Annotated in this window: 55 protein-coding genes (1 of these 55 only partly in view); 31 read left to right on the forward strand and 24 right to left on the reverse strand. The window is 63.4% G+C overall.

What is annotated here, in order from left to right:
• The first annotated feature begins 434 nt into the window (after window positions 1-434).
• From ACVOLO_RS10070 to ACVOLO_RS10110, 9 genes are all read left to right on the forward strand, one after another.
• The gene (locus ACVOLO_RS10070; protein ID WP_481570131.1) at window positions 435-800 is read left to right on the forward strand and encodes a hypothetical protein; all 366 of its coding nucleotides are present in this window, start codon (window positions 435-437) and stop codon (window positions 798-800) included.
• Window positions 801-827: 27 nt separating this feature from the next.
• Window positions 828-1,628, forward strand: a complete 801-nt coding sequence (gene atpB, locus ACVOLO_RS10075; protein WP_481570132.1) for a F0F1 ATP synthase subunit A — start codon at window positions 828-830, stop codon at window positions 1,626-1,628.
• 75 nt (window positions 1,629-1,703) lie between these two features.
• On the forward strand, window positions 1,704-2,006 hold the full coding sequence (gene atpE / locus ACVOLO_RS10080; protein ID WP_054660225.1) for a F0F1 ATP synthase subunit C: 303 nt from the start codon (window positions 1,704-1,706) through the stop codon (window positions 2,004-2,006).
• A 112-nt stretch (window positions 2,007-2,118) separates the two neighbouring features.
• Complete coding sequence (locus ACVOLO_RS10085; RefSeq protein ID WP_481570133.1) at window positions 2,119-2,589, forward strand: F0F1 ATP synthase subunit B; 471 nt, start codon at window positions 2,119-2,121, stop codon at window positions 2,587-2,589.
• Between the two features lie 3 nt (window positions 2,590-2,592).
• On the forward strand, window positions 2,593-3,120 hold the full coding sequence (locus ACVOLO_RS10090) for a F0F1 ATP synthase subunit delta (RefSeq protein ID WP_481570134.1): 528 nt from the start codon (window positions 2,593-2,595) through the stop codon (window positions 3,118-3,120).
• 45 nt (window positions 3,121-3,165) lie between these two features.
• Window positions 3,166-4,713 carry a F0F1 ATP synthase subunit alpha gene (gene atpA, locus ACVOLO_RS10095; protein WP_481570135.1) on the forward strand — a complete coding sequence of 516 codons (1,548 nt, stop codon included), beginning with the start codon at window positions 3,166-3,168 and terminating at the stop codon, window positions 4,711-4,713.
• 107 nt (window positions 4,714-4,820) lie between these two features.
• The gene (gene atpG, locus ACVOLO_RS10100) at window positions 4,821-5,684 is read left to right on the forward strand and encodes a F0F1 ATP synthase subunit gamma (protein WP_132865770.1); all 864 of its coding nucleotides are present in this window, start codon (window positions 4,821-4,823) and stop codon (window positions 5,682-5,684) included.
• 38 nt (window positions 5,685-5,722) lie between these two features.
• Window positions 5,723-7,129, forward strand: coding sequence for a F0F1 ATP synthase subunit beta (gene atpD / locus ACVOLO_RS10105; RefSeq protein WP_481570136.1), 1,407 nt, complete (start codon window positions 5,723-5,725; stop codon window positions 7,127-7,129).
• A gap of 136 nt (window positions 7,130-7,265) precedes the next feature.
• Entirely contained in the window at window positions 7,266-7,688 is a 423-nt protein-coding gene (locus ACVOLO_RS10110; RefSeq protein ID WP_481570137.1) for a F0F1 ATP synthase subunit epsilon, read from the forward strand.
• A gap of 198 nt (window positions 7,689-7,886) precedes the next feature.
• On the opposite strand, the gene ACVOLO_RS10115 is transcribed toward ACVOLO_RS10110, so the two are convergent.
• Together ACVOLO_RS10115 and ACVOLO_RS10120 are read right to left on the reverse strand one after the other, a co-directional pair.
• Window positions 7,887-8,264 (reverse strand): GtrA family protein, encoded by a 378-nt coding sequence (locus ACVOLO_RS10115; RefSeq protein ID WP_481570138.1) that lies wholly within the window; start codon window positions 8,262-8,264, stop codon window positions 7,887-7,889.
• A complete protein-coding gene (locus ACVOLO_RS10120; RefSeq protein WP_481570139.1) occupies window positions 8,261-10,255 on the reverse strand; it encodes a hypothetical protein in 1,995 nt (664 codons plus the stop codon). Before ACVOLO_RS10120 ends, ACVOLO_RS10115 begins: the two co-directional genes overlap by 4 nt.
• A gap of 80 nt (window positions 10,256-10,335) precedes the next feature.
• Between ACVOLO_RS10120 and glmU the strand changes: the two genes are divergently transcribed.
• Together glmU and ACVOLO_RS10130 are read left to right on the forward strand one after the other, a co-directional pair.
• Entirely contained in the window at window positions 10,336-11,703 is a 1,368-nt protein-coding gene (gene glmU, locus ACVOLO_RS10125) for a bifunctional UDP-N-acetylglucosamine diphosphorylase/glucosamine-1-phosphate N-acetyltransferase GlmU (RefSeq protein WP_481570215.1), read from the forward strand.
• Complete coding sequence (locus tag ACVOLO_RS10130; RefSeq protein ID WP_481570140.1) at window positions 11,672-12,205, forward strand: GNAT family N-acetyltransferase; 534 nt, start codon at window positions 11,672-11,674, stop codon at window positions 12,203-12,205. The genes glmU and ACVOLO_RS10130 overlap by 32 nt, the downstream gene beginning before the upstream one ends.
• 83 nt (window positions 12,206-12,288) lie before the next feature.
• Here ACVOLO_RS10130 and fis read toward each other — a convergent pair whose 3' ends face one another.
• From fis to prmA, 3 genes are all read right to left on the reverse strand, one after another.
• The gene (fis, locus tag ACVOLO_RS10135) at window positions 12,289-12,561 is read right to left on the reverse strand and encodes a DNA-binding transcriptional regulator Fis (RefSeq protein ID WP_057631483.1); all 273 of its coding nucleotides are present in this window, start codon (window positions 12,559-12,561) and stop codon (window positions 12,289-12,291) included.
• 100 nt (window positions 12,562-12,661) lie between these two features.
• A complete protein-coding gene (locus ACVOLO_RS10140; RefSeq protein WP_481570141.1) occupies window positions 12,662-13,444 on the reverse strand; it encodes a DUF3426 domain-containing protein in 783 nt (260 codons plus the stop codon).
• A 29-nt stretch (window positions 13,445-13,473) separates the two neighbouring features.
• Entirely contained in the window at window positions 13,474-14,388 is a 915-nt protein-coding gene (gene prmA, locus ACVOLO_RS10145) for a 50S ribosomal protein L11 methyltransferase (RefSeq protein ID WP_481570142.1), read from the reverse strand.
• Between the two features lie 147 nt (window positions 14,389-14,535).
• Between prmA and ACVOLO_RS10150 the strand changes: the two genes are divergently transcribed.
• From ACVOLO_RS10150 to ACVOLO_RS10160, 3 genes are all read left to right on the forward strand, one after another.
• Window positions 14,536-15,501, forward strand: a complete 966-nt coding sequence (locus ACVOLO_RS10150) for a hypothetical protein (protein WP_481570143.1) — start codon at window positions 14,536-14,538, stop codon at window positions 15,499-15,501.
• Window positions 15,498-15,857, forward strand: coding sequence for a hypothetical protein (locus ACVOLO_RS10155; RefSeq protein WP_481570144.1), 360 nt, complete (start codon window positions 15,498-15,500; stop codon window positions 15,855-15,857). Before ACVOLO_RS10150 ends, ACVOLO_RS10155 begins: the two co-directional genes overlap by 4 nt.
• Before the next feature lie 186 nt (window positions 15,858-16,043).
• A complete protein-coding gene (locus tag ACVOLO_RS10160; RefSeq protein WP_481570145.1) occupies window positions 16,044-18,116 on the forward strand; it encodes a putative bifunctional diguanylate cyclase/phosphodiesterase in 2,073 nt (690 codons plus the stop codon).
• 307 nt (window positions 18,117-18,423) lie between these two features.
• Here ACVOLO_RS10160 and accC read toward each other — a convergent pair whose 3' ends face one another.
• Genes accC through aroQ form a run of 5 tightly spaced genes read right to left on the reverse strand, consistent with a single transcriptional unit; the run spans window position 18,424 to window position 21,639 of the window.
• Window positions 18,424-19,791, reverse strand: coding sequence for an acetyl-CoA carboxylase biotin carboxylase subunit (gene accC / locus ACVOLO_RS10165; protein ID WP_481570146.1), 1,368 nt, complete (start codon window positions 19,789-19,791; stop codon window positions 18,424-18,426).
• Between the two features lie 54 nt (window positions 19,792-19,845).
• Window positions 19,846-20,223 carry a four helix bundle protein gene (locus tag ACVOLO_RS10170; protein ID WP_481570147.1) on the reverse strand — a complete coding sequence of 126 codons (378 nt, stop codon included), beginning with the start codon at window positions 20,221-20,223 and terminating at the stop codon, window positions 19,846-19,848.
• Window positions 20,224-20,237: 14 nt separating this feature from the next.
• Entirely contained in the window at window positions 20,238-20,714 is a 477-nt protein-coding gene (accB, locus tag ACVOLO_RS10175; RefSeq protein ID WP_481570148.1) for an acetyl-CoA carboxylase biotin carboxyl carrier protein, read from the reverse strand.
• A gap of 53 nt (window positions 20,715-20,767) precedes the next feature.
• Window positions 20,768-21,196 carry a lysozyme inhibitor LprI family protein gene (locus ACVOLO_RS10180; RefSeq protein WP_481570149.1) on the reverse strand — a complete coding sequence of 143 codons (429 nt, stop codon included), beginning with the start codon at window positions 21,194-21,196 and terminating at the stop codon, window positions 20,768-20,770.
• Window positions 21,193-21,639, reverse strand: a complete 447-nt coding sequence (gene aroQ, locus ACVOLO_RS10185) for a type II 3-dehydroquinate dehydratase (protein ID WP_481570150.1) — start codon at window positions 21,637-21,639, stop codon at window positions 21,193-21,195. Before aroQ ends, ACVOLO_RS10180 begins: the two co-directional genes overlap by 4 nt.
• Before the next feature lie 599 nt (window positions 21,640-22,238).
• Between aroQ and ACVOLO_RS10190 the strand changes: the two genes are divergently transcribed.
• The 6 genes from ACVOLO_RS10190 to ACVOLO_RS10215 all read left to right on the forward strand — a co-directional run bounded on the left by ACVOLO_RS10190 (window position 22,239) and on the right by ACVOLO_RS10215 (window position 26,996).
• On the forward strand, window positions 22,239-22,871 hold the full coding sequence (locus tag ACVOLO_RS10190) for a TetR/AcrR family transcriptional regulator (RefSeq protein WP_481570151.1): 633 nt from the start codon (window positions 22,239-22,241) through the stop codon (window positions 22,869-22,871).
• A 10-nt stretch (window positions 22,872-22,881) separates the two neighbouring features.
• Window positions 22,882-23,559 carry a type 1 glutamine amidotransferase domain-containing protein gene (locus ACVOLO_RS10195; RefSeq protein WP_481570152.1) on the forward strand — a complete coding sequence of 226 codons (678 nt, stop codon included), beginning with the start codon at window positions 22,882-22,884 and terminating at the stop codon, window positions 23,557-23,559.
• Window positions 23,560-23,688: 129 nt separating this feature from the next.
• Window positions 23,689-24,099 carry an organic hydroperoxide resistance protein gene (locus ACVOLO_RS10200; RefSeq protein WP_481570153.1) on the forward strand — a complete coding sequence of 137 codons (411 nt, stop codon included), beginning with the start codon at window positions 23,689-23,691 and terminating at the stop codon, window positions 24,097-24,099.
• A gap of 18 nt (window positions 24,100-24,117) precedes the next feature.
• Window positions 24,118-25,095 (forward strand): zinc-binding dehydrogenase, encoded by a 978-nt coding sequence (locus ACVOLO_RS10205; protein ID WP_481570154.1) that lies wholly within the window; start codon window positions 24,118-24,120, stop codon window positions 25,093-25,095.
• 623 nt (window positions 25,096-25,718) lie between these two features.
• On the forward strand, window positions 25,719-25,985 hold the full coding sequence (locus ACVOLO_RS10210; protein WP_481570155.1) for a glutaredoxin family protein: 267 nt from the start codon (window positions 25,719-25,721) through the stop codon (window positions 25,983-25,985).
• 9 nt (window positions 25,986-25,994) lie between these two features.
• Window positions 25,995-26,996 carry a 2Fe-2S iron-sulfur cluster-binding protein gene (locus tag ACVOLO_RS10215; protein ID WP_481570156.1) on the forward strand — a complete coding sequence of 334 codons (1,002 nt, stop codon included), beginning with the start codon at window positions 25,995-25,997 and terminating at the stop codon, window positions 26,994-26,996.
• 88 nt (window positions 26,997-27,084) lie between these two features.
• Here the strand turns inward: ACVOLO_RS10215 and ACVOLO_RS10220 are convergent, their stop codons facing one another.
• The 8 genes from ACVOLO_RS10220 to cyoA form a co-directional block, all read right to left on the reverse strand.
• Window positions 27,085-27,807: a hypothetical protein gene (locus ACVOLO_RS10220; RefSeq protein ID WP_481570157.1), complete on the reverse strand. Its 723-nt coding sequence runs from the start codon at window positions 27,805-27,807 to the stop codon at window positions 27,085-27,087.
• Window positions 27,797-29,488 (reverse strand): RNA-directed DNA polymerase, encoded by a 1,692-nt coding sequence (locus tag ACVOLO_RS10225; protein ID WP_481570158.1) that lies wholly within the window; start codon window positions 29,486-29,488, stop codon window positions 27,797-27,799. The genes ACVOLO_RS10220 and ACVOLO_RS10225 overlap by 11 nt, the downstream gene beginning before the upstream one ends.
• Window positions 29,489-29,794: 306 nt before the next feature.
• Window positions 29,795-30,214, reverse strand: a complete 420-nt coding sequence (locus ACVOLO_RS10230) for an H-NS histone family protein (RefSeq protein WP_481570159.1) — start codon at window positions 30,212-30,214, stop codon at window positions 29,795-29,797.
• A gap of 179 nt (window positions 30,215-30,393) precedes the next feature.
• Complete coding sequence (locus tag ACVOLO_RS10235; RefSeq protein WP_481570160.1) at window positions 30,394-31,086, reverse strand: SCO family protein; 693 nt, start codon at window positions 31,084-31,086, stop codon at window positions 30,394-30,396.
• A 79-nt stretch (window positions 31,087-31,165) separates the two neighbouring features.
• The gene (cyoD, locus tag ACVOLO_RS10240) at window positions 31,166-31,498 is read right to left on the reverse strand and encodes a cytochrome o ubiquinol oxidase subunit IV (RefSeq protein ID WP_269792816.1); all 333 of its coding nucleotides are present in this window, start codon (window positions 31,496-31,498) and stop codon (window positions 31,166-31,168) included.
• A 2-nt stretch (window positions 31,499-31,500) separates the two neighbouring features.
• The gene (cyoC, locus tag ACVOLO_RS10245; protein ID WP_481570161.1) at window positions 31,501-32,130 is read right to left on the reverse strand and encodes a cytochrome o ubiquinol oxidase subunit III; all 630 of its coding nucleotides are present in this window, start codon (window positions 32,128-32,130) and stop codon (window positions 31,501-31,503) included.
• Window positions 32,127-34,109, reverse strand: coding sequence for a cytochrome o ubiquinol oxidase subunit I (gene cyoB / locus ACVOLO_RS10250; RefSeq protein WP_481570162.1), 1,983 nt, complete (start codon window positions 34,107-34,109; stop codon window positions 32,127-32,129). Before cyoB ends, cyoC begins: the two co-directional genes overlap by 4 nt.
• 5 nt (window positions 34,110-34,114) lie before the next feature.
• The gene (cyoA, locus tag ACVOLO_RS10255; RefSeq protein ID WP_481570163.1) at window positions 34,115-35,014 is read right to left on the reverse strand and encodes a ubiquinol oxidase subunit II; all 900 of its coding nucleotides are present in this window, start codon (window positions 35,012-35,014) and stop codon (window positions 34,115-34,117) included.
• A 184-nt stretch (window positions 35,015-35,198) separates the two neighbouring features.
• On the opposite strand from cyoA, the gene ACVOLO_RS10260 reads away from it, so the two are divergent.
• From ACVOLO_RS10260 to ACVOLO_RS10275, 4 genes are all read left to right on the forward strand, one after another.
• Window positions 35,199-36,611 carry an aminotransferase-like domain-containing protein gene (locus ACVOLO_RS10260; RefSeq protein WP_481570216.1) on the forward strand — a complete coding sequence of 471 codons (1,413 nt, stop codon included), beginning with the start codon at window positions 35,199-35,201 and terminating at the stop codon, window positions 36,609-36,611.
• Between the two features lie 68 nt (window positions 36,612-36,679).
• On the forward strand, window positions 36,680-36,943 hold the full coding sequence (locus tag ACVOLO_RS10265) for a hypothetical protein (RefSeq protein ID WP_481570165.1): 264 nt from the start codon (window positions 36,680-36,682) through the stop codon (window positions 36,941-36,943).
• Window positions 36,940-37,545 carry a DUF6436 domain-containing protein gene (locus tag ACVOLO_RS10270; RefSeq protein ID WP_481570166.1) on the forward strand — a complete coding sequence of 202 codons (606 nt, stop codon included), beginning with the start codon at window positions 36,940-36,942 and terminating at the stop codon, window positions 37,543-37,545. Before ACVOLO_RS10265 ends, ACVOLO_RS10270 begins: the two co-directional genes overlap by 4 nt.
• A 197-nt stretch (window positions 37,546-37,742) precedes the next feature.
• Window positions 37,743-39,104 (forward strand): aminotransferase-like domain-containing protein, encoded by a 1,362-nt coding sequence (locus ACVOLO_RS10275; protein ID WP_481570167.1) that lies wholly within the window; start codon window positions 37,743-37,745, stop codon window positions 39,102-39,104.
• A 92-nt stretch (window positions 39,105-39,196) separates the two neighbouring features.
• On the opposite strand, the gene ACVOLO_RS10280 is transcribed toward ACVOLO_RS10275, so the two are convergent.
• On the reverse strand, window positions 39,197-39,439 hold the full coding sequence (locus ACVOLO_RS10280; RefSeq protein WP_481570168.1) for a hypothetical protein: 243 nt from the start codon (window positions 39,437-39,439) through the stop codon (window positions 39,197-39,199).
• Window positions 39,440-39,508: 69 nt separating this feature from the next.
• On the reverse strand, window positions 39,509-39,712 hold the full coding sequence (locus ACVOLO_RS10285; RefSeq protein ID WP_481570169.1) for a hypothetical protein: 204 nt from the start codon (window positions 39,710-39,712) through the stop codon (window positions 39,509-39,511).
• 91 nt (window positions 39,713-39,803) lie between these two features.
• Between ACVOLO_RS10285 and ACVOLO_RS10290 the strand changes: the two genes are divergently transcribed.
• Window positions 39,804-40,076 carry a hypothetical protein gene (locus ACVOLO_RS10290; RefSeq protein WP_481570170.1) on the forward strand — a complete coding sequence of 91 codons (273 nt, stop codon included), beginning with the start codon at window positions 39,804-39,806 and terminating at the stop codon, window positions 40,074-40,076.
• Between the two features lie 162 nt (window positions 40,077-40,238).
• A complete protein-coding gene (locus ACVOLO_RS10295; RefSeq protein ID WP_481570171.1) occupies window positions 40,239-40,934 on the forward strand; it encodes a hypothetical protein in 696 nt (231 codons plus the stop codon).
• Between the two features lie 314 nt (window positions 40,935-41,248).
• Here ACVOLO_RS10295 and ACVOLO_RS10300 read toward each other — a convergent pair whose 3' ends face one another.
• A complete protein-coding gene (locus ACVOLO_RS10300) occupies window positions 41,249-42,775 on the reverse strand; it encodes an alpha/beta fold hydrolase (RefSeq protein WP_481570172.1) in 1,527 nt (508 codons plus the stop codon).
• A gap of 179 nt (window positions 42,776-42,954) precedes the next feature.
• Here ACVOLO_RS10300 and ACVOLO_RS10305 point away from each other — a divergent pair, with 179 nt between their 5' ends.
• A complete protein-coding gene (locus tag ACVOLO_RS10305) occupies window positions 42,955-44,664 on the forward strand; it encodes a histidine kinase (protein WP_481570173.1) in 1,710 nt (569 codons plus the stop codon).
• Complete coding sequence (locus tag ACVOLO_RS10310; RefSeq protein WP_481570174.1) at window positions 44,652-45,353, forward strand: LytR/AlgR family response regulator transcription factor; 702 nt, start codon at window positions 44,652-44,654, stop codon at window positions 45,351-45,353. The genes ACVOLO_RS10305 and ACVOLO_RS10310 overlap by 13 nt, the downstream gene beginning before the upstream one ends.
• Before the next feature lie 181 nt (window positions 45,354-45,534).
• On the opposite strand, the gene ACVOLO_RS10315 is transcribed toward ACVOLO_RS10310, so the two are convergent.
• Together ACVOLO_RS10315 and ACVOLO_RS10320 are read right to left on the reverse strand one after the other, a co-directional pair.
• Window positions 45,535-45,900, reverse strand: coding sequence for a DUF1801 domain-containing protein (locus ACVOLO_RS10315; RefSeq protein ID WP_481570175.1), 366 nt, complete (start codon window positions 45,898-45,900; stop codon window positions 45,535-45,537).
• Between the two features lie 62 nt (window positions 45,901-45,962).
• Window positions 45,963-48,251 carry an FdhF/YdeP family oxidoreductase gene (locus tag ACVOLO_RS10320; protein WP_481570176.1) on the reverse strand — a complete coding sequence of 763 codons (2,289 nt, stop codon included), beginning with the start codon at window positions 48,249-48,251 and terminating at the stop codon, window positions 45,963-45,965.
• A gap of 442 nt (window positions 48,252-48,693) precedes the next feature.
• On the opposite strand from ACVOLO_RS10320, the gene fdhD reads away from it, so the two are divergent.
• On the forward strand, window positions 48,694-49,551 hold the full coding sequence (fdhD, locus tag ACVOLO_RS10325; protein WP_481570177.1) for a formate dehydrogenase accessory sulfurtransferase FdhD: 858 nt from the start codon (window positions 48,694-48,696) through the stop codon (window positions 49,549-49,551).
• Window positions 49,552-49,591: 40 nt separating this feature from the next.
• Here fdhD and ACVOLO_RS10330 read toward each other — a convergent pair whose 3' ends face one another.
• The gene (locus ACVOLO_RS10330; protein ID WP_481570178.1) at window positions 49,592-50,245 is read right to left on the reverse strand and encodes an FABP family protein; all 654 of its coding nucleotides are present in this window, start codon (window positions 50,243-50,245) and stop codon (window positions 49,592-49,594) included.
• A gap of 620 nt (window positions 50,246-50,865) precedes the next feature.
• Here ACVOLO_RS10330 and ACVOLO_RS10335 point away from each other — a divergent pair.
• Entirely contained in the window at window positions 50,866-53,640 is a 2,775-nt protein-coding gene (locus ACVOLO_RS10335) for a type VI secretion system Vgr family protein (RefSeq protein ID WP_481570179.1), read from the forward strand.
• On the forward strand, window positions 53,637-55,392 hold the 5' portion of the coding sequence (locus ACVOLO_RS10340; RefSeq protein WP_481570180.1) for a hypothetical protein. Its footprint extends 2 nt past the window's final position; only the first 1,756 of its 1,758 coding nucleotides appear in the window; it begins with the start codon at window positions 53,637-53,639; only part of the stop codon is in view: it crosses the right edge, with 1 base visible at window position 55,392. Before ACVOLO_RS10335 ends, ACVOLO_RS10340 begins: the two co-directional genes overlap by 4 nt.

The following is a 55,392-nucleotide window of genomic DNA, read 5'->3' on the forward strand; positions in this document are numbered from 1 at the left end:
GGGGGGGGGGGGGGGGGGGGGGGGGGGGGGGGGGGGGGGGGGGGGGGGGGGGGGGGGGGGGGGGGGGGGGGGGGGGGGGGGGGGGGGGGGGGGGGGGGGGGGGGGGGGGGCATAATTGGGGGGGTTGGGGGGGGGGGGGGCCGGGCCACCCCACCCACCCCCGGATCCGACGCCATCGACGAGGTAAGGGCGGCGGATGCGGGAATCAGACCGGCGGGGCGAGTGGAAGTTCCCTGTGCTGCATTGCGGTATCCAGAGCCCTGCGGCCGGCGCCGGGCGGGGGAAATCCCTTGAAATTGCGGCAACTTGCATAGTCAAAAGGGATGCCCGATGCCGGTTGTCTCACAAAATGTCTCACTGTTATACTTTCGCGGCTCGACGAGGCGCCTTTGCGCGATTCGGTTCCCACTTCCACCTTGCAGGACACTCTAGACGTGCTGAACTCCGTTGACGCGGGTCGGCGACTGATGTTGCGCGCCGCGGTCTATCCGCTGGCAGCAGTGGTTGTCCTGGCCCTGGCCTTCCTGTTTGTGGGGCCAAGGCATGCACTCGGTGCTTTGGTATCGGGTGTGGCGGTGGTGGCGGGAACGGCGCTGGCCGCGTGGGTGGGGCTCGGTGGCGGTGTTCAGGCTGCTGGTTCAGCAATGATCCGCCTGTTCGCGGGGTTCGCGCTGAAGATCGTGTTGATTGTTGTCGTACTGGGAATGGCGTTTTTCTGGTGGCAGCTTCCTCCTTTGGCCCTGCTGGCGGCAATTCCAGTGGCGTTGATGTTCCAGGTTCTGGCTCTGGCCAGGCGTTGATTCACTTATAAAAAGGGTTCCGGACACATGGCGGGCGAGGCTCTAACCCCTACCAGCTACATCCAGCATCACCTGCAGAATCTGACTGCTCCGGTCGGTAACGGTGAGGGTATGTTCTGGCATATCCACGTCGACACCATCATCACCTCGGTGCTGATGGGCCTGCTGATGGTTTTTGCCTTCTGGATGGCAACCCGCAAGGCCACGGCCGGCGTGCCTGGCAAGTGGCAGGCCTTCGTCGAAATCTGCCTGGAGTTCGTTGACCGCCAGGCCAAGGACACCTATCACGGCAAGAGCAAGCTGGTGACGCCGATCGCGATCACCATCTTCTTCTGGATCCTCTTGATGAACCTGCTCAAGATGATCCCGGCCGACTTCATCTCCAAGCCGCTGGAATGGGCAGGCGTCCACTACTGGAAGCCGGTGCCGACCGCCGACGTCAATGCCACCTTGGGCATGTCGATCAGCGTGTTCTTCCTGATGATCCTGTTCTCGCTCAAGTCCAAGGGCGTGCTGGGCTTCATCAAGGAATTCCTGACGGCCCCGTTCGGCAAGTGGATGATGCCGTTCAACCTGATCCTCAACATCGTCGAATGGCTGAGCAAGCCTGTCTCTCTGGCGATGCGACTGTTCGGCAACATGTTCGGCGGCGAAATCGTTTTCCTGCTGATCTGGGTGCTGGGTGGTGCCGGTTTCTTCGGCGCCATTGCCGGTGGCACATTCGGCCTGGGCTGGATGCTGTTCCATCTGCTGGTGATCCCGCTGCAGGCGTTCATCTTCATGATGCTGTCGATCGTGTACTTGAGCCTGTCGGAAGACAGTCACTGAGTTACAAGCTTCAACCAGTTTCAACCTTCATCCGTTTCATCACCCTTTAGCTACTTAAAGTTCCAGGAGATAACCATGTACTTCGCCGTCCTGACCAACCTCGCCCAAGTTCAGAGCTCCACCGCCCTCGCCGTCGGCATCATGATCGGCCTGGCCGCGCTGGGTGCCGGTCTCGGTCTGGCCATCATGGCCGGTAAGTTCCTGGAGTCGGCCGCTCGCCAGCCGGAACTGATTCCGGTCCTGCAGGTCCGCATGTTCATCACCGCCGGCCTGATCGACGCCGCGTTCATCATCTCGGTCGCCGTCGGCCTGCTGCTGGCCTTCGCCAACCCGCTGGCCGCTACCCTGCTGGCCGAAGCCGCCAAGCTGGCCGGCTGATCCAGCTGCAGTGAGGCGGCCGGGTGCCCTCGGGCATCCGGCTTCGGATGAAGGTTCGGTTGCGCCGCCACGGCGGCGCAACCACCCCCGCCCCCAGCGACTGAGCTAACCCATGAATATCAATTTCACCCTCATTGCACAGGCCCTGGCCTTTGCCGCGCTGATCTGGATCATCGCGACCAAGATCTGGCCGCCGTTGATGAAGGCCATCGAAGAGCGTCAGCAGAAGATCGCTGAAGGCCTGGCCGCTGCCGACCGCAGCCAGAAAGATCTGGCCCAGGCCGAAGTGAAGGTCAACGAGGCGCTGAAGGAAGCCCGCGGCAAGGCCAACGAGATCATCGATCAGGCCCATGCCCGTGCCAACCAGATCGTTGAAGCCGCCAAGAACGAAGCCATCGCCGAAGCCAACCGTCAGAAGGACCTGGCCCAGGCTGAAATCGACGCTGCCGCAAACCGTGCCCGTGAAGATCTGCGCAAGCAGGTGTCCGCGCTGGCCGTGACCGGCGCCGAGAAGCTGCTCAAGCGCGAAATCGATGCCAACGCCCACAAGGCGCTGCTCGACGAGCTGGCCGCGGAGATCTGATCGATGAGCCAGGCCCTCACGCTTGCCCGCCCGTATGCCCGCGCCGCTTTCGCGATTGCGCGCGAGGAAGGCAAGTTCGCGCCGTGGTCGGACGCGCTTGCGTTCTCCGCCCGCGTTGCCGCCGATCCGCGCGTGTCGGCCCTGCTGTCCAATCCTCAGCTGAGCCGCGGTGATGCCCTGGCTCTGCTGACTCCGGAGGCGGCAGGCGAGACCTACAGCCGTTTCCTGGGGCTGCTGGCCGAGTCGCACCGTCTGCAGCAGTTGCCGGAAATTTCCGGGCTGTTCGACCAGCTGCGCGCCGAAGCTGAAAACGTGGTCAAGGCCACGGTGACTTCGGCCGCTGACCTGTCGGCGGACGAGCTGGAAAAGATCAAGGCTGCGCTGCGCAAGCGCTTCGGCCGCGACGTCGAGGTATCGACCGCGGTGGACGCTTCGCTGATCGGCGGCGCCGTGATCGATGCCGGCGATGTGGTGATCGATGGCTCGCTCAAGGGCAAGCTGTCACGCCTGCAGACAGCGCTCGCATACTGAATTCAATTTAACGTCCGGCTTGATTGCCGGCACTAGGACTTGACGATGGCTACCACGCTCAACCCCTCCGAAATCAGCGAACTGATCAAGAACCGCATCGAGAAGGTCGCCCTGTCCGCGGAATCGCGCAACGAAGGCACCGTGACCTCGGTGTCCGACGGTATCGTGCGCATCTACGGCCTGGCTGACGTGATGCAGGGCGAAATGATCGAACTGCCGAACAACACCTACGCACTGGCACTGAACCTGGAGCGTGATTCGGTCGGCGCCGTGGTGCTGGGTGACTACGAGCACCTGCGCGAAGGCGACGTGGCCAAGACCACCGGCCGCATCCTGGAAGTGCCGGTGGGTCCGGAAATGCTCGGCCGCGTCGTGAACGCGCTGGGTGAGCCGATCGACGGCAAGGGCCCGCTGGGCACCAGCCTGACCGCTCCGGTGGAGCGCGTTGCGCCGGGCGTGATCTGGCGCAAGTCCGTCGACCAGCCGGTGCAGACCGGCTACAAGTCGGTCGACTCGATGATCCCGATCGGCCGTGGCCAGCGCGAGCTGATCATCGGTGACCGCCAGACCGGCAAGACCGCCATGGCCATCGACGCGGTGATCAACCAGAAGGGCACCGGCATCAAGTGCGTGTACGTGGCGATCGGCCAGAAGGCTTCGACCGTTGCCAACATCGTGCGCAAGCTGGAAGAGAACGGCGCACTGGCCCACACCGTGGTCGTGGCCGCCACCGCTTCCGAGTCGGCCGCGATGCAGTACATCAGCGCCTACTCCGGCTGCACCATGGGTGAGTACTTCATGGACCGCGGCGAAGACGCCCTGATCGTGTACGACGATCTGTCCAAGCAGGCTGTTGCCTACCGCCAGATCTCGCTGCTGCTCAAGCGCCCGCCGGGCCGCGAAGCCTACCCGGGTGACGTGTTCTACCTGCACTCCCGCCTGCTCGAGCGCGCAGCTCGCGTGTCGGAAGAGTATGTCGAGAAGTTCACCAACGGTGCCGTCACCGGCAAGACCGGCTCGCTGACCGCGCTGCCGATCATCGAAACGCAGGCCGGCGACGTGTCCGCGTTCGTTCCGACCAACGTGATCTCGATCACCGACGGCCAGATCTTCCTGGAAACCGACCTGTTCAACGCCGGTATCCGTCCGGCCGTCAACGCCGGTATCTCGGTGTCGCGCGTGGGTGGTTCGGCCCAGACCAAGATCATCAAGAAGCTGTCCGGCGGCATCCGTATCTCGCTGGCCCAGTACCGCGAGCTGGCTGCGTTCGCGCAGTTCGCCTCCGACCTGGACGAAGCCACCCGCAAGCAGCTTGAGCGCGGCCAGCGCGTCACCGAGCTGATGAAGCAGAAGCAGTACCTGCCGATGTCCATCGCCGACCAGGCGCTGTCGATCTACGCCGTCAACGAGGGTTACCTCGACGACGTGCCGGTCAACAAGCTGCTGGGCTTCGAAGCGGGCCTGCATGCGCACTTCGCCAATACCGCAGGTGAGCTGGTCTCCAAGATCAACGCCACCGGCGCCTGGAACGACGAGATCGAAGCCGCTTTCAAGAAGGGCATCTCCGAGTTCAAGAGCACTGGTACCTGGTAAGTAGTTCCGGGAATAGAGAAAGGGGAGGCGGGAATCGTAAAGCGGAAGGCGTGGTCTTCCCGATTCCCCACTCCCCATTCCCATAAGCGAGCAGAGCGAGCGTAAAGATGGCAAGCGGACGCGAAATCAAAACCAAGATCAAGAGCGTGCAGAACACCCGCAAGGTGACGCGCGCGCTCGAAATGGTCTCGGCCTCCAAGATCCGCAAGGCGCAGGATCGGATGAAGACCTCGCGTCCGTACGCGCAGGCGATGAAGCAGGTGATCGGTCACCTGGCCCAGGCCAGCACCGATTTCCAGCACCCGTTCCTGGTTGAGCGCGAAAACGTCAAGCGCGTGGGCTACATCGTGATCTCTTCCGATCGCGGTCTGGCCGGCGGCCTGAACAACAACCTGTTCCGCAAGGCCGTGGCCGAAATGCGCGGCTGGCAGGAGAAGGGCGCCGAGATCGACATGGTGACCGTGGGCCAGAAGGCCAGCGTGTTCTTCCGTCGCGTCAACGTGAACATGGTTGGCAGCGTCACCCACATCGGCGACCAGCCGAAGCTGGAAACGCTGATCGGCGTGATCAAGGTCATGCTCGACGCCTTCACCGAAGGCAAGGTCGACCGCGTGTACCTGGTCTACAACCGCTTCATCAACACGATGACGCAGAAGGCCAGCTTCGACCAGCTGCTGCCGTTGCCGGCCAGCGAGACGCAGGTGGCCTCGCACGATTGGGACTACCTGTACGAACCCGATGCCGCGACCGTGCTGGAGCACGTGATCACGCGTTACATCGAGTCGCTGGTGTACCAGGCCGTGCTGGAGAACGTTGCTTCCGAGCATGCGGCACGCATGGTGGCGATGAAAGCGGCGAGCGACAACGCGAACAAGCTGATCGGAACCCTGCAGCTGGTCTACAACAAGGCCCGCCAGGCAGCGATCACCCAGGAAATCTCCGAAATCGTCGGCGGCGCGGCAGCAGTCTGACCGCGTTCGTTCAAAGCACACATTTAGAGGATGCAGCAATGAGTCAGGGCAAGATCGTTCAGATCATCGGCGCGGTCGTCGACATCGAGTTTCCGCGCAGCGACGTGCCGAAGGTGTACGACGCACTGAAGGTGGAAAACACCGATATCACGCTGGAAGTCCAGCAGCAGCTGGGTGACGGTATCGTCCGCGCGATTGCGCTGGGCTCCACCGACGGCCTGAAGCGTGGCTTGGTGGCCAACAACACCGGCCGCGGCATTTCCGTGCCGGTCGGTGCAGGCACCCTGGGCCGCATCATGGACGTGCTGGGCCGCCCGATCGACGAAGCCGGCCCGGTTGCCGCTTCGGACACCTGGGAAATCCACCGCGCTGCGCCGTCGTACGAAGACCAGTCTTCCTCCACCGAGCTGCTGGAAACCGGCATCAAGGTGATCGACCTGATGTGCCCGTTCGCCAAGGGCGGCAAGGTTGGCCTGTTCGGCGGCGCCGGCGTCGGCAAGACCGTCAACATGATGGAGCTGATCAACAACATCGCCAAGGCGCACAGCGGCCTGTCCGTGTTCGCCGGCGTGGGTGAGCGTACCCGTGAGGGCAACGACTTCTACCACGAGATGAAAGACTCCAACGTCCTGGACAAGGTGGCGATGGTGTACGGCCAGATGAACGAGCCGCCGGGCAACCGTCTGCGCGTCGCCCTGACCGGCCTGACCATGGCCGAGTACTTCCGTGACGAGAAGGACGCCAGCGGCAAGGGCAAGGACGTGCTGCTGTTCGTGGACAACATCTACCGCTACACCCTGGCCGGTACCGAAGTGTCGGCACTGCTGGGCCGTATGCCGTCGGCCGTGGGTTACCAGCCGACCCTGGCCGAGGAAATGGGCGTCCTGCAGGAGCGCATCACCTCGACCAAGACCGGCTCGATCACCTCGATCCAGGCCGTGTACGTGCCCGCCGATGACTTGACCGACCCGTCGCCGGCCACTACGTTCGCCCACTTGGATTCGACCGTGACCCTGTCGCGTTCGATCGCCTCGCTGGGTATCTACCCGGCCGTGGATCCGCTGGACTCGACCTCGCGCCAGATGGACCCGCAGGTCATCGGCACCGAGCATTACGAAACCGCCCAGCGCGTCCAGCAGACCCTGCAGAAGTACAAGGAACTGAAGGACATCATCGCCATCCTGGGCATGGACGAACTGTCCGAAGAAGACAAGCAGGCCGTGACCCGCGCCCGCAAGATCGAGCGCTTCTTCAGCCAGCCGTTCCACGTGGCCGAAGTGTTCACCGGCTCGCCGGGCAAGTACGTGCCGCTGAAGGACACCATCCGTGGCTTCAAGGCCATTGTTGACGGCGAGTACGACCACCTGCCGGAGCAGGCGTTCTACATGGTCGGCAGCATCGAAGAAGCCGTCGAGAAGGCCAAGAAGATGGCCGAGAAGGCTTAAGCCTTCTCGGTATTCCGGAATAGATAATCGTATAGGCGGTGTCTGGGTGATGGGGTTGCGGTGATGCTGGAGGCCTGAGTGCTTTCCCAATCCCGAATCCCCATTCCCGATTCCCGCCTCGCGAAAGCGAGGATCCATGAGCACCATCCGTTGCGACATCGTCAGTGCCGAGCAGCAGATCTTCAGCGGCGAAGCGACCCTGGTCGTGGCCACAGGTGAGCTGGGCGAACTGGGCATCGCGCCCAAGCACGCACCGCTGATCACCCGCCTGAAGCCGGGCAAGGTCGTGGTCACCACCGCCGCGGGCGAGCACCTGGATATCGCCATTTCCGGCGGCATCCTGGAAGTTCAGCCGCAGGTCGTGACCGTGCTGGCCGACACCGCCACCCGCGCCACCGACATCGACGAAGCCGCTGTCCGCAAGGCCAAGGAAGAAGCCGAGCGCGTGCTCGCCAACCGCGGCGAAGCCATGGAGCTGGCCGAAGCACAGCAGCGCCTGGCCGAAGTCACCGCGCAGCTGCAGGCACTGGAGCGTCTGCGTCGCACCCTCAAGCATTGAGGTTGCAAGCAGCGCACGCAAGAACGCCGGCCATGTGCCGGCGTTTTTGTTTGTTGATCAGGTGACTGTGACGAGTCGCCGTTTGCCGGCTGATCATGGATTGCCTGGATCAGCAGCTTATGCTCCTGACGCGCGATGCGCTTGACTTCACTCCTGCCTGTGCCGGCGCGTGACAACGCTCCCTCGAGGCTGGGGTACTCAGCGGTAGATCCAGTGCCGGGAAATGAAGAAGCTGGCTACTGCCAGCGCAGCCTCCACGACAGGCTTGGCCAGCCAGGCGAACTCAAGCCCGGCTTTGTGCCCGACCAGTCCCACTGCCCAGGTACTGACAAGGGTAAGCAGCAACCAGGCGATGATGAAGCGCAACAGGTGGCGGCGACCCAGTGGCGTACTGGTGGAAAAGGTGATTGAGCCGTTGAGCCAGAAGCCCAGCAATGCGCCGACCAGCCGACCGCATACATTGGCGATTTCGAGTGGGACACCGAAATGGCTCAGGGCCACGGTGATCGCCCAGTCCAGGACCCATTGCACGAAACCCATCAGCAGGAACAGCCAGCCCTGGCGTGCAAGCGTCACGGTGCGGCCTCCTGGGGCAATGACCACCATTGAACATCACGGACTGTCCCGCGTTGGCGTGCAGCGCCCAGGCGCAACGCTTCGCGTTGGGCAGGAGTGATGCTATCGGTGTACAGGATCACGTCGCTGACACTTTCCTTGCGCATCAGTGCCAGCCAACGCTGGCCTGAAGGATCTTCGGCAGCACGGGCAGCTGCCTGCACCAGGGACGGTGAGTGCCAGCTGATCGTACGGCCCTGGGTTCCAAGCTCCGCAGAGAACCCATGGGATGGATCCAGGAACAGTACATTGCCCATGGGGCCTCCCGCTTGACGGATTTCAGCAACAAGCATGCGTTCGGGCACGTAGCGCTCGTACAGCGGCATATCCCGCCCGCCGGCCTTGATGGCCTGCTTGATCGCACCGTAGCGCAACGTCCAGTGCGAACTGCTCTGGAAACCCAACTGCAGGACACACAGGCCAATGGCGATCCAGGTCGCCTGTCGCGCATCAACCGTGAATGCGGCGCTGATCAATATGCCGGCCAGCACTGCGAACCCTGGGTAGGCATAGCGCATGTACTGCAGAGGAATCAGCGGAAGCAACAACAAGGCGGTCGCGGCCAGCGCAGCTGCACGGGTGCGCCGGCCCAGTACTGCGAGCAGCCACGGGCCGACCAGCACGAGGAGTACGAAGCTGCCGCCGCCTGGGTAGGCTTCCAGATGACGCTCGGTGTTGAAGCTCATATCCCAAAGCAGTAGCGGCCCGAAGCCGGTGTGCCAGCGATCATCGAAAAAATTGGTGGTTGCGAAATAGGGCGATTGGAACCAGCTGTTGAAGAGCGGCAACACCGGATTGCCCGCCAGCACTTGTGCATGGGCATAGCTGGATCCGGCGACCAGCAGACCGAGGCCCATGACGATGAGGATTCGTGATGGGCTGGGCCATGGGTGGCGGAACAGTGCCCAGATCAGTGGCATGAGGGCCATGGCACCGGCCGTCGTCTTGAGTGCCATCAAGCCGCCACTGAGTACCGCCAGGGCCAACCAGAAGCGCAGGCTGCCGTCGCAGGGGCCTGCAACCAGAGCAAACAACCACACCAGTGCCGCCGCGACGGGAAGCTCAGTCTGCATGCCGCCGGCAAGGGCGGCGGTCAGCGGCTGACTGAGAGCAACCGCCATAGCCAACCAGCGAGCCGCTGGCGGCGCACCCAGTGCCTTGCACAGCTGCCACAAACCCGCAGCAAGGGCCAGCAGCCAGAAAGCGTTCACCGGCCCGCGGGCTTCTGCATGGGCCATCGTCTGGGGGATGGCATGGACAACATCTGACAGCCACGGTGCCAGAGCCCACACTTGGTGCTGGGGCGCAGGGACGTAGAAGCCTTGTTCCTGCAGCTGCCAGGGCAGGCGCAGGTGGTAGGTGAGGTCGTCGTATTGCAGTGTCGGCAACCAGCAGCTCGCCGCAGCCAGGCCCATGACGAGGACGCCGAACAGCGCCAGACCGGGCGAGGCCGAAACGGCTGACTTCCACTCCATGTACAGGCCCGACAGCGGCTGTACCAGCGCCTTCCAGCGCAGGCCACACAGGCTGATGCAGGCCAACAGATAGACCCAGCCAAGGTGAACGGGAAGAGTCAATAGCCAGCCTGCGCCACCTGCAACGACCAGCACGCCGAGCAGCGCTTGCAACATGAGCGGGCTGCGCGGGAGTAGCAGGTTGCCGACGCACAGAGCGGCCAACAGGAACAGCAGTGTCGCCAGCACAGGTAGCGGGCCTGCAAGGAAAAGCAGTAGTACGCCCCACAATGCCGCTGCCCAGGTTGCCTGTGCCCCACGCGAGCGACGTGCGGGCAGCCAGGACAAACCCCAGACCAGTGCACCGAGCAGCAGCAGTTCGCCGAATCGGCTGGGAGACCATTGCTGCCAAGGAAGTGGGGACGTCATGCCGACGATCACGGCTGCTGGGCCCAGCCACAGCAGAGCGCGATTCAGAGGAGTTGAGGCTGCGTCCATTCAGTCCTGGGGCTTAGCGTGCAAGTTCGCCTATGCTATCAGCCACCCTGAGCAGCCAGTCTTGGTAGATGGAAACGCCGATCAACAACGCACTCCACGTAATCATCCTCGCCGCGGGCGCTGGCAAGCGCATGAAGTCGGTGCTGCCGAAGGTGCTGCAGCCCATTGCCGGGCAGCCGATGCTGGCGCATGCGATTGCTGTGGCACGGCAGCTGCGGCCGGCCGGCATCCATGTGGTTTATGGACATGGCGGTGAGGCCGTGCGCGCGGCATTTGCCGACCAGCCGGACCTGAACTGGGCCGAGCAGAAAGAACAACTGGGCACCGGCCATGCGGTGCAGCAGGCCATGCCGGATGTGCCTGATACCGCGCAGGTGCTGGTGCTGTATGGCGACGTGCCGTTGATCCGCGCGCAAACGCTCGCTGCGCTGCTGTCCGGCTCCCCGCGCCTGGCGGTGCTGGTGGCGGAGCTGGACAACCCCAACGGCTACGGGCGCATCGTGCGTGATGCCGAGGGCAAGGTGGCGGCCATCGTCGAGCAGAAGGATGCCGACGATGAACAGAAGCGCATCCGCACGATCAACACCGGCATCATCACCGCCGAATCGACCGCGCTGCGACGCTGGCTGGGCTCGCTGTCCAATGCCAATGCACAGGGCGAGTACTACCTGACCGACGTGTTCGCCTCCGCTGCTGCCGAGTACACCCCGGCCGAGCTGGTGCATGTGGCCGATGCGCAGGAGGCCGAAGGCGCGAACGATCCATGGCAGCTGTCGCAGCTGGAACGCGCCTGGCAGCTGCGTGCGGCCAAGGCACTTTGCGAGCAGGGCGCGCGCTTGCTGGATCCGTCGCGCTTTGATCAGCGCGGCACGGTGAAGGTGGGCCGCGACGTGCAGATTGACGCCAACGTGGTGCTGGAAGGTGACGTCGAGCTGGGCGATGGCGTCCGCATCGGTCCGTTCGTGCGCCTGAAGGACGTCAAGCTGGGCGCCGGCACCGAAGTGCGCGCGCATTGCGATCTGGAGGGCGTGATTGCCGAAGGTGCGGCGCACATCGGTCCGTTCGCACGGTTGCGCCAGGGCACGGTGCTGGCTGACGGCGTGCACGTGGGCAACTTCGTGGAGACCAAGAAGGTCAGCCTGGGCAAGGGCAGCAAGGCCAATCACCTGACTTACCTGGGTGATGCGGTGATCGGCAGCGGCACCAACATTGGCGCCGGCACCATCACCTGCAACTACGATGGCGTGAACAAGTTCCAGACCCTCATTGGCGACAAGGTGTTTGTCGGTTCCAACAGTTCGCTGGTGGCTCCGGTGACGCTGGAAGATGGCGCAACCATTGCCGCAGGGTCGGTGATCACCCGCACCGCGCCGTCCGACAAACTCACCGTGGCGCGCAGCCGACAGCAGACGGTCGATGGCTGGGTCCGGCCCGTCAAGAAGTCCTGAGCCCCGCCTGGCGCGGTGCGAGGAGCTGGCGCTGCTGCCGATGATCGAGCAGCAGGCCGGCGAACGCCTGCGGGGGCACCCGGCATGGGCGGCATTCGCAGCTTGCACAACGGATGTCGCCTTGTTCGAGCAGGGGTTGCGGCAGGCATCGTTATGGGTGACCGAAAGCGACAAGGGGGAGGTCGTTGGCTACCTGCTGGCCGGCACGCTGGATGATGATTTCCACATCCAGCAGATGGACGTGCTGCCGGCGCACGGCGGGAAGGGGCATGGGCGGGCGTTGCTGCGGCATGCGTTGGACCAGGCGGCAAGGCGCGGACATCCTCGTGCGGTGCTGACCACGCTGAGTGATGTTCCGTGGAATGCCGGCTTCTATGCCAGCGAAGGCTTCAGCATATGGCCGCGTGCGTCGTGGAGCGACGGCATGCAGAACGTGATGAACGAAGAGGCCGCCGCAGGGTTTCCGATGGATCTGCGCGTGGCAATGTTGCGGATGTTTTGAAAGGCGGGGCAGCGCAGCAGCGGCAGGTGCTTTCCCGGTAGCCATCCGTCGGGCACGGCCCGGCGTTGCCGGGAGGGCGGGCGTTACGCCAGCCCGTATTCCTTCAGCTTCTTGCGCAGGGTGGCGCGGTGGATGCCCAGCAGTGCGGCGGCGCGGCTCTGGTTGCCCTCGCAGTGGTTGAGCACTTCCACGAACAACGGGATTTCCATCTCGCGCAGGACGATCTCGTAGACATCGTCTGCATCACAGCCGTCCAGGTCACGCAGGTAGCGGCGCACGGACTGTGCGACGTGTTCGCGAAGCGGCGGCTTGGCAGCGCCACGACTGGTGTCAGGACGGGTGGGGGCAGCGTTCAAGGAAGATTCCCGGGATCAGCAATGACGGGCACGGTTGGCCCGACGTGGGGGGAGGAGTCTAGCGCGTGGGCCGGTCGTCTGCCACGCCGCGTTATTGCAGTTACTGAAACTCGAAGCTGAAGGCGACGGTCGCCGCTGCCGGTTCATGCAGCCGGAAAGACACCTGCGCGCTCTGCCCCTGCTCCAGCCGCGCCAGCGGATCGGCGCCAGGCCCCAGGTACTCGGCGGGCTGGAAGGTACGGCGGCCGATCACCCGGCCATCGGCATCGGACAGTGACAGACGCAGCGCCGGCCAGGCCTGCGCCCAGCGTGCTTCGTTGCGGAAACTGGCATGCACCTGCAGCACGCCCGGTTGGCCGGGTACTGGACGGATGTCGCGGCTGAGCATGCTGTAGGCCGAAGGCTCATGCCAGGGCGGCAGTTCGCAGCGCAGCACCGCGCACAGGCCGCTGACCAGCGGCCGGGTGCCGGCATCGGCGGCCAGCCGCGCACGGTCGGCGATCAGGATCTGCACGCCCAGCAACAGCGCCAGGCCGGCTACCAGCGCCCACTGCCAACGCGGCGTGGCCGGCGTAGCGGCGGCTGCACGCGCATTGCGGGTGAAGCTCGGGGCCGGGCCAGGTGTGGCTTCCCCGGTGGGGTCTGCAGCAGCTGTGTTGTCCGCGGCGGGCTCGCCCAAGCCCTCGTTTGCGATGGGATCAACCGCTGCGGGAGCCTCATCACTTGCGGGGACTTCGTGCTCGGTGACAGGCAGCAGTTCAGCGGTCTGCGGCGATGCCGTGTCAGCGGCATTGGTCGCGGCGGCCTTGGCCGGCCCGGGGGCGGGCTTGCCGTGCAGAAAGGTGGCCAGCGAGGGGCGCGAGGGCGTGGTGTCGTCGCTCATGTCAGGCAGTGCCGGGGTGTTGCGCCCATTCAAGCACGGCGTACGCCGGTGATGCGCATCCAGTCGCCATCCTGCACCGCTTCGAGCTGGTCGAACCAGGCGGCATAGCGTTCCAGCAGCTCACCTTCCTGGCCGTGCAGGATGCCCGACAGGGCAATACGGCCGGCAGGTGCGACGCGCGCGGCCAGCAGCTCCGCCAGCGCGTCCAGGGCCGAGGCCAGGATGTTGGCCACGACCACGGGGTAGGTGGCCACCGGCTCGTCTTCAGGCAGATAGGCGGCGATATGCACGCCGTTGCGCTCGCCGTTGTCGGCGGTGGCGATCAGCGCCTGCGGGTCGTTGTCCACGCCCACCGCTGCGGCGGCGCCGAGCTTGAGCGCCGCCAGGGCGAGAATGCCCGAGCCGCAACCGAAATCGAGCACGGTGTTGCCGGCCAGTTCGCCGTCGGCGGCAAGCTGGTCCAGCCAGCGCAGGCACAGCGCGGTGGTCGGGTGGGTGCCCGAGCCGAAGGCCAGGCCCGGATCCAGGCGCACGATGGCTGCATTGGCGGCCTGGGCGTCTTCGGGTAGTGCGTGGTTCCACGGCACGATCCAGGTGCGCTCGCCGAAGCGCATTGGCTGGAACTGGTCCAGCCAGGCGCGTTCCCAATCTTCGTCCTCGACCGCGCGGAAGCTGACGCCGGCCCAGTCCAGGCCCGCATCGAAGGATTCCAGTGCGGCCAGCAGGGCCAGTGCATTGGTGTCGGCCGGGAACAGTGCCGTCAGCACCAGGTCGTTCCACAGCGGCGTTTCGCCCACGCCCGGCTCCAGGATCGCCTGTTCATTGCTGGTGTCGGCGTCGGCATCGAGCATGGTCACGGCCAGCGCGCCCACATCGTCCAGGGCGTTCTCGTAGCGGGGCTGGGTGGCTTCGGTGCAGCGCAGGGTCAGTTCAAGGAAGGGCATGGCGGCAGACAGCAACGGCGGGACAGGGCACGCATCCTAGACGAGCCGGGCGCCGATTGCGCGCCGCACGGGGCGTCTTCATCGTCGTGGGCTGCCAGCTTGCTAGAATCCCCACAATCATCACCCGCCTTTTCGTGCCGGTCACCGATGCTCTCCCTGCTTGCCAGAAAACCCTGGTACCTGTTGGTGCTGCCTGCGGCGGTACTGCTTGCTGCCTTGGGCTTTCGCAACGGGGGCGGGCTGCAGGCGGGCGCCAGCCAGGAGGTGGCCGCTGCGATGAATGTGCCGGTGGAGCAGCTCCCCGGCAGCACGGCGGCCTCCTCTGCGGGCCTGTTGCGTGGCCGCGAGCTGGGAACGGCCATCGGTTCGGGCCTGCCGCTGGACCTGCGTGCGGCCTTTGAAGGCGGGCGTGGTTTGTTTGAATACGCGCGCCAGTTGCGTGTCGCTGCTGCCGCCGGTGACGCCGAAGCAGGCTGGATGCTCAGTCGTGTCTACGACTATTGCGGCGTGTATGCCATGGATCCGCAGGGGTATGCGCTGGACAGCGCCACCCTGGCCAGCATGGGCCTGAAGGACGTGCCGGGCCTGACCGCGGCACGGGAGCAGGTCAGCCAGGGATGCGTGGGCTTTACCGCCGCCGATGGCCTGGGCCGGGCGCTGGTGCTGCAGCAGCGGCGGACGTCGGCCAAGGCAGGCAACCTGGCGGCCGAGGCTGCGCTGCTGTCGATGGGCGAGCCGCTGCGCACGGATGCCCAATACCGCCGAGGCCTGGTGGAGCGGGTGCTGAATTCGCAGGACGCTGAAGCCTTCCTGGCCATTTCCCCGGCGATGGGGGTGGCCGCTTCCGGTGACGATGCCTATCGCGGGCTGGTGGCCGGTGACCAGTACGCGCAGTTGGCCTGGCAATTGGCCGCCTGCCAACTGGGCCTGGCCTGCGGGCCGGACAGCGCCCTGATGACCGGGTACTGCGCCAATGGCGGGATCTGTTCGCGCGATCCCGAGCAGGATTTCGAGACATTTGTGTACGACGCCGCGGTATCGCGGCAGGGTATGGAAAAAATGAACGAACTAGTCAATAGCCTGCTGCGCCGGGCGCAGGGAGGTCAGTCATGAATTACCGTCGATTCCTGCATGGGGCCAAATTCTGGGTCTGGGTGGTGTTGTTTGTCGCCTACACGGCTGGCGCCGTGGGCGTGGTGCTGATCGACACCTATGAAGACCGTTATCGCGAGATGAGCAAGGTCAAGCTGACCTCGGTGAAATCCGATGCCGACCTGCGCCGTGCCGGTGCCAGCCAGGCCGCTGCCATCTACCGTGCGCAGAGCGGCATGCCGTTCTCCACGCTGCAGCCGGGCAGCCGCTTCCAGATTGTCTGGCCGGATGGCTCGGTGGAAACGGTGACGGTGGTCGACCCGTCCTCGCCGCTGGGCACCGAGCCGGTCAAGGGCACGGCGGTCACCGCCGAGTAGCGTCCGGCAGTGCATGCGCGGCATATGTGGCCACGCATGAATGGCCGGGAGTCTCATTGGTTTCAGGGTTTGGAATAAAGCGGGGGTTTCCCCCGCTTTTTCTTTGGGTGACGCCCGCCGCTCAAAGATTTGCCACTGCCGGCCGATACAGAGGCGACTGACTGGATTTGTGCTGATGGGTTCGCAATGTTGATTGCCACGTACGATCAGACGCTGGTCGTGTTTTCGATAGTGGTGGCCGTGCTGGCCTCCTATACCGCCCTGGACATGGCCGGCCGCCTGGCAACCGCACAGGGCAGCGTGGCGCGCTGGTGGCTGATCGGCGGGGCTGCCGCGATGGGCCTGGGCATCTGGTCCATGCACTTCATCGGCATGCTGGCGTTCGATCTTCCCATTCCGCTGGGCTACGACCTGGGCATCACGCTGTGGTCGCTGGCGGTATCGGTGGGGGCCTCGGCCTATGCCTTGTGGCTGGTCTCGCGGCCCTGCCTGCCGGGCCTGCAATTGCTGGCCGGGGCAGTGCTGATGGGCCTGGCCATTGCCGCCATGCATTACCTGGGCATGGCCGCACTGCGCATGCAGCCGGGCATCGACTACCACCCGGGTTGGTTCGTCGCCTCCATCGCGCTGGCCATCGTCGCCTCGGGCGCAGCCCTGTGGATTGCGTTCCGCCTACGCAATGAACGGAGCAAGACCCGGTACATGCGGGGCCTGGCGTCGCTGTTGATGGGGCTGGCCATCGTCGGCATGCATTACACCGGCATGGCTGCCGCGCGCTTCCCCGAAGGCAGCGTGTGTGGCGCGGTACGCGCGGGTGGCATCGATACGCATTGGCTGGCGGTGCTGGTTATCGTGACCACCGTGGCGACGATCGGCATTGCCTTGATTGCCTCGCTGTTCGACCGCCGCATGCGTGAACGCACCGGCGTGCTGGCCGATTCCCTGGCCGATGCCAACCACAAGCTGGTGCAGGCCGCGCTGCATGATCCGCTCACGCAGTTGCCCAACCGCATGCTGCTGCAGGACCGCATGGAGCAGGCCATCAAGCGCGCGGAGCGTGAGGCGCACGCGGTGGCGGTCATCTTCTGTGACCTGGATGGCTTCAAAACCGTCAATGATGCCTACGGCCATCAACTGGGCGACCGTCTGCTGACCGCAGTGGCACGGCGCATCGGGGCATTGCTGGGGCCGCAGGACACGTTCGCGCGGCTGGGCGGCGACGAGTTCGTAATGGCATTGACCGTGGGCAGCCCGGATGACGCGCTGGTGGTGGCAGAGCGCATTGTCGAAGCAGTGGCACAGCCGTTCGTCATCGACGCGGCCGAACTGCAGGTCAGCGCCAGCCTGGGCATTGCGTTGTACCCCAACGATGCCGGCAACGAACGCGAATTGATGGCCCATGCTGACGTGGCGATGTACCACACCAAGCAGACGGGGCGGAACGGATACACGTTCTTCACCCCGGCAATGCAGGTCAACGCCACCCGCCAGCTGCGGCTGCTGCAGGACCTGCGAAAAGCGGTGGAGCGTGGCGAACTGGTGCTGCATTACCAGCCCAAATTCGACGCCTGCAAACAAAGCGTCACCGGCGCCGAGGCGCTGCTGCGCTGGCAGCACCCGGAACATGGCCTGCTCGCGCCGGATGTCTTCATTCCCATTGCCGAGCGCAGTGGCCTGATCCTGCCGATCGGGGACTGGGTGCTGGAGCAGGCCTGCCGGCAGCTGCGGTGCTGGCATGACGAAGGCCATACGGACTGGTCGATGGCGGTGAACCTGTCGCCGCTGCAGTTCGATTCGCCGGTGCTGGTGGACACCGTGCGCGACATCATTGCCCAGCACGGTATTGATGCGCGCCGGCTGACCCTGGAGGTCACCGAGACCACGGCGATGAAGGATGTGGAAGCCAGCCTGGAGGTGTTGAACAAGCTGACCGCAATGGGCGTGCAGATTGCCATCGACGACTTCGGCACCGGCTACTCCAGCCTGCTGTACCTCAAGCGCATGCCGGCCGCGGAGTTGAAGATCGACCGTGCTTTCGTGCGCGACCTGGAGCACAACGAGGAAGATGCGGCCATTGTGTCGTCGATCATCGCCCTGGCGCGCGCGCTGAAAATCAAGGTGGTGGCCGAAGGCGTGGAGACCGCCGCGCAACGCGAATTTTTGTTGTCGCTGGGCTGCGATACGTTGCAGGGGTTTTATCTTGGGCGTCCTGCGGAAGCAGGGGCGTTTGGTAACTACGGAGAAAAAACCGCAGCGTGAGCTGGCGTTGCTTCTGCTCCCACCGTTGCACGGCAAGTGCGCAAAGCAACCCCCTCCCAACCTCCCCCTGCGTGCTGCGCCCGCAAGGGGAGGGGCCGAAGCTTTGCTCCCTCCCTTGCACCGCAGGTGCAGGGGAGGGTTGAGGAGGGGTGTTTTTTGCGGTTGAAGCAATGCGTAAAGCAACCCCCTCCCAACCTCCCCCTGCGTGCTGCGCCCGCAAGGGGAGGGGCCGAAGCCCAGCAGCAATTCCAAGGCAAAGAAAAAGGCGGGTTTCCCCGCCTTTTTCATGCCCGTTGATCGCGCTTGATCAGGTCAAGGCAATCGACTGGTTCTTGCGCTCGGCCAGGCGCTTTTCCAGGTAGTGGATGTTCTGCCCACCGGCCTGGAAGCCCTTGTCGCGCATGATGCGCTGCTGCAGGGCGACGTTGGTCTTGATGCCGTCCACCACCATCTCGCTCAGTGCCACGCGCATGCGGGCGATGGCGGTGTCGCGGTCCGGGCCGTGCACGATGAGCTTGGCAATCATCGAGTCGTAGTTCGGCGGCACCTTGTAGCCGGCGTAGATGTGCGTATCCACGCGCACGCCCGGGCCACCCGGCGGGTAGAAGCCGGTGATCAGGCCAGGGCTGGGGATGAAGGTTTCCGCATCCTCGGCGTTGATGCGGCATTCGATGGCGTGGCCGTGCAGCACCACGTCACTTTGCTTGATCGTCAGCTTCTGGCCCGAGGCAACGCGCAGCTGCTCGGCCACCAGGTCGATGCCGGTCACCATTTCCGTCACCGGATGTTCCACCTGCACGCGGGTGTTCATTTCAATGAAGTAGAACTTGCCGTCCTCGAACAGGAACTCGAACGTACCCGCGCCGCGGTAGCCGATGCGGATGCAGGCTTCCACGCACACCTTGCCGATCTGCTCGCGCAGTTCGGCGGTGATGCCCGGTGCCGGTGCTTCTTCCACCACCTTCTGGTGGCGGCGCTGCATCGAGCAGTCGCGCTCACCCAGGTGGATGGCGTTGCCCTGGCCGTCGGCCAGCACCTGGATTTCCACGTGACGCGGATTTTCCAGGTACTTCTCCATGTAGACCTCGCCATTGCCGAACGCCGCCTTGGCCTCGGACTTGGTGGTCTCGATGGAGGCCTTCAGCGAGGCCTCGGCATGCACCACGCGCATGCCACGGCCGCCGCCGCCGCCCGATGCCTTGATGATGACCGGGTAACCGATCTCACGGGCGATCTTGGTATTGGTGACGATGTCTTCGCCCAGCGGGCCGCCCGAGCCGGGCACGCACGGCACGCCGGCGGCCTTCATCGCGCGGATGGCTTCGACCTTGTCGCCCATCAGGCGGATGGTTTCCGCACGCGGGCCGATGAAGATGAAGCCGGACTGCTCCACGCGCTCGGCGAAGTCGGCGTTCTCGGACAGGAAGCCGTAGCCGGGGTGGATGGCCTGCGCGTCGGTGACCTCGGCCGCGGCGATCAACGCCGGGATGTTGAGGTAGCTTTCCGACGACGGAGCCGGACCAATGCAGACCGATTCATCGGCCATGGCCACGTGCTTGAGGTTGCGGTCAACGGTGGAATGCACCGCGACCGTGCGGATGCCGAGGGTGTGGCACGCGCGCAGGATGCGCAGCGCGATTTCACCCCGGTTGGCGATTACGACTTTATCGAGCATGTCAGGGCCGTTAATGGGGAGTGGGGAATCGGGAATGGGAAAGCGCTTGCATCTTCAGTTCCCTCGCTTTTGCAGAGCGTTCATCAGTGCGGTCAAGCGCGCGAAGATCCGATCAATCAGTTCATCAAGTGCAGCAATCTGGCTGATGTAGCCCAACCGGCAGGCAATCTGCAGATGGGTACTGGCTTCGGACAACGACCCGCGGGCAATTGACAAAAAACGCAGGTATTCGGGAGTGGAGCGGCGGGCAGCGCCTTCGGCGATGTTGGCCGGGACGCTGACAGCGGACCGTCGCAGTTGCGACGTCAATCCGAAAATTTCGGAGTGTGGAAAGGCCTCTGAAGCCTTGTAGACCATTTCCACCATGTCCATGGAGTCGCGCCATACGTCGAGCCGTTCGTGCGGCCGCCTTGGCGATTCCCCATTCTCCATTCCCGACTCCCGCGTTACTGGATCACAAACAGCGGCTGGTCGAATTCCACCGGGCTGCCGTTCTCGCCAAGGATGGCCACCACGGTGCCGGAGACTTCGGCTTCGATCGGGTTGAACATCTTCATCGCTTCGATGATGGCCAGGGTTTCACCGGCCTTGACGGTCTGGCCGACGCTGACGAAGGCCGGCTTGTCCGGCGAGGACGAGGCGTAGAAGGTGCCGACCATCGGCGCGCGCTGCACGTGGCCTTCGGGCAGGGCGTTGCCTGGCTTGGCGGTGCCGCCGGTGGAGGCTTCGGTGGGGCCGCTCATCGGCATGGCAGCGGCAGCCGGGGCTGCGGCATAGACAGGTGCCGGGGCCGGGGCAGCGACGTAGCCGCCAACCGGGGTGCGCGACAGGCGCACGGATTCTTCACCTTCCTTGATCTCGATCTCGGCCAGGTTCGACTCTTCCAGCAGGTCGATGAGCTTCTTGATTTTGCGCAGATCCATGAGGGCCTCTTTCGTTCTATTGAGCGGTAAGGAGAAGGCGCGGGGCGCCCGGGTCAGAGTTCGTAGAAGTCGCGCAGTTGCCGGGTGCGGTCCTGCGCGTGGGTGGTGAGACAGTGCATGCGCGCGCTGTTGCGCGATGTGCCGTCGGCGTGGAAGGCGTACACCGCGTTGCAGTCCTGGTCGCGCAGCTGGATCCAGGCGCGTTGCGCGGCGACCAGTTGCTGCTCGGCATCGGCGCACTGCGTGCAGATACCGTCGCTTGCCTGCTGCTGCAGTTGGCTGCGGGCCTGCCTGTAGGTGGTGTTCAACACGGCATCGGCCTCGTCGGCGCGGTCGGCCGCGCACAGGTCAAGTTCCATGGTGCTGGATGGGCGGCTGCAGTCGATACCTTCGGCCTGGCGATCAAGGCCTTGCGCATGGGCACCGGCAAGCGGCAGGCACGCCAGTGCCATGCCAGCGAGCAACTGCGGCAGCGCGTTCACGCGCCGGCCTCCACACGGGCGAGTGCCGCATCCATGGCGTAGCGGTAGCTGTCCGCGCCGAAGCCGCAGATCACGCCCACCGCCTTGTCACTGAGGTAGCTGTGCTGGCGGAAGGGCTCGCGGCTATGCGGGTTGGACAGGTGAATCTCGATGAACGGTATGGCCACGGCTGCCAGCGCATCGCGCAGGGCAACCGAGGTATGGGTGAAGGCGGCCGGGTTGATCAGGATGAAAGCGGTTCCATCGCTGCGTGCGGCCTGCACGCGGTCCACCAGCACATGCTCGGCGTTGGACTGCAGGTGCTCGACCTGGTGCCCGGCCTGCTGCGCCTGCGCAGCCAGGGCGGCGTCGATCTGCGCCAGCGTGGTGTGGCCGTAGACCTCCGGCTCGCGGGTGCCCAGCAGGTTGAGATTGGGTCCGTGGAGAACCAGCAGCTTTGCCATGTGCCAAGGGTCGGCGGGAAAGGGCGGCAGTGTGAGGGAAGCCGTGGATGCTGTCCAGTTCGACGAAATTAGCTGCGTTTTAATCGTTTGTTTGAATTCTGCCGGGTTGCCGACATTGCTTGTGCAGCAGTGCCTGGGAGCGGCAAGCGTATGAGATTTTTCTTATTGGGTACTCGTGCCGAGCGAAGAGCGCATCACAGCGCCCGGACGTAATGCGCGGCGATTGATGGCAAATGGGCGAAGTTCGCGACAAGGCAGATGTTGCTTGAGCCCAGCTTTAGCCCCTCTCCCTTTACGGGAGAGGGGTTGGGGAGAGGGTAGAGCGAAGTAGCTTCAATAAAGGCTTGAGTTCGGGCCAAAGCCAAAGCTTCAAAGCTCCCCTCATCCGCCCCTTCGGGGCACCTTCCCCCAAAAAGGGGGCTGCAGTCCCGTTAACGGGAGAAGGGAGGCGCATGCGCTTTTCGGTTCGCTGTGGCCCTTCCATGCCGGCTAAGCCTCAGCTCCTCGACATCAACCGACGTCCATTTCCAGGAGTCCCCCGCACCCACACTAACCCTCCATTAATAGACGACTGGTCTATTTGGCGTAGAGTCCACACCATGAATCTCTCCCCCAAAGCCCAAACCACCCGCCAGCACATCCTTGATACCGGCTACCGGCTGGTTCTCCAGAAGGGGTTTGCCGCGCTTGGCCTGCAGGAAATCCTCAAGGCCTGTGCCGTGCCGAAGGGCTCGTTCTATCACTACTTCGCCTCCAAGGAAGTCTTCGGCTGCCAGCTGTTGCAACAGTACGTGGACGGCTATGGGCGCAAGCTCGACCTGCTGCTGGCCGACGGTGGCAATGGCCAGCAACGTCTGATGCGCTACTGGGATGCCTGGGCGCGTGATCCGGTTGACCCGACGCAGGGCTGGGCCGAGGAGTGCCTGGTGGTGAAGCTGGCCGCTGAAGTCGCGGACCTTTCCGAGGACATGCGCCGCGTGCTCGATGACGGCGTGCAACGGCTGCTGCAGCGCATTGCCGCCTTGGTCGAAGAGGGCCGCGCCGATGGCTCACTGCCGCCGGGCAAACCCGCGCTTGATGTCGCGCGCGTGCTGTACCAGATGTGGCTGGGCGCCGCCCTGTTGTCCAAGCTCAGCCAGGACCGCCGGCCGCTGCAACAAGCCGGTGAAGCCACCGAACACCTGTTGATGTGCGGCAACACCGTCGCAGCTGTTTTCTCCCCCACACACTGAGGGCACTGCCATGAATGCCCTGTTCGTACTGACCTCGCACGACCGGCTCGGTGACACCGGGCACAAGACCGGCTTCTGGCTGGAGGAATTCGCCGCGCCGTATTACGTGTTCAAGGATGCCGGCGCCACTATTACCCTGGCCTCGCCGGCCGGTGGTCAGCCGCCGCTGGACCCGCGCAGTGACGAGGCCGATGCACAAACCCCGGCCACCGGGCGTTTCAACAAGGACCGCGACGCGCAGCAGCACCTGGCCACCACGCTGCCGCTGAAGCAGATCGACCCGGCGCAGTTCGATGCCGTGTTCTATCCCGGCGGCCACGGCCCGTTGTGGGATCTGGCGCGCGATGCCGATTCCATCGCCCTGATCGAAACCTTCGATCGCGCCAACAAACCGCTGGGCCTGGTCTGCCACGCCCCCGCTGCGTTGATTGCCGCACGCACCGCCGACGGCACGCCGCTGGTGGCGGGCCGCAAGGTCACTGGCTTTTCCAACAGCGAGGAAGACGCAGTCGGCCTGACCGCCGTGGTGCCATTCCTGATCGAAGATGCGTTCGCCCGCCTCGGTGGCAACTACAGCAAGGGCCCGGACTGGCAGCCGTATGTGTTGAGTGATGGCCACCTCGTCACCGGCCAGAACCCGGCCAGCTCGGAAGCCGTTGCCAAGGCGCTGCTTGCGCAGTTGGCCTGAGTACCTGCACCCGCGCCTGCGTAGATCGGTAAGCGAAGCGCACCCGGGGAACCATCGGCAACAGAACCGCAATACGTCACCTCCAACGTTCACCGCATCCATCCCCCACACTCCCCCAGGAAACCGGCAATGAAAATCTTCTACAAGACCCGCGCCACCTCCACCGGCGGCCGTGCTGGCCGTACTGCACTGGACGACGGCAGCCTCGCGCTTGATCTGGCACTGCCCGGCTCCGGCAAGGCCGGCGCCAACCCCGAGCAGTTGTTTGCACTGGGCTATGCCGCCTGCTTCGACAACGCATTGCCGGTGGCCGCCAAGCAACTGCAGTTGCAGCCCGGCGGGACTGAAACGTCGGTGGAAGTGGGCATCGGCCAGGCCGCCGAAGGTGGCTACGCGCTGGACATTGATCTGCACGTTGCAGTGCAGGGCCTGGACCACGCAGACGCCCAGCGCCTGGTCGAAGCCGCACACAAGATCTGCCCGTACTCCAACGCCACGCGCGGCAACATCGACGTGCGCCTGCACGTCACCACCGCCTGATTCCCACCGGAGCCCCCCATGCGCAGTGCAATCCACACCACCTTTGGTGAACCGGCCGACGTGCTGGCCCTGGGCGACCGCCCGGTGCCGCAGCTGGGCCCGGGCGAAGTGCGGATCAAGACGATCCTCGCGCCCATCCACAACCACGATCTCTCGACCGTTCGCGGCACGTACGGTTACAAGCCCACGTTGCCGGCCATCGGCGGCAGTGAAGCCGTGGGCACCGTCGACGCGCTGGGTGAGGGCGTGGACCACCTCGCCATCGGCCAGCGCGTGATGGCCGCCTCGGTACACGGCACCTGGGCGGAGTGCTTCATCGCCCCGGCGCGCATGGTCATCCCCGTGCCGGACGCCATCGCCGACGAAGCTGCGGCGCAGTTGATCGCCATGCCGCTGAGCGCGCTGATGCTGCTGGAATTCCTGCAGGCCGAACCTGGCCAGTGGATCGTGCAGAACACCGCCAACGGTGCGGTCGGCAAGACCCTGGCGATGCTCGCCGCCGCGCGCGGTGTGCAGGTGCTCGGGCTGGTGCGCCGCGATGCCGGCGTCGATGAACTCAAGGCACTCGGCATCGACAGCGTGCTGTCCACCGAACAAGCCGATTGGAAGCAACGTGCGCAGGCGTTGCTCGGCGACCAACTCGCGCACGCGGCGGTGGATTCCATCGGCGGGCAAGCGAGTGCGGATCTGCTGTCACTGCTCGGCGAAAACGGCACGCTGGTGTCGTTCGGTTCGATGGCCGGCGAGCCGATGCAGATTCCGTCCGGCGACGTCATCTTCAAGCAGGCCACGGTCAAGGGCTTCTGGGGCAGCAAGGTCAGCCAGCAGATGTCGGTCGAGAACAAGCGCCGGCTGGTCGGCGAACTGCTGACGCGCGTGATGAGCGGTGAACTGGCGCTGCCCGTGCAGGGGATTTACGACCTGGCCGATGCGGCGGAAGCGGCGAAGGCAAGCCTGGAGCCAGGCAAGAACGGCAAGGTGTTGTTGCGCCCTTGAGTTCTGATGCGGTGATGTCGAGGTGAATGCATTACACCAAGCGATGTTGATGGGTGTTCAAGCAGAAGGCCGGCAGAAATGCCGGCCTTTTCCGTTTGCGAAAGAGGACCGATTCGCTTCCGTACCAGCGATTTGCTGGTCGCGCTCGGGCTCTCCTTCTGTTCCCACTCACGCGCAATTGCGAGAACCGCTTGACCTTCCCGCGACGGGAATCTTTAGGCTTTGAATCCGTGCAGAGTGCCTGTTGCGTGCATCGCCACCGGCGTCAACGTCGAAAACCGGGGTCAGAGTCATGTTGAAGACTCAACGAACGCTTCGCTGGCATCAGCTCTCTTTGTGCCGAACGCACCAGGCCAACGAGGTTGATAGCAGTCCACGCAGAAGGCTGGCAGAAATGCCGGCCTTTTCCGTTTGCGAAAGAGGAGCGATTCGCTTCCGTACCAACGGTCTGCCGGTCGCGCTCGGGCGCTTCTTCTCTTCCCACTCACGCGTAATTGCGAGAACTGCTTGACCTTCCCACGACGGGAATCTTTAGGCTTTGAATCCGTGCAGAACGCCCGTTGCGTGCATCGCCACCGGCGTCCACGTCTGCATGAATCCATCGCCCGCTTGAGGAGGCCTGCATGACCCGCGCATCTCATCCCCCCGTCATCGTCTACACGACGCCCACCTGCCCTGATTGCCGGATGTTGAAGGAGTGGTTTGCCAGGGAAGGCATCACGTTCGAGGAGCGCGACCTCACCGATGCCGCGGTCCGTGACGAAGCCAAGCGCCGCACCGGCGTGCGCGTCGCGCCGATCACCCTGGTGGGCGACCAGGTGTTCTACGGAACCTTTGCATCGCAGAAGTCCGGCCTGATGGTGGCGCTGGGTTTGGCCAATGCGGTCTGAGTGCACGCCATGAGCAACATCATCGAGCTGCGTGGCACCGGGCGCAGCATCACGGTGCCGGCGGGCATGACCATTCTTGATGCGGCGCTCGCTGCCGGCATTGCCTATCCGCATGCCTGTCGTTCCGGCCGTTGTGGATCGTGCCGGTCACGCCTGGTCAGTGGCGAGGTCGAGTTGCGCGAACACAACCGCTTTGCACTCACCAGCGCGGACAAGGCGCAAGGGCTGATCCTCGCTTGCTGTGCCGTTCCAACAGCGGACGGCGTTGTTACCTGGCTTGAAGAAGAGGAGGTCGCAGCGTACCCGCCACGCCGCCTTACCTGCCGCGTGGCAGCCATTGAAGACGCCACGCACGACATCAAGCGTATCCAGCTGGTCAACGATCACGGTGACACCTTTGCCTTTCGCCCCGGCCAATATGTGCGGCTGAAATTCCTGGGCGCCCCCGCCCGCGATTACTCCATGGCGAGCGGCCCGGGCGATGACCTGCTTGAGTTCCACATCCGCCGCGTGCCTGGTGGCGCCGCGAGCGAATGCATCCACGCGCAGCTGCAGCTCGGTGAGCCGGTGCTGGTAGAAGGCCCGTTCGGCTCCTCGTTCCTGCGCGAGCACCATACGGGGCCACTGTTATGCATCGCAGGTGGCTCGGGTTTGGCGCCGATCAAATGCATCGTGGATGCCGCGCTTGCCGCCGGCATGAAGCAGCCGATCCACGTCTACTTTGGTGCGCGGAGCACGCGGGATATTTATCTCGCCGATTACTTTGAGCAGCTGGCGCAGCAGCACTCGAACCTCGCTTTCACCATCGTGCTTTCCGATGCGCCCGCAGCTGCATCACAACGCACCGGCATGGTTGCCGACGCGGTCGCCGAAGACCTGCAGAACCTTGATGGTTGGAAAGCCTATGTCGCCGGGCCGCCGTTGATGGTTGAAGCGGCGATGCGGGTTACAAGTGCGCGTGGGTTGCGGGCGCAGGATATGCATGCGGATGTGTTTTTTACGGCGGGGTAGGGGGCGTTGCATGTTTGTGAAAAGATGGGGGTCAGGGGGTGTTCAATATTCTATAAACTCCTTCCTGACCCTTGGATTCTCATTATCCCTATGATCTAGCCCGTGTCCCAACGAGAGAGTGGAATAGTTGCAATATGTCAACTTTAGTGCGAGTGCCCGATATTGAAGATAGTAGTGAGTCGAATGTCATTGATAGGGATTCGCCTCTGCGCGGGTTAAGGAGAACGAAGTTGCGCCACTCGCTGCCTCGACCCTCAAGGGATGCGCCATAGCTCATTAACCAATAGATAGCGACTTGTCGATAGTCGGCGGAAGCAAATTTTGTCGCTGTACACTTAACCTCGACGAGCGTGTCGGTGATGGCGAAATCTCCTCGCCCATTTGCAACCCATTCAAGGCCGGGAATGAATGGGTTTGAAGTAAGCGGCGCTTCCAATTCGTTCGCCAATTTATTAAGCGACGAGGCCATGTTCTGCCCGACTATTAGAGCAATTTTCTTGTCTGCATCCTCCAGGTGCGGGGGATGTCCTGCATCAAAGAAAGCACTTTGCCTCTTGACTGCACTGGCTAAACAAGACTGCCATTCTACCGTGGTGCCGGTGAGCAAACTCTCTGCAACGCTATATGCAAGTTCGAATAGCATCGCTTTCTTTATTTTTGAAGAGGCAAGGAGGTCGCTTGGAATGTGTTGTATTGCTAAATCTTGGATGCCCGTGTTGAAGTGTGCGACGGTGCCTGAAGTCAGGTGTGGAAATAGCTCATCCACTATGCCGGGTATATCCCTTGCCACGGTTCTTGGGTCAAATTGCATTGTCGAATTCCTTCGCCCACTGCATGTAAATGTCGGCGAATCGTGGTTCGGCTCCTCGGGGGTGTTTCTGAAGTTTTGATTTATCTTTTACGGGGTCGAAAGGTAGTTCGACTCCCAGCTCCCAGTAGGAAGCGGCAGCGCGCTTGTATTGCAGTCTGGCCTTATCACCTTCATCGCCAAAGCAGTGGGAAAATAGCCAGAATAATCTTTGACACTCGGCGGTCATCTGTCCCCAGCGATTTCTTAGGTGATTAAATGCTGTGCGATCCCTCCAGCCCCTCCAGCAATCAATGCAGGCTCTTCTTACTGTATCCATCTGTGTTCTGTCGAATGTGTTGCGGACAAATTGAGCGCGTCGCATTGAGTTGGAGAAACGTAGGCATCGCAGATAGTGAAGGAGGTTCGTTTCAGCTTCCAAGAGATGGCCTGAGTGGACCGGAACCTCGTCTATTAGTACATCAAGTCGCTCAAAGATTGCCGAAAATTCATCCTTGGATCTGAGATGTGAAAATCCTCTCATGATCGTTGAGAAAGATGATCTGAATGCGTGGATATTCTGCTTTCCGAGTAGAGTTACAGCCAGCTCAAGTGCCGCCTCTGGCTCGTGTAGTGGCATTGTTCTACTAATTTGAGCCACTAAGAAATTGTCAGGAATGGCCTTGTCGAGCTCTCTTGAGAGAAGGCGCCTGACATCCAGGCTTTCCACTGTTTCTTTTAGTGACTCATAGTCATCTCGGGGAGAGTCGGAGTATGGGTCAAACTTGATGTCGATTGTGCGGAGCTGCTTTGCCTCATCATCATCGACACCCAGCTGTGCGATGACGTATCCGCTATAGTGTTTTTGGGAGAGAAATACTGACTTGGATTTATTAAGTGTCAATCCATAATCCATTAGGGCCTGCGCTAATACAGCTAGCGCACGATAGGCTTCTGCGGTACTGCTTGCGATGAGTACATAGTCGTCAACGTATCGATGCCAGGAAACGCCGCTCGCAGAAAGCGCCATGTCGATTGGGTGAAGGAATAGCTCGGCCAAAATTCGGGCACCTTGACCGCCAACCGGAAGGCCAAAGGATCGTCCCGCGAACAAACGGCTAAGTAGCGCATTTATTTGGCTTGCGACCTGAGTTTGGCCTCCATCGAGGTCAGATATGCAGTTCTCTATATAGTGGTGGGAAACATGCTCATAGAAGCTTGAGATATCTGTTTGTACGACAATAGAGTCCGGTCCTGCCATCTCACTCTGAGTGACGGTTTCTTCCTTGAAAGCCCTCCATGACCTGTCTCCATTGAATATCTGTTCGTCATCACCGCACAAAAATCTATATGAATGAGCAGTGCTGGCGCGTTGAGGTTCTAATTTCTCTGCAATCGCGATAGCTAGTCCATTTAGATAAATGTTCCAGAATGGATGAATCTTGGTGACTACCCGGAACCCTGCTGGACCGGAGGGGGCAACTAACCGCTCGCTCCAAATGGGAAGTGACGCAATTCGCGCATGGTTTTCTTTTCCGGGACAGTTCTTCAGTTCATTGAAAAAACCAAAGGCAATGCTAGCAAGCTCATCTGCTCTGTCACCACAGAGTCTTACGTCCAGATCAAAGGGGAGTGTGTCGTTATCCCCGTGTTTTGCAATTTCGCGCGCAGCTCTCGTAAAGTGCTCTTGTGTAACCAAAATCATCCACGTTGTCCTTTTTGGGTTGATTAGATCTGTCGGAAAGTAGCACGCAGAGGGGTAAGCAGGAAGTTGCGTTATTATTTTCTACAATTCAACGGAGGGCGTTGTTATGTGGCGGATGCTGATAACGAGTTCCTGTCCCGGCCGATGGGCTTTTGCGATCTTTGGCTGATTCGGACGCTGATTATTGACCGCGAGTGGGTACATGTCTCTCAGGCGCGCGTGTAGAGCGAGATGCGCAGTATTTCTCAGGTTTTATACAAAAAAAGCAACCAGACTCCCCGTCTGGTTGCTTTTTATATGTCCCACTCAACCCTGCTTGAACAACTTCCGCTTTCCCGTCAGCACTTTCTCTTTCGGGGTGAGCTTGGCGACGCCGGGGATCAGAAAGTCCGTGGGGCTGTGGCCGAAGCGGATCTTGGAGGCGAGCCAGAGCGGCATCTTTCCGCGGCCGGTCCAGGTGTTCCAGCGGTTTTCCGGGTCGCGGTATTTCGGCTTGACCTTGGGGCCCTTGCGGCGGCGGGCGGTCTTGGCCTTTGGTTCGGCCGGGTCTGCGCCGAGGCCAAAGACTTCATCAATCGTGTAGCCGGCACGCTTGGCGTCGGCGATCAGTTTGCGCCTGACCTGTTCGACCGGGGGACGACTGGTGAGTGCTTTGTGTTTTGCCTGGGCGGTGCGGATGAGAGTGTTGAGCTCTCGGAGATTCAGGGGGGTAAGGTCAATGCTCATGGCATTAGCCTCAGTTTTGAGGGGGCGGGTGTCAAGGTGGGGTGGGGTGGGGTTTGGGGTGGTTTGGGTGAGTGGTGGGTGCTGGTGGGTTGCTTGCCGAAGGCTTCCCCCTCTCCCCAACCCCTCTCCCGCTGGGGGAGAGGGGCTTTAGTGGTTCGGGGTTCTGGGATGTTGCTGGTTTAGCCCGGGACCTTTGCGGTGCATTCGGGTGGGTTCTTCTGGCCTACCGGCAGGTTGGGTTCCAGGGTCAGGCGCTGGATGTCGGAGAACAGTTGCTCCACCGGCATGCCGAAGGGGGCGAACAGGCGTAGCCGGCCCTGGCGGTCGAAAATGTAGCCGCCTGAGGTGTGGCTCATGGTGTAGGTGCCGGGCAGGGTGCCGTCTTCGCGGTCGTAGAAGGCCTTGAAGGTGGACGCCATTGCCGCCAGTTGCTGGTCGTTGCCGACCAGTGCGGTGGCAGTGGGGTCGAAGGCCTTTACATACGTCTCGGCGACGGCGGGGGTGTCGCGTGCCGGGTCCACGGTGACGAAGACTACCTGCAGGTCGTCCGCGTCCGAGCCCATCAGGTGCTTGACGCGGTTCAACTCCACCATGGTGGTGGGGCAGACGTCGGGGCAGCTGGTGAAGCCAAAGAACAGGTAAGTGACCTTGCCGTTGAAGTCGGCGGGCGTGCGGGTGACGCCACTGCTGTCGGGCATCGACCAGTGTTGGCCGAGTGCTTCGCAGGCGATGTCCTTGCCGTAGTAATCCACCTTGGGTTTGGCGGCGCAGGCCACCAGCAGCAGGCTGGCGGCGGTGAGCAGCACGGTGGGGAGGCGGAGCGTGCGGGCCAGTGCGGCAAGGCCGCTGGCGGGGGAGGAATAACGGGACATGGCAACGGTCGGTGAGGGACGGCCCGCCGCGCGGCACGACACGGGCCGGCAGTTGCCTGCCAGCCCGTGCGTGGGTGCGTCAGTTGACCATCATGTGGAAGTGCATGCTCCAGATGATCCAGATGGAGAGCGCGACCACGATGAAAAGAATGACCAGCGTGAAAACAAAACTGGCCAGGTTCCAACCGCCCTCCGAGGAGCGGTTCATATGCAGGAAGTACACCAGCTGCACCACGATCTGCACGACGGCAAAGCCGACCAGCAGGAACAGCGTCAGCGGCCGCGACAGCACCGGGTTCATCACCAGCATGAAGGGGATGACGGTGAGTACCGCGCAGATCACAAAGCCGATCAGGTAGGAGCGGGTCGAGCCATGTCCACCACCGGCGCGGGACGTATCGATATCGGACATGGTCAGAACACTCCAATCAGATAGACAAAGGTGAAGACGCAGATCCAGACCAGGTCCAGGAAGTGCCAGAACAGGCTCAGGCAGGAGATGCGGGTGACGTTGCTCGGGGTGAGGCCGCGGCGGTGCACCTGGTGCATTACCACCGCCATCCAGATCAGGCCGCTGGCAACGTGTATGCCGTGCGTGCCCACCAGCGCGAAGAACGCGGACAGGTAGGCACTGGTGGTCGGGCCGGCGCCGATGTGGATCAGGTGGTTGAACTCATACAGCTCCATACCGATGAAGCCGGCACCGAGTGCGAAGGTGACGCCCAGCCAGGCCAGCACGGCCCGCTTGTTCTGCCGGTGCATCGCCAGCACGGCCTGGCCGTAGGTGATGCTGGAGAACAACAGCAGGAAGGTCTCCACCATCACGAACGGCAGCGAGAACAACTCCGCGCCGGTCGGCCCGCCGGCATACGCATTGCTGAGCACCGCGTAGGAGGCGAACAGCGAGCCGAACAGCACCAGGTCGGACATGAGGTAGACCCACATGCCGAAGACCTTCATGCCGCCCTGGTCGTGTCCATGGTCGTCATGGGCGTGGCCGGGCACCTGCTCGGCGGTGACCACGGTATTGGACATCAGGTTCATGCAATCACCCCGTGTTGCTTGAGCTTGCGCTGGTGCTGGTTTTCAATTTTTGCTACTTCCTCGGCGCTGACGTAGTAGTCCACGTCCTCGTCGTAGGAACGCACGATCCAGGTGACGATCATCGCCACGAAGCTCGCACCGGCCAGCCACCAGATGTGCCAGATCAAGGCAAAGCACAGCGCCAGTATCCAGATGTTGAGGATCAGCGGCACGCCGGTGTTACGCGGCATGTGGATGGGTGCGTAGTGCTTGGGCGGCGGCGGCAGGCCTTCCTTCTTGGCTTCGTGGAAGGCGTCGAGCTGGTCGGCCTTGGGCACCACGGCAAAGTTGTAGAACGGCGGCGGCGAAGGCGTGGCCCATTCCAGCGTGCGTGCGTTCCACGGGTCGCCGGTGAGGTCCAGGTTCTTCTTGCGGTCGCGCACGCTGACGTAGATCTGCACCAGCATCAGCACGATACCGGCCAGCACGAACAGGGCACCGATGAAGGCGGCAATCAGGTAGGGCGTCCACTCGGGGTTGTCGTACTGGTTCATGCGCCGGGTCATGCCCATGAAGCCGAGCATGTACAGCGGCATGAAGGCCAGGTAGAAACCAATCACCCAGCAGGCGAAGGACCACTTGCCCAGGCGCTCGTTGAGGGTGAAGCCGAACACCTTCGGGAACCAGTAGACAAAGCCGGCAAGGTAGCCGAACAGCGCGCCACCGATGATGGTGTTGTGGAAGTGGGCCACCAGGAACAGGCTGTTGTGCAGCAGGAAGTCCGCACCCGGGATGGCCAGCAGCACGCCGGTCATGCCACCAATGGTGAAGGTGACCAGAAACGCAATGGTCCACAGCATCGGCACGCTGAACTCGACGCGGCCGCCGTACATGGTGAACAACCAGGTGAAGATTTTCACGCCGGTGGGGATGGCGATGATCATCGTCATGATGCCGAAGAAGGCATTGACGCTGGCACCGGAGCCCATGGTGAAGAAGTGGTGCAGCCACACCACGAACGACAGGATGCCGATCGCCAGCGTTGCACCCACCATCGACTTGTAGCCGAACAGCTTCTTGCGCGAGAACGTGGCGGTGACTTCGGAGAAGATGCCGAACGCCGGCAATACCAGGATGTACACCTCCGGGTGGCCCCAGGCCCACACCAGGTTGACGTACATCATCGGGTTGCCACCCAGGTCATTGGTGTAGAAGTTGAAGTCCAGGTAGCGATCCAGGGTGAGCGCGCCCAGGGCGACGGTCAGGATCGGGAACGCGGCAATGATGATCACGCTGGTGACCAGCACGGTCCAGGTGAACACCGGCATCTTCATCAAGGTCATGCCCGGCGCACGCATGCGCAGGATGGTGATGAACAGGTTGACGCCGGTCAGCAGTGTGCCAACACCGGAGGCCTGTAGCGCCCAGATGTAGTAATCCACACCCACGCCTGGACTGAACTCGATACCCGACAACGGCGGGTAGGCCACCCAGCCGGTCATGGCGAATTCGCCTACGCCCAGCGAGATCATCATCAGCGCAGCGCCGACCACGAAGATCCAGAAGCTGAAGGCATTGAGGAACGGGAACGCCATGTCGCGCGCGCCGATCTGCAACGGCACGATGATGTTCATCAGGCCCACCACGAACGGCGTGGCCACGAAGAAGATCATGATCACGCCATGGGCGGTGAAGATCTGGTCGTAGTGTTCCGGTGGCAGGAAGCCGTCACTGCCGGGGCCGGCGGCGGCCAACTGGGCACGCATCATCAAGGCGTCGGCGAAGCCACGGATCAGCATCACCAGCGCGACCACGACATACATGATGCCGATCTTCTTGTGGTCCACCGTGGTGAACCAGTCGCGCCACAGCACGCCCCACAATTTGAAATAGGTGACCGCGGCCAGCAATGCGAGGCCGCCGAGCACCATGCCCGCCAATGTCACTGCGACGATCGGGTCGTGCAATGGCACGGCGTCCCACGTCAATTTACCGAACATGCTCATTACTCCTGGGAGGCCTTGGTTTCTGCGTGCTGGCCCGACGCGGCCGCGGTGTTCTCACCCACGCCGATGAACTGGTCGATGACCTTCTTGAACAGCAGCGGTTCGACGCTGGCGAAGTGGCGCACCGGCTCCTTGCGGGTGGGGGCGGCCAGTCGCTTGAATTCGTCGAAGCTCAGTTGCTCCGGCGAGCGGCGCACTTCCGCCACCCAGCCATCGAACTGTTCGTCGGTCATCGCGGTGGCGACGAATTTCATGTTGGAGAAGCCGTGGCCGCTGTAGTTGCCGGACATGCCGCGGAACTGGCCGGGCTCGTTGGCCACCAGGTGCAGCTGCGTGCGCATGCCGGCCATCGCGTAGATCTGCCCACCCAGCTGCGGGATGAAGAAGGTGTTCATCGTCGAGTTGGAGGTAATGTCGAACGCCAGCTCGCGGTTGGCCGGGAAGTTGAGCTGGTTGACCGTGGCAATGCCCAGGTCCGGGTAGACGAACACCCACTTCCAGTCGGTGGAAATGACTTCCACATGCAGCGGCTCGCCGGGCACATCCAGCGGCTTGTAAGGGTCAAGTTCGTGCGTGGATTTCCACACGATCACCGCCAGCACCGCCACGATGATCAGCGGCACGCCCCACACCACGATTTCCACCTTGGTGGAGTGCGCCCAGTCGGGCATGTACTTGGCCTTGGTATTGCCGGCGCGGTACTTCCAGGCAAAGACGAAGGTCAGCACGATGGCCGGAATCACCACGATCATCATCAGCGCCACGCAGATGAGGATCAGGTCGCGCTGGGCAATGCCCACATCGCCCTTGGAGTCCAGCAATACCCAGTTGCAACCAGACAAACCCACGCATGCCAAAGCGGCCAGCGCTGGGCGGATGCGTTTCCAGCAGATATTCATTGAAGGTCGACCCTGTTGAAGGAGCTGCTGACCAGGGACTGCCTGCGCCCGGCACGCAGGCGGGGAGCGGCTACACTGTCCGTACGGCGGCGCCTACAAAAGGATTGCCGATCCAGTCAAGCCCATACAAGATACATCATTGTATGGGTTCGTGCACGTACAACGCATGGAAGGAACCCTCCAGATGCAGCAAGCCGCCGCTGGCCGACGCCTGAAAAAGCCGAACCGGACCTGGGTCCGCCCTTTCGCCGAGGGCGCCGGGCCGCTGTATCTGCAGATTGCCCAGCAGGTGCGCGAGGCAGTGGATGACGGCGTGCTGCAGCCCGGCGACCGCCTGCCGCCGCAGCGTGACCTGGCCCAGCTGATGGGCGTGGACCTGACCACGGTCACCCGCGCCTATGCCGAGCTGCGTCAGACCGACCTGCTGGACGCGCAGGGCGCCGGTGGCACCTTCATTGCCATGTCGGCCGGCAACAGCGACACCTCGGTGGACCTGAGCATGAACATCCCGCCGCTGCTGGGCAGCAGCGCGTTCGCGCAGAGCATGGAGCAGGGTTTCCAGCAGTTGAGCCAGCAGCTGGGGCAGGGCGAGCTGATGAGTTATCACGTCGGCGCCGGTTCCCGCGACGACCGCGCCGCCGCCGTGCAGTGGCTGGCGCCGATGCTGGGCAACGTGCCGGCCGAGCGGGTGGTGATCTGCCCCGGCGCGCAGGCCGCGCTGTGCGCCATCGTGCTGGCCAAGACCCAGCCGGGCGACGTGATCGCCGCCGAGCAGCTCACCTATCCGGGCCTGCTGGCCGCCGCGCGCGTGCTGCAGCGGGGTATTGCGCCCATCGCCATGGACCACGAAGGCATGCTGCCCGAGGCGCTGGAAGCCGCCTGCCAGCAGCGCAAGCCGGCCTTGATCTACCTCATCCCGACCATCCAGAACCCGACCACGGCGACCCTGTCGCAGGCCCGGCGTGCGGCCCTGCTGGCGGTGGCCCGGCGCTACGGCGTGGCGGTGGTCGAGGACGATCCGTACTGGCTGTTGGCCGCCGATGCGGCGCCGCCGCTGGCGGTGGACAGCCACCCGGAGGCGCCGGTGTATTACGTCTCCACCCTGTCCAAATGCCTGGCGCCGGGCCTGCGCACGGCCTACCTGGTGATCCCGCCGGGCGAGCCGATGGAGCCGCTGCTCGATGCGCTGCGCTCCATCGCGTTGATGCCCACCCAGTCGATGGTGGCGGTGGCCTCGCACTGGATCCGCAGCGGCCAGGCCGACGACATGGTCCGCCGCTTCCAGCAGGAGCTGCGCCAGCGCCAGCAGATTGCCGCCAGCATCCTGCCGGCGCCGTACCAGGCGCACCCGAGCGGGCTGCATGTGTGGCTGCCATTGCCGCCCAGGCTGGACCAGTACCGGCTGATCCAGGCCGCACAGGCGCAGGGCCTGGGCATTGCCAGCTCGGAGGCCTTCAGCATCGAGGACCAGGCCGTCAATGCCATCCGCCTGTCACTGGGCGGGGCGGTGGACCAGCACAGCCTGGCGGCCGCATTGACCCGGCTGACCGAGGTGATCTCCGCTGCGCCTGAGACGCGGACGCAGGCCATCGTTTAACGGGCCGCCGGTCATATCCATACAAAAATGATACATTTTGCATCTTGTATGGATATGCGGGTGGCCATGTGCGCCGGGACAAGCTGAAGTTTCATCTGGTCATGCTGGGCTGCGCCGGCTTCATCGTGCTGGCGCTGGGCTCGCTGGTCTATGTCTGCTCGCGGCCGCAAACCGCCGATGTGCAGGCCAATGAGCGCGCGGCCATCGAGCAGTGCCTGCAGCGCAGCCGCGCACCGGAACGCACCGAGATCTACCGCCGCGCCCAGGCTGATTCCTGCGCGGAGATGCTGGAGCAGTACGAGCACAAGTTCGGCGCGGACGCGTCGTCGTGAGTCCGCCCGGTGGCACGCCGCCGCGCCGGCGCGGGATGCGGCTGTGGATTGCCGCAGGCTGCGTGCTGATGGCCGGTATCGCGGTGGCGGTGTGGCAGTACTTCGGTTTCAGCGACCAGGCCAGCTTTGCCGAGCAGGCCATCGTCTTCGACGACACCCAGCTCAAGCTGCCGGCGGAGTTGGCCGGCGCAAACGGGCGCATCCGTGTGGTGCACTTCTGGGACCCGGCGTGCAAGGTCTGCAACCGTGAAACCGGCGCACACCTCAGTTACCTGACCACGATGTACCGCCGTGCCGGCATTGATTTCTACGCCGTGCGCAAGCCGGGCACCCAGGGTGAACTGCCGGACTACCTGCGCGGCCGTTTGAAGGAACTGCCCACCATCCAGGGCGTGGAGCAGATTCCGGCCAGCCCAGCAGTCGCCATCTGGGACCGGCAGGGGCAGCTGGCGTATGCCGGCCCGTACAGCATCGGCATGGTCTGCAACTCGGCCAACAGTTTTGTCGAACCCATCCTCGACAAACTCGTCGCCGGGCAGACAGTGCGCCCACGCGGGCTGCTTGCCGTGGGTTGTTACTGCGCCTGGCAAGACAAAGGCTGACCCACACCCATGAATCGACATGCACGGGGTTGTGCGTCTGTTATGCACGCACGCATGAAAAACGGCGGGCCCCCGCTCCAACCGACCGATGGTTGTGAGCAGGCACCCGCCGCTGATGTAAACAATAGTGCGCGACATCTTCCATACATGGCGCGACAGTTTGTCGCAGCCTTCCACGGCCAAGGCCAGGGTGCACAGTGAGCTGGATAGACAACGCACTGGCCAGCAATGGCCCGATCTACCTGCGCATCGTCAACAGCCTTGAGCGCACCATGAACACCGGCGAGCTGGTGCCCGGCCATCGCCTGCCATCGCAGCGTGCGCTGGCCAAGCAACTGGGCATCGACCTGACCACGGTGACGCGCGCGTTTGATGAAGCACGCCGGCGTGGCCTGATCGAAGCACGCGGCCCGCAGGGCAGTTTCATCGCACCGCCCAAAGCCGCGTTCGGCCAGCCGGTGGACTTGAGCATGAACGTGCCGCCGGTTCCGGATGCCACCGCATTGAATGATGTGTTGCGGCGGGGCGCGGCGGCGGTGCTTGCACGCAGCAATGCACTCAATCTGATGACCTACCACCTCAGTGGCGGCAGCCCGACCGACCGCCACGCGGCCATCAGCTGGTTGCAGCCGATGCTGGGCAACGTGCATGAAGCCCATCTTGTGGTGGCCGAAGGCGCGCAGTTTGCACTGGCGTCCATCCTCATCAGCCAGACCCATGAAGGCGACACGGTGCTCTGCGACCAGCTCGTGTATCCGGGCCTGCTGCAGGTGGCCAGGTCACTCGGTCGCCGCTTGCTGCCGGTGCACGGCGATGCCGATGGCATGTGCCCGGAGGCGCTCGCGCGTGCAGCCAGGGACAGTGGCGCACGCGTGGTCTACCTCAATCCCACCTGCAACAACCCGACCGCGCTGACCCTTTCACCGCAGCGACGCGCTGAACTCGCGCGCGTGCTGCAGCACTGCCAGCTGCTCGCCATCGAGGATGATCCGTACTGGCATCACGAGGCCAGCAAGCCTACGCCCATCGCCGCGCTCGCGCCGGAGTGCGTGTACTACGTCTCCACGCTGTCCAAGGCGATCAGCCCCGGCCTGCGTACCGCGTTCGTGCAATGCCCGTCAGCCGGCCACGCCGAAGCACTTGCTGCGGCGCTGCGTTCCATCTGCCTGATGGGGCATCCACTGGTGATGGCGCTGGTCAGCCAGTTGTTGCTGGACGGCTCGGCGCACACCTTGCTCAAGCAGGTGCTGGCGGAAGCCGGTGAGCGCACCGCCTTGGCCGAACACCTGCTGGCGCCTTCTCTGAAGGCGCGGGCAAGCGGCCTGCATGCATGGTGCAGCGTGCCCGAGCCTTGGACCGACGCTACCTTTGTGCACGCCGCGCAGCTGCAAGGCCTGGCGATCTCACCGTCATCGGCATTCCGCCCGGAAGGTTCGCCGCAACAACGCGGCTTTCGTTTGTCGTTGGGCCTGGCAGAAGACCGCCGACAACTGGAGAGCGCCCTGCGCCGCATCAACCAGCTGATCATCTCGCCTGGCGTTCCTGCGGTGCAGCGCTGAGTGCGATGCCAGCACGTTGTGCGGCATCGCACTCAACGCCATTGCTTGTTCGCTGTTTCCTGCAGCACTCACTCCACTGTGATGCCCTGCTTTCAACCGCTGCCCGCCAGGAACACCTGTGCATCGCTCACGGTGATGATGTCCTTGAGCGCCCGGCGCTTGTCGGCGGTATTGGCGTAGTGCGATTTGGCGATGCGGTAACCCACCCAATAGCCCACATCCTGCGGGTTGGAAGGGGTGGAGTTGTACAGCCAGTTCTTCAGATCGGTGGAGGCCATCTCGGCCAGGAATGCAGTTTCGATTTCCAGCTCGCGGCCACGCACCAGTTCGGCCACAAGCGCCGCCGCGCCTTCGGCTGGCGCACTCCTGGTGCCTTGGTGTTGCGGCAGGTCAAACCTCGCTGTTCACATCGCCTGGAAGGGGCGCGCCGCGTTGCGTTTTGATGAATAGGAAGGCGGGGGTGATTGCGGAAGATCCGTTCGTGCATGACGGTTCGCGTATTCATGATCTGCCCGTTCAAGGGGGCGAATTCGGCGAAGGCTGAAAATGCCGCAGATTCCTGCGATGAGCGTTGCAATCGGGCCGGTTGCAATGTCTTCACGGTGCATCCACGTACTCCAACCGCAGCTGACGGGCGCTGCTGGCTCCGGCAAAAACGCCGCTATATTCCAGACACCCCAGACGAAAGGAGGGTGTGGCATGACTCTGACCAAGCAACAGATGGCAATGGCGCGCAGGCTCGGTGTGGCGATCTTCGTCACCGTAGGCCTCGCTTCCTGTGCAACCTATAAAGAGGAGTTTGCAGGGATCAACTCACGACTGGATCAACTCGACACGAGGGTGCAAGGCGCGGCCCAGAGTGCCGAGTCCGCCAATCAGTCCGCGCAGCGGGCCAATCAACGCCTGGATCAGATCGAAAGCCGCGTACAGCAGCTGGAAAGCGCGCCACCCCGCCGCACACCTCGCGGCTAGTCGCTGCACAACGGGTGATACGCGTCTGAATCCGGAACCCGGTGGCCTTTGTCGGCCACTGGTTTCCTTCTGATCGGGCAGCCTGCAATACGCAATACAAGGAGCCTCGCCATCCGTAGGTATGCATACCCCGCAATCCGCACCCTGTGTGGCGCGTTGGTCATGACGTTGGTGTTGGTCAACAGTGGTGTGGCCAGCGCCGAAGATGCCCCCGCGCAAACGGCCGCCGCCGTCGATGAGCTTCCGGCAGGCCAACAGGTATCGGAGACGGTGATTGAACTGGCCGGCTGGGTTGTCGCAAGCCAGGACAACCAGGGGTATCCGTTCGCGATCATGGACAAGGCGGCTGCACAGATATTGGTATTTGGCGGCGATGGCCGGCTCCGTGGCGCCGCATCGGGGTTGTTTGGCTCGGCGACTGGCGATCATGTCGCGCCGGGTATTGCCGGCCTTGCACTGCGCGAAATTCCGGGCCGCGATCGCACCACGCCGGCGGGCCGCTTTGTCGGCGGCTTCGGCCCATCGATCGATGCTGGGCGCGTGCTGTGGGTGGACTACGATTCGGCGGTTTCCATCCACCCTACTGCCACGGGTGTTCCGTCCGAGAGACGTGTCGAACGCCTTGCTTCGCCGACGCCGGACGACAACCGCATCACCCATGGTTGCATCAACGTCTCGCCCGGTTTCTACGAGCAGATCGTCAGCACCACGTTCGAGCGCGGTGGCCTGTTCTACATCCTCCCGGATGCGGACTCGCTGGCGGAGACGTTTCCGGAGTTCGTGGAAAGCCGCGCCTCTGCCGCGCATGACGACGAGCGAAAACCGGGGTCAGCGTCGGGTTCCCAAAAATCAAGGTAAGACTCGGAGACGTCCCCGCGTTCTTGTCTCAAGATCACCAGCCGGCTTCCATTTGCAGCAGAAACAAGCACACCCTGCGCAAGCTTCGATGCGGCCGTGCTCTGTGAGCACATCATCACGCTGCCGCACCTGAAGACAGCCCGGCGCGAACAAGGCCGGGCCGGGCGGTACGACTGACTTGTGAACAACGCACATGCGATGCCTGCTCGGCGTCGCCGTTCCTGTCCATGTGCGCAACGCTTGAACGCATGCCCGACAAGGGGCAGGTTGCGGAAGCGTCCGTGGCCTGCCCCTCCAATACCGCACGCCCGTCGTTACAGCTCGGACGTGCTGGTGATGAACACCGGCGGCGCTACCTCCAGCGTTTCAACCGTGACCGCACGGCCGGCGACGAAGTTGGCGATGTTGTCGGCAACGGCTGGGTTGCCAACCCACATTTCGTTGTCATGGCTGGCGTTGCGTATCACCAGTTGCTGGCCCTTGCTGAAGCCGGGCAGCAGTGCCTGCGCGTTGGCCTGCGGGGTGCGGCCATCGAGCGTGCCGCTGATGAAGAGCGTGGGCACGTCACTGTGCAGCGGTGCACGGAATGCCTCGCCCAGATCGAGCATGCCGAGACCGTCGGCAACCTCCGGGAACGGAAAATTCAATGCATCACCGAGCAGGCTTTGGTGTGACTGCGCCGCTGCCAGGGCACGGCGCTGTGGGCTTTGGCCGGAGGCCACATCCATTGCGGTCGGCATGGCACGGAAGCTGCCCAGGCCCTCGCGCACGGTCAACGCAATGGTTGCGAGCAGATCGTAGCTGCCCGCTTCGGCTTCGCGCAGCGCCAGCGGCAGCATCCGCTGGGTGGTGCGGCGGCCAAGTGCGATGGCTATCGCCAGCTGCGCGTCGAATGCGCCAATGGTCACCTTCCTGCCGCCATGCATGAAGCTGCTTCCTTGCGCGGGTTGTTGCCGCAGCTTTGCCAACACGCGTTGTGCCGAGCCCTGCAGGTCCTCAAAGCCATCTTTCTTCGCAACCACGCCGAGGTCGGCCAACAAGGCATCGGCGGACAGCGGCAGCTTGATCGTATCGTCGGGCCCTTCGCTGCCCATCAACACCACGCGTTCGAGACTTGCCGGGTGCCGGCGCACCGTCGCCAGCGCCAGATGGGTGCCGTAGCTCATTCCCCACAGGCTCAGTCGTGGCAGCGCCATTGCACGCCGCAGGTATTCGATGTCGTCGGCGCTTTCGGCGGTGGTATAGGCACCCAGATCAACCTCGGCGTTCTGCCAGAAGGCAAGGCAGCTGGCCAGCGTTGCCTTCAGTGCAACCAAGGTGGCCTCGCGTTGCAGGGGCTGGGCGTCGTCAAATTTCTGCTCGTGCGGGCACTCCGGTGGCATCTGCGAAAAGTCGGTGCCGCGCTGGTCAAGCAGCAGCACATCGGCTTCGCGACGGACGCGGTCAAACACCGGCCAACGCGGCCCAAGTGCAGTGCCGAAGCCAGAACCACCGGGACCGCCGGCCAGGTAAACCACCGGCGCCGCACGCCCATCACCCCCCGTGGCGGGCAGGCGCACCACACGCAGGCGGATGCGCGGTCCATTCGGCTCGCTGTGTCGGCGTGGCACCTCCAGGAACGCTTCCTCGGTCGCGATGGTGCCGTTGCCCTTGGTCTGCATGGCATAGGGCGAGAACACCAGCGGCGTGGGCGCATCGCTTGCCAGTGCCTGTAGTGCGCCGGCACTGGCAAGACACATCACGGCAAGCCTGGCGGCCAGCGGAAAGCGCATCCGCTGCGTGGCTGCGCCGGTGGCGACAGCATTGCGATGCTCGAAATCGGAGAGGGAGTTGGTGGACATGGCGGGCTCCGGTTGGCAGGGAATTCGGCGGTGGGGCAGGGCACCGACGACGGCGTGATCGCGGTATCACCCAGCCCCGGAGCCAGCATCCCCTCCGCCGGGCTGTTCCCGCTGCACGCGTCTGCCGAACGTCTCCAAACGGCCGTCCAATGTCTCCGCACAGCCGATACGATAGGCGCATGCCGATCCTGCGAACCTTGACTGTCCTGGCTGTACTGCTCGCTGCCGTCGCTGCATGGTTGGCGGTCTCGGCGCCGGACATGGCCCAGGTGCAGGTGTTGGCCGGTGAGATGGCGCCCGCAAGAGTGGCCGCGACAGGTGCGCTGCCGCAGCATCCTCCTGCCGATGTGGACTGGCGTCCGCTCGATCAGCGCGTTCTCGCGGGTTGGCAGGGACCGTACTGGCTGCGTTGGCGGTCAAGCAGCTCTGCTACCCAGAGTGATCCCGGCCGTGCGCTGCGGCTGTCATTGCGCGCTGCCAGCCAGCTTTACTGGAACGGCCAACCCTTGCCCGGCAACGGTGTGGTGGGGCGCAGTGCCCAAGAGGAGCACGCCGGTCGCATTGATGTGGTTCGTGCCTTGCCAGCATCGTCGGCAGCCGACGGGGACGAGTTGATCGTGCTCGCCTCCAGCCAGCAGCAGCGGCTGCACCTGCACAGTGCGGATGCGGTTGCGGTGGTGGGACCGGCGGCCATGTTCCATGGCGACATGCTCCGGCCCTGGCTGATCGCAGCCTTCGCCACGGGCGCACTCGCTGCGGCGTGTCTGTACTTTCTGGCGGTGCAACGCGGCCGCTCGCGCATGCCGGGTGCGCGATTGCTGTTGGCGTTGTGTGCTGTCGGCCTGGCTTTGCCGGTGGTCGAGGCATGGCGCTCGCTGCTGGGCTATGCCTATCCGTGGCATGGCCCACGCCTGTTCCTGCTGCTGGGCCTGCACATGGCTGCGGCGGTGCTGTTGCCGGCTTATCTCGCGCGCCGCTTTGGTGTTGCAGTGCCGGTTGGCATGCGCGTTGCCTACCTTCTTGCGCTTGTGGCCATTGCCCTGTTTCTGCCCGGTTTTGACATGCGTTCCGCGGCGGCATTGTTGTTGAGCCTGCTTGCGTCGGCCGGCCTGCTGCTGCGCGCTCGCAATGGGCAGGATGAGCGCTGGCCGATTCTGGCGCTGGTGCTTGCCGGTGTGCTGGCGCTGCTGGTCGCGCGCGGCACCTTCCTCGATGGGCCGTACTTTTTGTTTCTTGCCGTGTTGATGGGCTTCCTGCTGCTGCGTCACGCCGCACAGCTGCGTGCGCTGGACGAGCACAATGCCCGCCTGCGCGAAGAGCGCGCGCAGCTTTCGCTGCAGCTGTTGCAGCGGGGCATTCAACCGCATTGGTTGATGAACACGCTGACCTGCCTGCAGGAGTTGATCGAGCAGGCGCCGCTGCGCGCCAGCCGGATGGTGGTATCGCTGGCGGAGCAGTTCGACCGCCTGCGCGACAGCAGCACCCGCCAGAGCGTGTCGCTGGAAGACGAGCTGGCGCTGTGTCGCAGCCATCTGGATATCGTCGGCCTGGCATTGGATCAGCCCATGACGCTTGACGTGGAGGCTGATGATTTTGGCCTTTCCCTGCCGCCTGGCGTCCTTCATGCCCAGGTCGAAAATGCGCTGACCCACGCCGGCGCCGTTGCCTGTGCGCAGCGCCCGTTTCGGCTGCGCGTGCAGCGCGAGAGCGAGCGCTGGGTTCTGGAGCTGCGCAGTGCCCAGGGATCGGCGCCACATCGCGGGCGCGGCACAGGCACGCGCTACATCGAAGCGAGTCTGGCGGCGGCCTTTCCTGAGCGCTGGCGCTATGTCCAAGGCAGTGACGGCGCCGACTGGTGCAGCCGGATCGAGATCACATGCGCCTATTGATTGTTGAAGACGAACCGCTGGTGCGCCAGCGTCTGTTGCGGCTGTGCACGGAGCTGGTCGGCTCACGCGCACGCTTCGATGCGGTCGCCGATCTGGAATCGGCCGGTGACCGACTGGAGCGCAGTGTCTACGACGGCCTGCTGCTGGACTTGAACCTCGGCGGCGAAGACGGCTTTGAACTGCTGAGGCGTGCGGTGGCCGGGCGTTACCACTGTGTCGTGGTGTCGGCGCATCGCGAGCGTGCGCTGCAGGCGTTCGAGCACGGCGTGCTGGATTTCGTGCCCAAGCCGTTCTCGCGTGAACGCCTCGGCCAGGCGCTTGAGCGCTTGCTCGATGTCGGCCGCTATCGGTCCGGCCGCGCGCGCTACCTGGGCATATGGCGCGCGCAGGGCACTGCCTTGGTCGAGCTGGCAGAGGTGATGTGGATCCGCGCCGATGGTGACTACAGCGAGCTGCGCCTGCGTGATGGCCGCAGCGAACTGCACGACAAATCCCTGGCTGGCCTGAGCGGCGTGCTGCCGCCGGATTTTGTGCGCTGCCATCGTTCCTACCTGGTCAATCTGCGCCATATCCGCACGCTGCATGCCGGCTCGGGCAGCCGTTATTGGCTGGTACTGAATGATGGCGCGGAGCTGCCGGTGGGGCGTGCCCATGTGGCGGAGTTGCGCGGGGCGCTTGGGCTGGATTGAGGCGGTGCGATTTACTGCTTCGTCGAACCGCGCGTCCACGATGCGGAGTGATACGCCGTCATGCCTGCAACCCGCGACAACACGGTGGATTGAAAGACACGGCTGCAGCCATCACGGGATTTCGTTCAAGGCATCCGTTCAAGCAGTGGAGGCGGGCGGCGCGTGCCAGCCCTGGCGCCCATCAGCGGGCGGCGTGCACGGCTGCTTCCAATGCCAGCAGCAGGTAATCGGACACATGTTTGTCCTTGATGTCCCGAGTTGTCTGCAGCTTGATATGCCGGCGGCCTTTCCCGCTTCCTTCAAGGTGCCCATGTGGATCGCTGATGCGGGCACCGTGACTGAATTCCACCGAGACATGCTGCCTGTAGGCGAACACGCCGCAGAACGGCACGTCCGAAGAGAACAGGATGCCGCCGTATTTCACTTCCTCCGATACGCCGGGAATGGCCTGCCTGGCCAGCGTACGGACAGCGGTGACCAGCGCGTACTGGGTATCACCCAGCAGGCGGATGTCTTCCAGAAGCGCTTCAACGGTACGTGTGGCCATGGTGCGACTGTCCTGGAGTGAAGCCGACGACGCATCAGCTTGCGGGATGCTGGGCCACCGCATCAAGGGGAATACGATGAATGGCCGCTGGCGAGCACTCTGACCGGAATCGATTTTGCCGCAGGTGTGCCGCTGATCCGGTCGTAGTGATCCAGTGGCAGCAGCGGATTCAGTTCCGGGTAGTAGCCGGCGATGGCGCCGCGTGGCATGGGGTAGTCCAGTACGGTCAGTCCATCGATGTGGCGGGTGACACCATCATCGCTGATGGTCTCCAGGCGCACCTGTGCCTCCTTTTCCAGTCCGCGTGCCAAACGATCTTCGATGTTCATGAAGACGACTTTGCGGTCGTTGTACACGCCACGGTAGCGGTCGTTGAAGCTGTACACCGTGGTGTTGTACTGGTCATGCGAGCGCACGGTGGCCAGGCGCAGCATGCCGGGCTCTTCAATGGTGGCATTCACCTCCAGGCCCGGCATCGGCAGGAAGTTGGCCTTGCCGTTGGGCGTGGGCCATACCCGGCGACGCGGGGGAATATCCAGGTGGAAGCCCCTGGGCTGCTTGATGCGCTCGCCGAAGTCGGCGTAGATCTGCGGGTAAACCTCGGCGATGCGGTCGCGGATGAGGTCGTAGTCGTGCATGTAGGCCGCCCAGTCCACCTTGCTGTGCGGCAGCGCCGCCATGGCCATGCGGCAGACGATCTCCACCTCCGGCAGCAGCTTGTCGCTGGCCGGTTCCAGTACGCCGCGCGAGGCGGTCACGTTGGACATGGCATCTTCGATGGTGACGAACTGCTCGCCCAGCGGCGTGCGTATCCACTCTGAGCGTGCCACCACCGGCAGGATCAGCGCATCGCGGCCGTGCACCAGATGGCCGCGGTTGAGTTTGGTGGCAATGCCGACGGTCAGCTCCAGCGTGCGCATGGCCGCATAGGCGCGCTCGGTGTCGGGAACGGCATGGATGAAATTGCCGCCCATGCCGATGAATACCTTGGCGCTGCCATCCAGCATCGCCGCAATGGACTCGACCACATGATGGCCGTGTTCGCGTGGCGGTTCGAAGCCGAACACCTCACGCACCCGGTCCAGATAGGCCTGCGACGGCTTTTCATCGATGCCCACGGTGCGATCACCCTGCACGTTGGAGTGGCCGCGGATGGGGCCGATACCGGCGCCTGGCTTTCCGTAATTGCCGCGCAGGAGCAGCAGGCCGGCAACCTGCTGCAGCAGGCGGGAGCCCTGCTGGTGCTGGGTCAGGCCCATGCCGTAGCAGATGATGGTGGCGTTGGAGCGGATGTAGATCTCCGCACAGCGGCGGATCTGCGCCTGCTGGACGCCGGACACGCGCACGATCTCTTCCCAGTCCTGCGACAACGCGTCCTCGCGCAGCGCATCCAGGCCCACCGTGTGCTCGGCGAGGAACTCGTCATCGAGCACGTTCTCGCCCAGCGCGTCACGCTCGAAGATGACTTTCATCATTCCCTTGATCAGTGCCAGGTCGCCGCCGATCTTGACGTGCACGAACTCGCTGGTGATTTCCGTCGAGCCGAACGTGGCCATCTGCACGATGTCCTGCGGCTCGGTGAAACGGATCAGCGAGCGTTCGGGCATCGGGTTGACTGCCACGATGGGGATGCCGCGCTTACGAGCTTCCACCAGGTTGCTCATCATCCGTGGCGAGTTGGTGCCGGTGTTCTGGCCCATCACGAAGATGGCTTCGGCATGCTCGAAATCGTCGAGCACGATGGTGCCCTTGCCGACACCGATGGCCGGCGGCAGGCCACGGCTGGTGGGCTCATGGCACATGTTCGAACAGTCGGGGAAATTGTTGGTGCCAAATTCCCGCACGAAGATGGAATACAGGAACGCTGCTTCGTTCGGTGTGCGGCCGGAGGTGTAGAACTCAGCCTGGTGGGGGCTTTGCAGTGCCTGAAGGTGGCGGCCGATCAAGGCGAAGGCGTCGTCCCATGCGCAGGGCACATAGCGGTCGCTGGTGGCGTCGTAGCGCATGGGTTCGGTCAGCCGGCCCTGCATTTCCAGCCAGTAGTCGGACTGGGCCATCAACTCGGTGACGGTGTATTGCTCGAACAGTTCGCGTGTTACCCGGTGCTGGGTGGCTTCCCAGGCCAGGGCCTTGGCGCCGTTCTCGCAGAACTCCAGCTTCCTGGTGGTGTCCGCGTCGGGGAATGCGCAACTGGGGCACTTGAAGCCGCCGGGTTGGTTCATGGCCAGCAGGGCGCGGGAACCCTTGGTGATCACGCTCTGCTGCATCAGCACCTTGGCCGTGGCGCCGGCGGCGCCCCAGCCGCCGGCCGGTTGCTCGTAGGGCTTGTAACGCGGGGGCTTGTCGCTCATGACCTGGCACTCGATCGGAGGAAAGTGGCCTTGCGTCCTGCCGATGAAGTTAAGCACGGAATACGGTCGCGGTTGTGTCATCACGGCCTTGCTGCAATGCACCGTTGCCGTGGGCGGCGTGATGCCGGTACGTGTGGGTTTGTACGGCGCAACGGCCCGGGTAATTCTTGAGAGACGCGACATGCGGCGCTGCCTTTTTCTCCCATTCACAGAACACGGAGCCGCGGCAGCGGCGGTTGAGTGGGCGTATTCGCGCGTCCATGATGCCTGCGTTCGCTGCCTGCCGACACCGACGCGGTAGGATCAGGCCGCCGGCGATCCGCTGGTCCGCGCAGCTGTATCCATGCTCTTCAGGAGGAAGGTTTGCCCGCCATGAAATGCACGGCCGCCCCGCACCAGGCGCATCACGACCGCCGGTATCCGTCACGGAGGCAGCACAGCCATGGCTGATGCGAAACAGCCGTTGCGTACAAGGTTGCCCGGTATCGCGCCGCGGAGCGTGTCGCGCTGGCGTGATGGCCGTGAAGAATGCGTGCTGGATGACATCGCCGAGGAAGTGCCCATCGCGATGCAATACAACGGGGTGTCATTCGCGGTGATGATGGCCAGTCCGGTTGATCTGGAGGACTTCGCGCTGGGCTTTTCACTCAGTGAAGGGCTGATTACGGCTGCTGACGAACTGTTGGCGGTGGAGGTGCACGAGCGCATCGAAGGCATCGAGTTGTCGATGACCGTCGCTGCCCACGCACCGGCCGGCGCACTTGATCCGGCCAATGCCAGATGGCTGCCGGGGCGTGCGGGGTGCGGTATCTGCGGGACACGGCTGTTGGAGGATCTGATCCCGCGCATCACGCCGCTGGCGCATGCACAGGTTTATCCGGCGGCGGCATTGCAGCGGGCACTGGCCTCGCTGGCCCGGCACCAGCCGATGAACCTGGCCACAGGTGCGACGCACGCTGCGGCATGGGCCGATGCCGACGGCGTCATCCGCTGGGTGCGCGAGGACGTTGGCCGACACAACGCGCTGGACAAGCTGACCGGCGCCATGTGCAGGCAGGGCGTCGACGCTGAAAAAGGCCTGTTGTTGATCTCCAGCCGGGCCAGTTACGAGATGGTTGCCAAGGCGGCGCTGGCCGGCTTCGGCATCATGGCCGCGGTTTCCGCGCCCACCGCGCTGGCCATCGACGTGGCACGCGGCGCGGGCATCTGCCTGGTCGGCTTTGCGCGTGACCAGGGTTACAACGTCTACAGCTGCCCGGGACGGTTGCAGGCTTCAGCAGCGGTTCCGGGCAGCGGCTGATACGGCGGGGCGCAGGCGTCCTGCAGCCCCGCGCGTGGATTCATGCCAGCAGTGCGTCGCGTGCGGCGGCCTGTGCGGTGGGGTTGAGCACGGGGGCGCCGATCCGGGTCAGCGTGTTGCGGTCGGTGTGACGGAACGGCTCGGCCTGGCCGGGGATGATCAGGATGGTTTCCTGCGCATACGACCAGGTGCCGTCGTCATTCACGGTGACATGGATGTCGTAGCTCTCGGTACGGAAGGCATGCTCCAGGAACGGATTGGACAGGATGCCGTTGGTAGGCGAGCCGCGCACGGCGCGCAGGTGGAACGACTTCGCATCCGGTGCCGCCTTGCCCACCGCCATGGCGGTCTGGCCACGCGGGATGGAGAGGGTCTGGATGAGGGTGCCGGTTGCCGGCTCCCACAGCCAATGGCCTACCTGGTCGTGGAAGGTTTCCACCTCATCGGGTTTCACGATGCGGGTGTGGTAGCGCAGGCCGTAGAACAACTGTGGCCCGTTGGTCTGTGCGTCGATCGGGTGCAGCTCGACATGCTCGATGAACGCCTGGTGTTCAGGGCCGTCTGCTTTCGGGTTGACGTCCATGCCGCGCTCGCCGCGCCAGACGCCGGCCAGTGCGGCCAGCGGCCCGAGATTGGCCAGCGTATCGGGATCGGGAGTCGGTTCGGTGTAGATGTCTTCTGGGTAGTTCGTCACGGGCGTGCGGTGTTCGATTGCAGGGTGCCGACCATGTTACGCGCACTCCAGCGCATTCCCGAAGAGGGCGGACATCCACGGGGCATGGGTGGTTGAGATCGGATCAATGCACGGTGCCGTGCCTTGTCGCCATGGGGCGCGACAAACAGCACAGCGTCGGTGAATACGGGGCGGCGTGTGCGCGTCCCGATTTCCCTGGCAGCAGCCTGCTCGGCCTAACAGCTGCCCAGGCGCGTAAAGCGGTCAATCTCATCCAGCCAGACCAGATGAAACCCACCATCGCCGGTATCCAGCCGCACTTGTCCGTTGGTGCCCTCGTTTCTCAAGGCATGTCTTGAAGCCACTGCAGGCTGAAAAGCAGGTGTGCCCGAATCCCGTCCAGGTCCGCATGCGTCGGCAAGGTTGCTGGTGTTCGCGCGGGATGCTCCGGGCAAGCGAATGAGGGATTGATCGCCAGGCAGCGGCAAACGCCAGTGGGTCTGGCAACCCGTGTGAGATTAATCCCAAAAATCGGCGCTGGAACCGATAAGTCGCCACGTGCCACGTATCGTCTCCGGCTCGGTGCGGAGGTGGTGCCAATCCGCCGCCCGCAAGACATTCCCCCGCATGAGCCTGTCGATATGGACATCCCGCGCTCGGCAATGCTCGCCTCGATGGCGTCCTTGTCGCATCACCACCGCCTGATCCAGCTGCAGGGGCCGGACGATGGCCTGGTGGTCGAACGTTTTGAAGGCCAGGAAAGCATCTGTGGTGAGGTTCGCCTGCAGATCGACTGCCTGTCGACCGATGCTTTTTTTGAGCCCGGGCCGTGGCTGGAGCAACCGCTCACCTTGCAGTTGCGGCAGGCTGACGGGGCGCTGCGGCAATGGCATGGCCTGTGTACCGAGGTCAGTCAGCTGGGCAGCGATGGCGGCCTGGCCCGTTATCGGTTGCTGCTGGAGCCGTGGACCGCGCTGCTGCGCTTGCGCCGCAATGCGCTGATCTTCCAGGACAAGGACCTGCGCCAGATCTGCACGCAGGTGTTCGCCGACTACCCGCAGGCCGTGTTCCGTTTTGACCTGCACAGCGCGTTGCCCCGTCACCCGATCACTACCCAATACCGCGAGACCGATTGGGCCTTCATCACCCGCTTGATTGCCGATGCCGGCTTGGCCTGGCGCATCGAGCAGCTGCAGGACGGTGATGCCGCACATACGTTGGTGATCTTCGAGCCCGGGGCCGCATTGCCGGAACTGGGTACGTTGCGTTTCCATCGCGCGGATGCGGCCGAAGCCCGCGATGGCATCACCCTTTTCAGCGAACACCAGCATCTGGTTCCCAATGCCAGCACGGTGGGCAGTTGGCACAGCGAACAACTCCGCGCCGTGGCCGCACAGCGCAGCGCCGATGCCGGGCAATTGCCGGCCCTTGAGGTGTACGTGCAGCCACGCGCCGGCCGTTTTGCCGAATCGCAATGGGCGCAGCAGTCGGCGCAGGCGCGGTTGGATGCCGTTCGCGTGCGGCGCGAAGTATTCAGTGGCGCAGGCAGTGAGCGCACCCTGGCGGCGGGCGCATGTTTCTGCCTGGGCCAGCATCCGCAGTACGCCGGGCAGGCTTTCCAGTTGCTGGTGGTGGAGCATGTCGCGGTCAACAACCTGGACCACGGCATTGCCGAACTGCTTGGCCACACCGCATTGGAGCGGGGCAGCTATCGCAACCGCTTTCTTGCCACCGGCGCCCAGGTGCCGCTGCGCGCCCTGCCACATGACCGGCCGACGGTGCATGGCCCGCAGACAGCACGTGTCGTCGGCGTGCCCGGTGCTGTGCTCAGTGCCAGCCGCGACCATCAGGTGCGCATCCAGTTTGCCTGGCAGCGCGGCACGCAACCCAATCCCGGTGGCATGACCGACACCGGCAGCGCGCACAGCGGCCACGCCCCGGGTGATGATCGCAGCGGCAGCTGGGTGCCTGTGGCCGAGTGGCTGGCCGGTCCCAACTGGGGCACCAGCTTCCTGCCACGCATCGGCAGCGAGGTGCTGGTGGAGTTTCTGCACGGCGACATCGACCAGCCACGCATCATCGGCCAGCTCTACAACGGCCAGGTGTTGCCGCCGTTCGGCGGCGGTATTGATGGCAGCGCACGGCACCCGGGCGTACTCAGCGGCATCCACACGCAGGCACACGATGGCAGCGGCACCCAGCAATGGGTGATGGACGATACGCCGGGCCAGTTGCGCACGCGCCTGCAAAGCTCGCTGGCGGACAGCCGGCTGGAGCTGGGCTATCTGATCGACCACCAGGACACCGCACGCGGCGCACTGCGCGGCGCAGGTTTTGAACTGGCAACGCAGGGCTGGGGCAACGTACGTGCCGCACAGGGGCTGCTGCTCTCGGCCAGTGCGCAAGCGCGCGCCGGTTCCACCCAGCTCGACAACGCCGAGGTAGTGGCCCAGCTCAAGGGCGCCGAGCGCAGCCTGGAGCAGATGCAGCAGGTACTGCAGCAACAGCAGGTGCCGGGGTTGTCGGCCTGGCAGCACACCGGCCTGCTGCGCGAGCTGGTTGATCCGCAGGCCGAAGGCCGCTTTGAAGGCCCGGTCAATGGGCAGTCGCCCTTCAAGCCACACGATGGCCGCAACCCCGGCGACGCGCCGGTGGAGCGCTTCGCCAAGCCCCTGTTGCTGGCCGAATCGCCGCATCACATTGCGTGGGTCAGCCCGGCCAGCGCGGTGGCCTATGCCGGGCAGCACCTGCAGCTGACCGTACAGCAGGACCTGCACATCAGCGCCGCCGAAACCATCGCCACCGTTTCCGGCGAACACGTTTCGTTGTTCACCCAGGACGGCCCATTGAAAGTGATCGCCGCCAACGGTCCAACCAGTCTGCAGGCGCACGACGGCGAACTGGAACTGCTGGCCGACCAAGGCGTCACCATCACTGCAACCGACAACCGTATCGACGTGCTGGGCAAGGACAAAGTGGAGCTGCAGGCCGGTAACAGCGCCATCATTTTGGAGGGCGAGAACATCACCTTCATCTGCCACGAGTTCACGGTGAAGGCGGGGGAGCATCCGTTTATGGGGGGCTCAAAGGCTGTGGTGCCAATGCCAGCATTGCCGCAGGAACTTCTGATGCCCGATCCATTCGAGATCCGCGTTGCGCTTAAGAATGAAGTTGGAGAGGCAGTTGCCAAGCAGGCCATCCGTATCTTCCGAGCGGATGGATCTTATGAGGATGCGATTACTGAAGCAGATGGCACCACTTCAATCGTTGCCAGAAGCAGCAAGGCCGAGAACCTGCAGATTGTTTTGGCTGACAACGAGGCTTGGGAGATTGAAGACCCGGATGTTGCTGAAATGTCTCCTGATGAGCCGTGTTGTGGACTCGCAATGCAGGATTCTGGGGAGGCTGAGGAATGAGCACCGCTGCTTCAGGTAAGGCAAAGAAGACCGCTACGCCGCCAGCAAGGCACTATCTGGGTTTTCGGCTTGTTGATTTGCAAAACAATCCGATCAGAGGGCGTCGTTACACGCTTGAATGGACGGATGTAGGTTCTGAGGAGCCCTCCCGCCGCGAAGGCACAACCGGGCCGGATGGACGCACGATAAAGATCACCACGCGCGGGCAAGTTGCCGTGTCTCTGGCCATCGAGCCGCCAGCAGGTGGGCAGTGCCGTCCGGTCGGGCAAAGTGTGCAGAGCAAGCCGGAGAACAAGCCGCATGTCGTCACGGTGCGGCTGACTTTCAACGCCACTGCGACGACGGCGCCGCAATCACAGAACCACTGCGAAACGTTGACCCTGCGGCAGGGACAGCAGCGGGTGAAGTATGTGATCAACAACGTGCGGAGCGTAAGGAATGGAGCGAGCACCTATGGCTCCAGTCTGAGAAGGCTTCCGTATCTGGTGGTTGATGCAACAACACTGGAAGTACTGCATGGGGGCAAGACTGCCGGAGAGCCAGCGGAGTTTTTCGGGTCCGTAACCCAGGTGTCGACCGTGGAGGTCGCCGTGGATGGGGTTCAGTTGGTTGGGCTCGTTCTGGGCGCGGCAGCGAGCGGGGGAGTGGAGAACTGGACGCGGAATGCAGACGTTATGGTGATGTATCGCGTGAAGCCCGAAAGCGATGGTTTGACGACCGTGACCATCACGGAGACGAAAGAGATCGCTGATTCCAATAGGAAAGACGATATCAATTCTGCCATTGATGCTTTCATTGAAGTTGAAGGTAAGGGCAGGCAGCGCACAGCAATCCTTAATGGAAAGGCTTGGGCAACCTTCACTCGAAGCTATACCGTTCAAGACATACGGGCTTGGATCACCGGGAACCTGACACTGCCCAATCAGGATGGTGATCTAACCTCTTGGTACGAGGTGGTGCGCCCCAACCTGCGCCAAATCGAGTGGGCCGAGCAGCGTGGGAAGATCACCACTCAGCAGGCCACACAGTATCGCGAGGCGATTGCTCCGCCGAAGCCAGGCTCAAGGAAGCAGGACAATCCCCCGCCACTACGCATGCAGTTGGCATGGAGTGAACTTCTGGAGCCGTTCTACAGCGGGCAGGTCGTGAACATTCCCAAGCCTGACAGGCCCTACTGTCAAGGTGGCGAAATCATTATCGTGCCATTGAATTTGGTCCTAAAACTGCAGGAGGCGTTCTGTGACAACGCGGGAGAGTTCACTGGAGTTTCCCAGACTGATGTGATCGCGAAGAATCACCCCTATGTCTACATGATGCTGCTGTCCGCCTGCGCGGAAGCTGGCGTGAATAATGTGGAGATTAGCGGCATGTGGCGGCCCATGCTGGGATCTATCTTGCACAAGCTCGGCGATGCGCTGGACATTGTTGCAGTAGATGCGACTGATGATGGGGTATCCGAGTTCAAGTTCAAAAATAGGAGCACTAATGGCGATGCACTGGCGAAGCGGTTCAATAGGCTCCTGTATGAGCATCGCTATGCAAATTCAGCGCAGCACATCTACAATTTCGATGAGTATGTGCATGTCAATGCCCCAAAGCATGACGACCATCTGCACATCACCTGCCTGGGGAAAAAGTCGCTGGAAGCCCGTGATCTTGCAGGCTACAAGGCTGAAGGTGATCCAAAATATGCACTCCCTCCGTCGGTATCCCCGGAAATAAAAGGAATGCAACGCCCGTGGCTTGCTCGGT

The organism is Stenotrophomonas sp. STEN056 (assembly GCF_056759635.1).

Coding starts and splice junctions, on each gene's coding strand:
- ACVOLO_RS10315 (WP_481570175.1), bottom strand. CDS start 45,900: ATGGCCACACGTACCGTTGAAGCGCTTCTGGAAGACATCCGCCTGCTG.
- cyoC (WP_481570161.1), bottom strand. CDS start 32,130: ATGAACCTGATGTCCAATACCGTGGTCACCGCCGAGCAGGTGCCCGGC.
- ACVOLO_RS10210 (WP_481570155.1), top strand. CDS start 25,719: ATGACCCGCGCATCTCATCCCCCCGTCATCGTCTACACGACGCCCACC.
- atpG (WP_132865770.1), top strand. CDS start 4,821: ATGGCAAGCGGACGCGAAATCAAAACCAAGATCAAGAGCGTGCAGAAC.
- ACVOLO_RS10205 (WP_481570154.1), top strand. CDS start 24,118: ATGCGCAGTGCAATCCACACCACCTTTGGTGAACCGGCCGACGTGCTG.
- ACVOLO_RS10285 (WP_481570169.1), bottom strand. CDS start 39,712: ATGCACCGTGAAGACATTGCAACCGGCCCGATTGCAACGCTCATCGCA.
- ACVOLO_RS10235 (WP_481570160.1), bottom strand. CDS start 31,086: ATGTCCCGTTATTCCTCCCCCGCCAGCGGCCTTGCCGCACTGGCCCGC.
- ACVOLO_RS10195 (WP_481570152.1), top strand. CDS start 22,882: ATGAATGCCCTGTTCGTACTGACCTCGCACGACCGGCTCGGTGACACC.
- ACVOLO_RS10290 (WP_481570170.1), top strand. CDS start 39,804: ATGACTCTGACCAAGCAACAGATGGCAATGGCGCGCAGGCTCGGTGTG.
- accB (WP_481570148.1), bottom strand. CDS start 20,714: ATGGATCTGCGCAAAATCAAGAAGCTCATCGACCTGCTGGAAGAGTCG.
- ACVOLO_RS10225 (WP_481570158.1), bottom strand. CDS start 29,488: ATGATTTTGGTTACACAAGAGCACTTTACGAGAGCTGCGCGCGAAATT.
- ACVOLO_RS10190 (WP_481570151.1), top strand. CDS start 22,239: ATGAATCTCTCCCCCAAAGCCCAAACCACCCGCCAGCACATCCTTGAT.
- ACVOLO_RS10150 (WP_481570143.1), top strand. CDS start 14,536: ATGCTCTCCCTGCTTGCCAGAAAACCCTGGTACCTGTTGGTGCTGCCT.
- accC (WP_481570146.1), bottom strand. CDS start 19,791: ATGCTCGATAAAGTCGTAATCGCCAACCGGGGTGAAATCGCGCTGCGC.
- aroQ (WP_481570150.1), bottom strand. CDS start 21,639: ATGGCAAAGCTGCTGGTTCTCCACGGACCCAATCTCAACCTGCTGGGC.
- ACVOLO_RS10230 (WP_481570159.1), bottom strand. CDS start 30,214: ATGAGCATTGACCTTACCCCCCTGAATCTCCGAGAGCTCAACACTCTC.
- cyoD (WP_269792816.1), bottom strand. CDS start 31,498: ATGTCCGATATCGATACGTCCCGCGCCGGTGGTGGACATGGCTCGACC.
- ACVOLO_RS10130 (WP_481570140.1), top strand. CDS start 11,672: ATGGCTGGGTCCGGCCCGTCAAGAAGTCCTGAGCCCCGCCTGGCGCGG.
- ACVOLO_RS10120 (WP_481570139.1), bottom strand. CDS start 10,255: ATGGACGCAGCCTCAACTCCTCTGAATCGCGCTCTGCTGTGGCTGGGC.
- ACVOLO_RS10320 (WP_481570176.1), bottom strand. CDS start 48,251: ATGAGCGACAAGCCCCCGCGTTACAAGCCCTACGAGCAACCGGCCGGC.
- atpB (WP_481570132.1), top strand. CDS start 828: ATGGCGGGCGAGGCTCTAACCCCTACCAGCTACATCCAGCATCACCTG.
- ACVOLO_RS10140 (WP_481570141.1), bottom strand. CDS start 13,444: ATGAGCGACGACACCACGCCCTCGCGCCCCTCGCTGGCCACCTTTCTG.
- ACVOLO_RS10295 (WP_481570171.1), top strand. CDS start 40,239: ATGACGTTGGTGTTGGTCAACAGTGGTGTGGCCAGCGCCGAAGATGCC.
- fdhD (WP_481570177.1), top strand. CDS start 48,694: ATGGCTGATGCGAAACAGCCGTTGCGTACAAGGTTGCCCGGTATCGCG.
- ACVOLO_RS10110 (WP_481570137.1), top strand. CDS start 7,266: ATGAGCACCATCCGTTGCGACATCGTCAGTGCCGAGCAGCAGATCTTC.
- ACVOLO_RS10260 (WP_481570216.1), top strand. CDS start 35,199: ATGCAGCAAGCCGCCGCTGGCCGACGCCTGAAAAAGCCGAACCGGACC.
- ACVOLO_RS10085 (WP_481570133.1), top strand. CDS start 2,119: ATGAATATCAATTTCACCCTCATTGCACAGGCCCTGGCCTTTGCCGCG.
- ACVOLO_RS10305 (WP_481570173.1), top strand. CDS start 42,955: ATGCCGATCCTGCGAACCTTGACTGTCCTGGCTGTACTGCTCGCTGCC.
- cyoA (WP_481570163.1), bottom strand. CDS start 35,014: ATGAATATCTGCTGGAAACGCATCCGCCCAGCGCTGGCCGCTTTGGCA.
- atpE (WP_054660225.1), top strand. CDS start 1,704: ATGTACTTCGCCGTCCTGACCAACCTCGCCCAAGTTCAGAGCTCCACC.
- ACVOLO_RS10200 (WP_481570153.1), top strand. CDS start 23,689: ATGAAAATCTTCTACAAGACCCGCGCCACCTCCACCGGCGGCCGTGCT.
- ACVOLO_RS10220 (WP_481570157.1), bottom strand. CDS start 27,807: ATGCAATTTGACCCAAGAACCGTGGCAAGGGATATACCCGGCATAGTG.
- atpD (WP_481570136.1), top strand. CDS start 5,723: ATGAGTCAGGGCAAGATCGTTCAGATCATCGGCGCGGTCGTCGACATC.
- atpA (WP_481570135.1), top strand. CDS start 3,166: ATGGCTACCACGCTCAACCCCTCCGAAATCAGCGAACTGATCAAGAAC.
- prmA (WP_481570142.1), bottom strand. CDS start 14,388: ATGCCCTTCCTTGAACTGACCCTGCGCTGCACCGAAGCCACCCAGCCC.
- ACVOLO_RS10170 (WP_481570147.1), bottom strand. CDS start 20,223: ATGGAGAATGGGGAATCGCCAAGGCGGCCGCACGAACGGCTCGACGTA.
- ACVOLO_RS10160 (WP_481570145.1), top strand. CDS start 16,044: ATGTTGATTGCCACGTACGATCAGACGCTGGTCGTGTTTTCGATAGTG.
- ACVOLO_RS10215 (WP_481570156.1), top strand. CDS start 25,995: ATGAGCAACATCATCGAGCTGCGTGGCACCGGGCGCAGCATCACGGTG.
- ACVOLO_RS10335 (WP_481570179.1), top strand. CDS start 50,866: ATGGACATCCCGCGCTCGGCAATGCTCGCCTCGATGGCGTCCTTGTCG.
- ACVOLO_RS10090 (WP_481570134.1), top strand. CDS start 2,593: ATGAGCCAGGCCCTCACGCTTGCCCGCCCGTATGCCCGCGCCGCTTTC.
- ACVOLO_RS10310 (WP_481570174.1), top strand. CDS start 44,652: ATGCGCCTATTGATTGTTGAAGACGAACCGCTGGTGCGCCAGCGTCTG.
- ACVOLO_RS10300 (WP_481570172.1), bottom strand. CDS start 42,775: ATGTCCACCAACTCCCTCTCCGATTTCGAGCATCGCAATGCTGTCGCC.
- cyoB (WP_481570162.1), bottom strand. CDS start 34,109: ATGTTCGGTAAATTGACGTGGGACGCCGTGCCATTGCACGACCCGATC.
- ACVOLO_RS10155 (WP_481570144.1), top strand. CDS start 15,498: ATGAATTACCGTCGATTCCTGCATGGGGCCAAATTCTGGGTCTGGGTG.